This window comes from Vibrio sp. 1CM24A (genome assembly GCF_023161725.1).
Taxonomy (GTDB): domain Bacteria; phylum Pseudomonadota; class Gammaproteobacteria; order Enterobacterales; family Vibrionaceae; genus Vibrio; species Vibrio coralliirubri.
The window spans coordinates 57,672-115,342 of record NZ_JALNTS010000010.1; the positions used below are offsets into that span (position 1 = coordinate 57,672).

47 protein-coding genes and 1 other RNA gene (2 of these 48 cut by a window edge) are annotated in these 57,671 nt (G+C 45.4%); 34 read left to right on the forward strand and 14 right to left on the reverse strand.

Annotation, left to right across the window (positions count from 1 at the left end):
* The 9 genes from urtE to ureG form a co-directional block, all read left to right on the forward strand.
* Positions 1-622: the 3' portion of an urea ABC transporter ATP-binding subunit UrtE gene (gene urtE / locus MSG38_RS20375; RefSeq protein WP_017079878.1), read on the forward strand. It extends 74 nt beyond the left edge of the window; only the last 622 of its 696 coding nucleotides appear in the window; the start codon falls outside the window, past its left edge; it ends in the stop codon at positions 620-622.
* A complete protein-coding gene (locus MSG38_RS20380) occupies positions 619-1,566 on the forward strand; it encodes an urease accessory protein UreD (RefSeq protein ID WP_248402480.1) in 948 nt (315 codons plus the stop codon). Before urtE ends, MSG38_RS20380 begins: the two co-directional genes overlap by 4 nt.
* A 133-nt stretch (positions 1,567-1,699) precedes the next feature.
* Entirely contained in the window at positions 1,700-2,002 is a 303-nt protein-coding gene (ureA, locus tag MSG38_RS20385; protein ID WP_004735119.1) for an urease subunit gamma, read from the forward strand.
* 11 nt (positions 2,003-2,013) lie between these two features.
* Positions 2,014-2,349 (forward strand): urease subunit beta, encoded by a 336-nt coding sequence (locus MSG38_RS20390; protein ID WP_017087875.1) that lies wholly within the window; start codon positions 2,014-2,016, stop codon positions 2,347-2,349.
* A 39-nt stretch (positions 2,350-2,388) separates the two neighbouring features.
* Entirely contained in the window at positions 2,389-4,092 is a 1,704-nt protein-coding gene (gene ureC / locus MSG38_RS20395; protein WP_048614369.1) for an urease subunit alpha, read from the forward strand.
* A 77-nt stretch (positions 4,093-4,169) separates the two neighbouring features.
* On the forward strand, positions 4,170-4,622 hold the full coding sequence (gene ureE / locus MSG38_RS20400; RefSeq protein ID WP_048614367.1) for an urease accessory protein UreE: 453 nt from the start codon (positions 4,170-4,172) through the stop codon (positions 4,620-4,622).
* Positions 4,623-4,857: 235 nt separating this feature from the next.
* The gene (locus MSG38_RS20405) at positions 4,858-5,454 is read left to right on the forward strand and encodes a HupE/UreJ family protein (RefSeq protein WP_248402481.1); all 597 of its coding nucleotides are present in this window, start codon (positions 4,858-4,860) and stop codon (positions 5,452-5,454) included.
* A 42-nt stretch (positions 5,455-5,496) separates the two neighbouring features.
* Positions 5,497-6,177 (forward strand): urease accessory UreF family protein, encoded by a 681-nt coding sequence (locus tag MSG38_RS20410; RefSeq protein ID WP_050644430.1) that lies wholly within the window; start codon positions 5,497-5,499, stop codon positions 6,175-6,177.
* A 46-nt stretch (positions 6,178-6,223) separates the two neighbouring features.
* Positions 6,224-6,862, forward strand: a complete 639-nt coding sequence (gene ureG / locus MSG38_RS20415; protein WP_048614361.1) for an urease accessory protein UreG — start codon at positions 6,224-6,226, stop codon at positions 6,860-6,862.
* A 94-nt stretch (positions 6,863-6,956) separates the two neighbouring features.
* Here the strand turns inward: ureG and xseA are convergent, their stop codons facing one another.
* Positions 6,957-8,303: an exodeoxyribonuclease VII large subunit gene (gene xseA / locus MSG38_RS20420; protein WP_172380618.1), complete on the reverse strand. Its 1,347-nt coding sequence runs from the start codon at positions 8,301-8,303 to the stop codon at positions 6,957-6,959.
* Between the two features lie 269 nt (positions 8,304-8,572).
* Here xseA and guaB point away from each other — a divergent pair, with 269 nt between their 5' ends.
* From guaB to MSG38_RS20445, 5 genes are all read left to right on the forward strand, one after another.
* Entirely contained in the window at positions 8,573-10,036 is a 1,464-nt protein-coding gene (gene guaB / locus MSG38_RS20425; protein ID WP_017062496.1) for an IMP dehydrogenase, read from the forward strand.
* 378 nt (positions 10,037-10,414) lie between these two features.
* Positions 10,415-11,968: a glutamine-hydrolyzing GMP synthase gene (guaA, locus tag MSG38_RS20430; RefSeq protein WP_048608103.1), complete on the forward strand. Its 1,554-nt coding sequence runs from the start codon at positions 10,415-10,417 to the stop codon at positions 11,966-11,968.
* 325 nt (positions 11,969-12,293) lie between these two features.
* A complete protein-coding gene (locus tag MSG38_RS20435) occupies positions 12,294-14,006 on the forward strand; it encodes a chitinase (RefSeq protein ID WP_248402482.1) in 1,713 nt (570 codons plus the stop codon).
* Positions 14,007-14,280: 274 nt separating this feature from the next.
* A complete protein-coding gene (locus MSG38_RS20440; protein ID WP_248402483.1) occupies positions 14,281-15,831 on the forward strand; it encodes a Na+/H+ antiporter NhaC family protein in 1,551 nt (516 codons plus the stop codon).
* A 776-nt stretch (positions 15,832-16,607) separates the two neighbouring features.
* Positions 16,608-17,201 carry a GPR1/FUN34/YaaH family transporter gene (locus MSG38_RS20445; protein WP_010440610.1) on the forward strand — a complete coding sequence of 198 codons (594 nt, stop codon included), beginning with the start codon at positions 16,608-16,610 and terminating at the stop codon, positions 17,199-17,201.
* 163 nt (positions 17,202-17,364) lie between these two features.
* Here the strand turns inward: MSG38_RS20445 and MSG38_RS20450 are convergent, their stop codons facing one another.
* From MSG38_RS20450 to MSG38_RS20465, 4 genes are all read right to left on the reverse strand, one after another.
* Positions 17,365-18,912, reverse strand: a complete 1,548-nt coding sequence (locus MSG38_RS20450; protein ID WP_017069529.1) for an alanine/glycine:cation symporter family protein — start codon at positions 18,910-18,912, stop codon at positions 17,365-17,367.
* Between the two features lie 455 nt (positions 18,913-19,367).
* Entirely contained in the window at positions 19,368-20,708 is a 1,341-nt protein-coding gene (locus MSG38_RS20455; protein ID WP_248402484.1) for an MBL fold metallo-hydrolase, read from the reverse strand.
* A 147-nt stretch (positions 20,709-20,855) separates the two neighbouring features.
* Entirely contained in the window at positions 20,856-21,623 is a 768-nt protein-coding gene (locus tag MSG38_RS20460) for a 1-acylglycerol-3-phosphate O-acyltransferase (RefSeq protein WP_248402485.1), read from the reverse strand.
* 197 nt (positions 21,624-21,820) lie between these two features.
* Complete coding sequence (locus MSG38_RS20465; protein WP_248402486.1) at positions 21,821-22,759, reverse strand: hypothetical protein; 939 nt, start codon at positions 22,757-22,759, stop codon at positions 21,821-21,823.
* A gap of 265 nt (positions 22,760-23,024) precedes the next feature.
* Between MSG38_RS20465 and MSG38_RS20470 the strand changes: the two genes are divergently transcribed.
* The 4 genes from MSG38_RS20470 to MSG38_RS20485 all read left to right on the forward strand — a co-directional run bounded on the left by MSG38_RS20470 (position 23,025) and on the right by MSG38_RS20485 (position 28,618).
* Positions 23,025-24,737 (forward strand): class I SAM-dependent methyltransferase, encoded by a 1,713-nt coding sequence (locus MSG38_RS20470; protein ID WP_248402487.1) that lies wholly within the window; start codon positions 23,025-23,027, stop codon positions 24,735-24,737.
* 58 nt (positions 24,738-24,795) lie between these two features.
* A complete protein-coding gene (locus MSG38_RS20475; RefSeq protein ID WP_248402488.1) occupies positions 24,796-25,524 on the forward strand; it encodes a DUF429 domain-containing protein in 729 nt (242 codons plus the stop codon).
* Positions 25,525-25,622: 98 nt separating this feature from the next.
* Complete coding sequence (locus MSG38_RS20480) at positions 25,623-26,432, forward strand: M15 family metallopeptidase (protein WP_248402489.1); 810 nt, start codon at positions 25,623-25,625, stop codon at positions 26,430-26,432.
* A 305-nt stretch (positions 26,433-26,737) separates the two neighbouring features.
* A complete protein-coding gene (locus tag MSG38_RS20485) occupies positions 26,738-28,618 on the forward strand; it encodes a RimK/LysX family protein (protein WP_248402490.1) in 1,881 nt (626 codons plus the stop codon).
* A 213-nt stretch (positions 28,619-28,831) separates the two neighbouring features.
* Here MSG38_RS20485 and ssrA read toward each other — a convergent pair.
* Positions 28,832-29,198: a transfer-messenger RNA gene (ssrA, locus tag MSG38_RS20490) on the reverse strand.
* Positions 29,199-29,264: 66 nt separating this feature from the next.
* On the reverse strand, positions 29,265-29,750 hold the full coding sequence (gene smpB, locus MSG38_RS20495; RefSeq protein WP_004735156.1) for an SsrA-binding protein SmpB: 486 nt from the start codon (positions 29,748-29,750) through the stop codon (positions 29,265-29,267).
* 119 nt (positions 29,751-29,869) lie between these two features.
* Here smpB and MSG38_RS20500 point away from each other — a divergent pair, with 119 nt between their 5' ends.
* Positions 29,870-30,298 (forward strand): SRPBCC family protein, encoded by a 429-nt coding sequence (locus MSG38_RS20500; RefSeq protein WP_050653316.1) that lies wholly within the window; start codon positions 29,870-29,872, stop codon positions 30,296-30,298.
* A gap of 3 nt (positions 30,299-30,301) precedes the next feature.
* On the forward strand, positions 30,302-30,613 hold the full coding sequence (locus tag MSG38_RS20505; RefSeq protein WP_248402491.1) for an RnfH family protein: 312 nt from the start codon (positions 30,302-30,304) through the stop codon (positions 30,611-30,613).
* A gap of 199 nt (positions 30,614-30,812) precedes the next feature.
* On the opposite strand, the gene bamE is transcribed toward MSG38_RS20505, so the two are convergent.
* The 3 genes from bamE to nadK form a co-directional block, all read right to left on the reverse strand.
* Positions 30,813-31,172 (reverse strand): outer membrane protein assembly factor BamE, encoded by a 360-nt coding sequence (bamE, locus tag MSG38_RS20510; RefSeq protein ID WP_004735159.1) that lies wholly within the window; start codon positions 31,170-31,172, stop codon positions 30,813-30,815.
* A 167-nt stretch (positions 31,173-31,339) separates the two neighbouring features.
* Complete coding sequence (recN, locus tag MSG38_RS20515; RefSeq protein WP_017059862.1) at positions 31,340-33,004, reverse strand: DNA repair protein RecN; 1,665 nt, start codon at positions 33,002-33,004, stop codon at positions 31,340-31,342.
* Positions 33,005-33,283: 279 nt separating this feature from the next.
* A complete protein-coding gene (nadK, locus tag MSG38_RS20520) occupies positions 33,284-34,168 on the reverse strand; it encodes an NAD(+) kinase (protein WP_017066747.1) in 885 nt (294 codons plus the stop codon).
* A 143-nt stretch (positions 34,169-34,311) separates the two neighbouring features.
* Here nadK and grpE point away from each other — a divergent pair, with 143 nt between their 5' ends.
* The 5 genes from grpE to dnaJ all read left to right on the forward strand — a co-directional run bounded on the left by grpE (position 34,312) and on the right by dnaJ (position 41,851).
* On the forward strand, positions 34,312-34,893 hold the full coding sequence (grpE, locus tag MSG38_RS20525; protein ID WP_017069543.1) for a nucleotide exchange factor GrpE: 582 nt from the start codon (positions 34,312-34,314) through the stop codon (positions 34,891-34,893).
* A gap of 387 nt (positions 34,894-35,280) precedes the next feature.
* Positions 35,281-36,555 (forward strand): dicarboxylate/amino acid:cation symporter, encoded by a 1,275-nt coding sequence (locus MSG38_RS20530; protein WP_019823920.1) that lies wholly within the window; start codon positions 35,281-35,283, stop codon positions 36,553-36,555.
* A gap of 522 nt (positions 36,556-37,077) precedes the next feature.
* Entirely contained in the window at positions 37,078-38,115 is a 1,038-nt protein-coding gene (locus tag MSG38_RS20535) for a polysaccharide lyase family 7 protein (protein ID WP_048608052.1), read from the forward strand.
* 389 nt (positions 38,116-38,504) lie between these two features.
* Positions 38,505-40,418, forward strand: coding sequence for a molecular chaperone DnaK (gene dnaK / locus MSG38_RS20540; RefSeq protein WP_065677859.1), 1,914 nt, complete (start codon positions 38,505-38,507; stop codon positions 40,416-40,418).
* 284 nt (positions 40,419-40,702) lie between these two features.
* Entirely contained in the window at positions 40,703-41,851 is a 1,149-nt protein-coding gene (dnaJ, locus tag MSG38_RS20545; protein ID WP_081231169.1) for a molecular chaperone DnaJ, read from the forward strand.
* A 123-nt stretch (positions 41,852-41,974) separates the two neighbouring features.
* Here dnaJ and MSG38_RS20550 read toward each other — a convergent pair whose 3' ends face one another.
* Entirely contained in the window at positions 41,975-42,412 is a 438-nt protein-coding gene (locus tag MSG38_RS20550; protein ID WP_172380669.1) for a type IV pilin protein, read from the reverse strand.
* 102 nt (positions 42,413-42,514) lie between these two features.
* On the opposite strand from MSG38_RS20550, the gene MSG38_RS20555 reads away from it, so the two are divergent.
* The 7 genes from MSG38_RS20555 to tadA all read left to right on the forward strand — a co-directional run bounded on the left by MSG38_RS20555 (position 42,515) and on the right by tadA (position 49,475).
* A complete protein-coding gene (locus tag MSG38_RS20555; protein ID WP_248402492.1) occupies positions 42,515-43,063 on the forward strand; it encodes a GspH/FimT family pseudopilin in 549 nt (182 codons plus the stop codon).
* Positions 43,047-43,682, forward strand: a complete 636-nt coding sequence (locus MSG38_RS20560) for a pilus assembly protein PilW (protein ID WP_248402493.1) — start codon at positions 43,047-43,049, stop codon at positions 43,680-43,682. Before MSG38_RS20555 ends, MSG38_RS20560 begins: the two co-directional genes overlap by 17 nt.
* On the forward strand, positions 43,679-45,016 hold the full coding sequence (locus tag MSG38_RS20565; protein WP_248402494.1) for a hypothetical protein: 1,338 nt from the start codon (positions 43,679-43,681) through the stop codon (positions 45,014-45,016). The genes MSG38_RS20560 and MSG38_RS20565 overlap by 4 nt, the downstream gene beginning before the upstream one ends.
* Entirely contained in the window at positions 45,006-45,455 is a 450-nt protein-coding gene (locus MSG38_RS20570; RefSeq protein WP_048608036.1) for a prepilin-type N-terminal cleavage/methylation domain-containing protein, read from the forward strand. Before MSG38_RS20565 ends, MSG38_RS20570 begins: the two co-directional genes overlap by 11 nt.
* 297 nt (positions 45,456-45,752) lie before the next feature.
* Complete coding sequence (locus MSG38_RS20575; RefSeq protein WP_048608034.1) at positions 45,753-47,315, forward strand: AbgT family transporter; 1,563 nt, start codon at positions 45,753-45,755, stop codon at positions 47,313-47,315.
* A 178-nt stretch (positions 47,316-47,493) separates the two neighbouring features.
* A complete protein-coding gene (locus tag MSG38_RS20580) occupies positions 47,494-48,783 on the forward strand; it encodes a hemolysin family protein (RefSeq protein WP_050646966.1) in 1,290 nt (429 codons plus the stop codon).
* Between the two features lie 86 nt (positions 48,784-48,869).
* Positions 48,870-49,475, forward strand: coding sequence for a tRNA adenosine(34) deaminase TadA (gene tadA, locus MSG38_RS20585; RefSeq protein ID WP_248402495.1), 606 nt, complete (start codon positions 48,870-48,872; stop codon positions 49,473-49,475).
* A 61-nt stretch (positions 49,476-49,536) separates the two neighbouring features.
* On the opposite strand, the gene MSG38_RS24000 is transcribed toward tadA, so the two are convergent.
* Positions 49,537-49,668 carry a hypothetical protein gene (locus MSG38_RS24000; protein ID WP_017059878.1) on the reverse strand — a complete coding sequence of 44 codons (132 nt, stop codon included), beginning with the start codon at positions 49,666-49,668 and terminating at the stop codon, positions 49,537-49,539.
* A gap of 316 nt (positions 49,669-49,984) precedes the next feature.
* On the reverse strand, positions 49,985-51,553 hold the full coding sequence (gene mltF, locus MSG38_RS20590) for a membrane-bound lytic murein transglycosylase MltF (RefSeq protein ID WP_048614314.1): 1,569 nt from the start codon (positions 51,551-51,553) through the stop codon (positions 49,985-49,987).
* Between the two features lie 329 nt (positions 51,554-51,882).
* On the opposite strand from mltF, the gene purL reads away from it, so the two are divergent.
* Positions 51,883-55,779, forward strand: a complete 3,897-nt coding sequence (purL, locus tag MSG38_RS20595) for a phosphoribosylformylglycinamidine synthase (protein WP_248402496.1) — start codon at positions 51,883-51,885, stop codon at positions 55,777-55,779.
* A 253-nt stretch (positions 55,780-56,032) separates the two neighbouring features.
* Complete coding sequence (locus MSG38_RS20600; RefSeq protein WP_048608024.1) at positions 56,033-56,566, forward strand: DUF3332 domain-containing protein; 534 nt, start codon at positions 56,033-56,035, stop codon at positions 56,564-56,566.
* 104 nt (positions 56,567-56,670) lie between these two features.
* Here MSG38_RS20600 and dapD read toward each other — a convergent pair whose 3' ends face one another.
* On the reverse strand, positions 56,671-57,671 hold the 3' portion of the coding sequence (dapD, locus tag MSG38_RS20605; protein ID WP_081231162.1) for a 2,3,4,5-tetrahydropyridine-2,6-dicarboxylate N-succinyltransferase. It continues 31 nt past the right edge of the window; the window shows 1,001 of its 1,032 coding nt (coding positions 32-1,032); the start codon falls outside the window, past its right edge; its stop codon occupies positions 56,671-56,673.

Sequence of the window (57,671 nt, forward strand, 5' to 3'; positions counted from 1 at the left end):
AGAAGGAAAATGCACAGTGCTAATGGGGCGAAATGGCGTCGGTAAAACGACTCTACTGCAATGCATCATGGGTTTGGTTAAGGTCGAAAGCGGTGACATTTCGTTATCGGGTGAGTCGCTTCTTAAAACCGATGCCGAAGAGCGTGCTCGCCAAGGCATTGGTTATGTGCCGCAAGGCCGTCAGATCTTTCCGATGCTTACCGTTCAAGAAAACCTAGAAGTAGGTTTGCCGATTCGAGAAAAGGGCGACCGTAAGATCCCAGAGTTCATCTTCGATATATTCCCAGTGTTAAAAGAGATGCTGCATCGTCGCGGTGGTGATTTATCTGGTGGTCAACAGCAGCAACTCGCGATTGGGCGTGCGCTGGTGGTTAATCCAAAACTGTTGATCTTGGATGAACCGACAGAAGGTATTCAGCCCAATATCGTGCAAGAGATTGGTGACATCATTCGTATGCTCAACGAGAAGATGGGACTCACAGTCCTGCTTGTTGAACAGAAGCTGCCATTTGCGAGAAAGGTCGGTGACCGATTTTGCATTCTCGACCGCGGTCGTCAGGTAGCAGAAGGTGAAATGAAAGGGCTCAATGAGTCTTTGATTAAGGAGTACCTAACCGTATGAGCTCTCTATATTCTTCGAGTGAAGCAATAAACACTTCTTTAGCGGGAGTGTTGTCTCTGAATGAGACCATCGAACAAGATATTCGAGACGGTTGGCAAGCGAGTTTAAACCTCACTTTTGTCGACCGCGGTGATAAAACCGTATTAAAGAATCGTCAGCAGTCTGGTCCGCTTGCGGTGCAACGTCCCTTGTATCCTGATGGGGAAACGTGTCACACCTACTTACTTCATCCCCCCGGCGGAGTGGTAGGTGGTGACACTCTCAATATTGAAGCGACCATCGAAAGCGGTGCACATACGTTGATCACCACACCCGGTGCGACCAAGTTTTATCGCTCAAACAACAAGTACGCTAAGCAGAAGCAGACCCTACGAGTGAAGAAAGATGCACGCTTAGAATGGATGCCGCAAGAGAACATCTTTTTCCCGAATGCACACGTTCGTTTAGACACTGAAATTCGCCTAGAAAAGGGTGCACAATTTTGGGGTTGGGAGATGCACTGTTTTGGACGTCCTGCACAGAATGAGGGATTCGAGCATGGTCACCTCGTTGGGAAAACAGAAATCTATCTTGATAATCAAAGGCTTCTGACTGAAGGTTTTAATTTTCACGGTGGCGATAAGTTAATGATAAATATGGGGTTACTTGATTATTCAATGATGGGGACCTTTTATATCACTTCAAATGAGAAGCAAGATTTAGAGTTGGTACAGAGCTTGCTCTTATCTATTACACAGCAAGCTTCACAGCAATCAGTTACATCAAAAACGTCGAGTGAACCCACATTAATATTGGGTGCGACTCAGATAGAAGGATTGATTGTGGTGCGAGCCTTGGGCAATTGGAGTGAAGACATCCTTCAGGCCTTTGGTCAGATTTGGCAAACAACTCGCTCTCATTTATGTGGTACGACTCCTGATTTACCAAGGATTTGGGCGACTTAGCGATTAGCCCTTTTTGTACCTAGGGTGACTTCCGACCCTAGGTACATTTTTTCAAGCTTGCTGTGATTGAATCCCACTTACTGCTCATGTGTTTTTGAGCACTAAGAAAACGACACTAACAGCGGGCGGCTAAATGGAATTAACACCAAGAGAAAAAGATAAGCTACTTATCTTCTGCGCAGGAATGCTGGCACAGCAGCGCAAACAAAAAGGCTTAAAACTCAACTATCCAGAATCTATTGCACTGATCAGCAGTGCCATTCTCGAAGGTGCCCGTGAGGGTAAAACCGTTTCAGAGTTGATGGATTTTGGACGCACACTGCTTACTGTCGATGACGTTATGGAGGGGATCCCTTCCATGATCCCTGATGTACAAGTCGAAGCCACTTTTCCTGATGGCACCAAGTTGGTGACCGTTCATGAACCTATCGTGTAGGGAGAAGTAATATGGCTGGTTCAACAAAACAATACTCAGGATTCGTTCCCGGAAAAGTCGAAACCGCTCCCGGTGACATCACTCTCAATGAAGGCCGCGACACAACGTCCGTCAAGGTTCAAAACATTGGCGATCGTCCTGTTCAAATTGGCTCTCATTACCACTTCTATGAAGCAAACCCTTCACTGATCTTTAACCGAGAAGCTACTAAAGGCTTTCGACTCAATATTCCTGCTGGTACTGCAACCCGCTTTGAGCCGGGTCAGTCGCGCAGCGTCGAATTAGTGCGTTACGCCGGTAAGTTAGAGATCTATGGCTTCCAAGGAAAGGTGATGGGCAAGCTCTAAGCGCTCCCACGGAATAATGAAAATAACAAAGGATTGAACATGGCGACGATATCCAGACAGGCTTATGCCGAAATGTTTGGGCCAACAGTCGGTGACCGAGTGCGTCTTGCTGACACTGATTTATGGCTAGAAGTTGAAAAGGATTACACCGTATACGGTGACGAAGTGAAATTCGGCGGCGGTAAAGTGATTCGTGATGGACAAGGGCAAAGCCAACGTCCAAGTGCCGAAACGCCAGATTTGGTGATCACCAATGCGATTGTGTTGGATTACTGGGGCATCGTAAAAGCGGATGTCGCAATCAAAGATGGTCGAGTTCAGGCATTGGGTAAAGCGGGCAACCCAGATGTTCAGCCGGGCGTTGATATTGTGATTGGCCCGGGCACGGAAATTTTAGCAGGTGAAGGTTCAATCCTGACTGCTGGTGGCATTGATTCACACATCCACTTTATTTGCCCACAACAGATTGAAGAGGCGCTGGCATCCGGTGTGACAACCATGATCGGCGGTGGCACGGGGCCAAATACCGGCACCAACGCGACCACATGTACGCCGGGGCCTTGGAACATGCACCGAATGCTGGAGTCACTCGATCAATTCCCGATGAACTTTGGTTTGTTAGGCAAAGGCAATGCAAGTCAGCCTGAAGCATTGCGTGAACAAGTCGCTGCTGGAGCAGTGGGTTTGAAGTTGCACGAAGACTGGGGAACAACCCCCGCTTCAATCGATACCTGCTTGAGCGTTGCTGACGAGATGGACGTACAAGTCGCGATTCATACCGATACCTTGAATGAGTCTGGCTTTGTTGAATCAACACTTGGCGCAATTGGCGACCGAGTGATTCATACCTACCACACTGAAGGTGCGGGCGGTGGTCATGCTCCTGATATTATCCGTGCGGCAGGCGAACCCAACGTTCTGCCTTCTTCGACTAACCCAACACGACCTTACACCGTCAATACGGTCGATGAGCACTTAGACATGTTGATGGTGTGTCATCACCTTTCACCGTCGATTGCAGAAGATGTCGCGTTTGCTGAATCGCGTATCCGCCGTGAAACCATTGCCGCAGAAGACATTCTTCATGACTTGGGCGCGTTCTCGATGATCGCCTCGGATTCTCAAGCGATGGGACGAGTGGGCGAGGTAGTAACACGTACTTGGCAAACCGCGCACAAGATGAAAGTACAGCGTGGCAGCCTAAAAGAAGATTCAGACTACAGCGATAACTTCCGTTTAAGACGTTATGTCGCTAAGTACACCATCAACCCTGCGATCACTCATGGTATGTCCCATGAAATCGGTTCGATCGAAGCCGGGAAATTAGCTGACCTAGTTCTATGGAAGCCAGCCTTCTTTGGCGTGAAACCAAGCGTGATTTTGAAAGGCGGCATGATCGCCATGGCGCCGATGGGTGACCCAAACGCTTCAATCCCAACACCTCAGCCAGTTCACTACCGTTCAATGTTTGGTAGCTACGGTAAGGCATGTCAGAACACATCAATGTTGTTTGTCTCTAAAGAAGCCAAGGCGCAGAACATCGACAAACAGTTGGGTCTGCAGAGCTTGATTGGTGTTGTGAGCAACTGCCGAAATATCAGCAAAGCCGACATGAAACTCAATGATTGGATGCCGAAGATTGAGGTCGACTCTCAGACGTACCAAGTGCGCGCCGATGGTGAATTACTGACGTGTGAGCCTGCTGAAGAGCTGCCAATGGCACAGCGGTACTTTCTATTCTAAGCCTTTGACTAAAGAATCTTATTTTAGTGACCCTATTTTGAACGTTATAAATCTCACAAGGAGATTGAGGTAATAGCATGATTGAACTGACTCAACTGAATACTCAAATACAAAATGCACCGGACGGCTATTTGAGCCTACCGATCGATAGCCGCATCAAAAGCCGCCTTAAGGTGATGCTAGATGACGGGCGCAATGCCGGGCTGTTCCTACCACGAGGTCATATCTTGCGTGGTGGCGAACAACTCTCAAGTGAATGTGGTTTAGTCGTAGAAGTGAAAGCGGCACCGGAAACTGTTTCGACCGTTTACTGTGAAGACCCACATTTGCTAACGCGAGTGGCGTATCACCTTGGCAACCGTCATGTTCCGCTGCAAGTGGAAGCGGGTTGGGTTCGTTACCAACACGACCATGTTTTGGATGAAATGGTTGAAGGTTTAGGCGCGAAGGTGACCACCGAGAAACAACCGTTTGAACCAGAAGGCGGCGCTTATGGCGGTCGCTCAGGTGGGCATCATCACCATCATTAATCGAGTCATTTGAGACTCACCCATTTATAGATACAACCACGATATTAATAACAATAATACCAATCACAGTAAGTAAGTGATCAACAATAGCGCAGAAAAAAGGCTTGAGAACAAGGCATAATTTTTCGATAAGTAGTTATTCTACAATCAAAAATTATAACGCAGTTATCGAGCATTTTAGCAAGCTAGGGTGAGCAATTATTTACTACGATTGGTATAAAGCAAGGAACTCGCGATGAACTTTAAAACAGCTGCTGGCTTATGTACTTTCACAATAGCTTCTCTAACAGCATCAACATTGGCTTTAGCTCACCCAGGACATGGAGCGCACTCAGTTCATGAGTCCCACTCATTTATGTCTGGCTTAACTCACCCAGTGACAGGTATGGATCACTTGATCATGCTGATCGCTTTTGGCCTATTAATTGGCGCACTGTCATTTTCCACCAAGACAAAAGCCGCTCTGATTGGCGGTGGGTTGGCGTCTTTGGTGGTAGGACTCATCGCAGGCCAAGCCTTAGGTTTCTCTGTGATTGTTGAACCTGCAATCATCGCTTCTCTATTCGTTGTCAGCTTATGCTTATGGCACGTGTTTTCACCATCGACTAAGCGTGTGAACAGTGTATTAGCGGCTGCAATTGGCATGTTGTTTTTCCATGGTTATGCGCATGGCGTTGAAGCGGCAAGTAACCTAACTCAGTTTGCAGCAGGCATGAGCATCACAGCTTTGGTTCTGATGGTTATCGGTACATTAGTTGGCCGCGCGGTTTACTCTAAATGGATGTCGGTTGGTGTGGCTTCAGCAAGCGCACTATTACTGTTAGGCGCATAAGCTCTCGAACTTTTTCGATTCTAGAAAATTGAGGGCACGATTATGACCACAACAGAAAATGTCGCCATCTATCGTCTGTTTCAATTGATCAGTCCATCATTGCCAATTGGTGGGTTCACTTACTCGCAAGGTTTAGAGTTAGCGGTTGAAGCGGGCTGGGTGACCGATCGCAACAGCATGGAACAGTGGCTCAATACCATCGTCAGCTCCAGTGTTGCGACTTTGGAATTGCCCATCTTAGAGCGTCTTTATCACGCTCTAGAAAAGGGTGAACTCGATGAGATTGAGCACTGGTGTAACTACCTGTACTCAAGCCGTGAAACCAGTGAATTGCGAGCGGAAGAGAAGCAACGTGGGCAGGCATTGAATACTTTGTTGAAGCGCTTAGATATCGATATTTCTCTGGTGGACTCTGTTGATAGTCATCCCAATCAATTATTGGGCATGTGTATGGCGGCTCAGCATTGGGGCATTGATTTAGAAAGTCTCAAGCAGGGTTACTTATGGAGTTGGCTTGAAAATATCGTTACCGCAGGGGTCAAGTTAGTGCCTTTAGGTCAAACCGATGGTCAGTTGGCACTGATTAATATCACCAATACGTTTCCCGAGATCATTGAGAAAGCACGCACGATAGAAGATTGGATGGTAGGCAGCTTTTCGCCATCAATGGCATTAGCAAGTTCACTGCACGAAACACAATACACGAGACTATTTCGTTCGTAGCGGTCAGCTCGAACGGTGTAGTAAAAAGAATATAAGGAAGTAGACAATGGAAAGTTATAAGCAACCCCTTCGAATTGGTATTGGCGGCCCGGTAGGGTCTGGTAAAACAGCGTTGTTAGAGGTGCTATGTAAGGCGATTAGAGACAAGCTCAACATTGCCGTGGTAACCAACGACATCTACACGCAAGAAGATGCAAAGATACTCACGCGAGCAGAAGCGCTAGAACCGGATCGTATCATTGGTGTTGAAACGGGTGGCTGTCCGCACACGGCGATCCGTGAAGATGCGTCGATGAACTTAGCTGCGGTAGAAGAGCTGGCTAAGCTGCACAAAAACCTCGATGTGGTATTCGTCGAAAGCGGTGGTGATAACTTGAGTGCGACGTTCAGCCCTGAATTAGCCGATCTTACCATCTACGTGATTGATGTAGCGGAGGGGGAGAAGATCCCACGTAAAGGCGGGCCGGGTATTACGCGTTCTGATCTGCTAGTCATCAACAAGATCGATTTAGCACCATATGTGGGTGCGTCACTTGAAGTGATGGAGCAAGATACACAACGCATGCGACCAACCAAGCCATATGTGTTCACCAACCTCAAAGAGAGCCAAGGCTTAGATTTCATCATCAACTTTATTGTGACGGAAGGGATGCTGACCATGAAGGAGCCTTCTGCTACTGAGTAGAGTTTGAATTTCAAAACCAGTAGATAGAACAAAGCCCTGTCGATTATCGATAGGGCTTTTTGGTTTTAAATGATTTTCAACGTTCTAGTCGAACCTAAAGCTCACTCTTAACGACTTTTGTTGTCACTTGCGATTCAATCACACCGTCTTCAACTTGGGTGGTGATCACTTCGCCCACCTCAACATCGTTAATCGATGACACAGTCTTGCTCGATGCTGAATGAGTAATGCTGTAGCCACGCTTTAGGGTTGCTAGTGGACTAACGGTTTCTAACTTCTCAGCAGCCATGGCCAGCTGGTGTCGAGTGGTTAGCAGTGTTTTATCCATCGCATCTAATAGCTTCTGCTCAGAGCGTTGTAAATGCAGTTTCTGTTCACCAAGGCGTTTCACTGGCGAGTTCAGCTGAAGCTGGTGCTGTTTGCGCTCAACACGCTGTGCATGCTGCTTTAGGTATTGAGTCATACCACGACGCAAACGCATGTCTAGGTCATCAAGTTGCTGACTCTGCTTTTGCAGTTGGTAGCTCGGGTGTTGCTTCTCTAAGCGGTATTTCAACGTTTGAGTGGATTGTGCTTGTTTGATTAACACATGACGAATCGCACTCACTAAGCGAGCGCGTTTAGAGGCAAAAGCTTGCTCTTTATGACTGTTGTCACGGCTAACCAATTCTGCAGCTGCTGATGGAGTTGGAGCTCGCATATCTGCGACGAAATCGGCGATAGTGACGTCAACTTCGTGGCCAACTGCGCTGATAATCGGGATCTGGCTTGCTGCAATTGTGCGAGCAACGATCTCGTTATTGAAGCACCATAAGTCTTCTAATGAACCGCCGCCACGACCCACGATCAACACATCACACTCATTGCGTTCGTTAGCTCGTCCAATCGCTTGAGCAATCTGAATTGCCGCCTCTTCGCCTTGAACCATGGTCGGGTAAACCACAACAGGCAATGAAGGATCGCGTCTTTTCAGTACATCAAGAATATCAAACAGCGCCGCGCCGGTTTTCGACGTGATAACGCCAACGCGCTTTGGGTGTTCAGGAAGCGGTTGCTTACTCGATTGAGCAAACAGGCCTTCTGCGGCAAGGTTCATCTTCAGCTTTTCAAACTCTTGCTGAAGCTTACCGTCACCTTCTGGTTGCATGCTTTCGATGATCAGTTGATAGTCACCGCGTGGCTCATAAAGAGACAGACGAGCTTTAACTAGAACTTGATTACCATTCTGGGGCTTAAAAGTGACACGGCGGTTATTGCCACGAAACATAGCGCACTTAACTTGAGCGCGAGAGTCTTTAAGCGTGAGGTACCAGTGACCAGATACAGGTGCAGAGAAGTTTGAGATTTCACCAACGAGCCAGACTATTCCCATTTCGTTTTCTAATAGGAGACGAACCTCTGAGTTGAGGCGAGAAACAGTAAAGATGTTTGGATTAGTCATAGAAGCACTATCTTTCCTTGAAGGAAGGTCTTTCTTGGAATCTCACAGGGCGTGAGTATGGAAGATAGCGGCAATATAATACATAGCAAGGGGGTAAATGCAAATTAAAAATACAAAAATGTGTAGCCAAGCGATTTCGTTGGCCGTATAATCCGTCCGCAATATCTAATCCAAATGCAGTTTGATTTTCCTTAATTGGCTGCCCTCATTAGGCGAAACGATGAGATTGGATTGTTTCTTTTTACTCCTATTATTGTGAGATATTGCAAATGCTAAGAATTGCCAAAGAAGCGCTGACATTCGACGACGTACTGCTAGTGCCAGCACACTCCACCGTTCTCCCTAATACAGCTGATCTTCGCACTCAGCTGACGAAGAATATTTCCCTAAACATCCCAATGATATCTGCATCTATGGATACTGTGACAGAAGCTCGCCTAGCGATTGCACTGGCACAAGAAGGCGGAATAGGCTTCATTCACAAGAACATGTCTATTGAACAGCAAGCTGAAATGGTTCGCCAGGTTAAAATTTACGAAGCTGGTGTGGTTTCTCACCCTGTTACTGTAAGCCCTGACGCGACAATCGCTGATGTTGTAGCCCTTACCCAAAAACACGGCTTTGCCGGTTTCCCTGTTGTTACTGAAACAAACGAACTTGTTGGTATTATTACTGGCCGTGACGTTCGCTTTGTTACTGACCTTTCTAAGAAAGTTGATGTAGTAATGACACCTAAAGCTCGCCTTGCTTCTGTTAAAGAAGGTGCAACTCGTGAAGAAGTTCAAGAGAAAATGCACGAAGCGCGTGTTGAAAAAGTTCTTGTTGTAAATGATGACTTCCAACTTACTGGAATGATCACTGCAAAAGATTTCCACAAAGCAGAACGTAAACCAAACGCTTGTAAAGATGAGCGCGGCAGCCTACGTGTAGGTGCAGCTGTTGGTGCTGGTGCTGGTAACGAAGAGCGCGTTGCTGCTCTAGTTGAAGCTGGCGTAGACGTTCTACTTATCGACTCTTCACACGGTCACTCTGAAGGCGTACTTAACCGTATCCGCGAAACTCGCGCTGCATACCCTGATCTACAAATCATCGGTGGTAACGTAGCAACTGGCGCTGGCGCTCGTGCTCTTATCGAAGCGGGTGTTAGTGCGGTTAAAGTAGGTATCGGCCCGGGTTCAATCTGTACGACTCGTATCGTTACTGGTGTTGGTGTTCCTCAAGTAACAGCAATCGCAGACGCAGCTGAAGTCGCTAACGAATACGGTATTCCAGTAATCGCAGATGGCGGTATCCGCTTCTCTGGCGATATCTGTAAAGCTATCGTTGCTGGCGCATCTTGTGTGATGGTTGGTTCAATGTTCGCGGGTACTGAAGAAGCTCCGGGTGAGGTTATTCTTTACAACGGTCGTTCTTACAAGTCTTACCGTGGTATGGGTTCTCTTGGCGCTATGTCTCAAGGTTCTTCTGACCGTTACTTCCAATCTGACAACGCTGCAGACAAGCTTGTTCCAGAAGGTATTGAAGGTCGTATCGCATACAAAGGTCGTCTAAAAGAGATCGTTCACCAACAGATGGGCGGTCTACGCTCAAGCATGGGCCTAACGGGTTCTGCAACTGTTGAAGACATGCGTACTAAAGCTGAGTTTGTTCGTATCTCTGGTGCGGGCATGAAAGAATCTCACGTACACGATGTTCAAATCACGAAAGAAGCACCTAACTACCGTTTAGGTTAATAATACGTCCAAACGTTTGAATAATGTGCTGATTTAGTCGGCACATTAATATACCAATCGTAGTAAATAACTGGTCATCCTAGCTTGTTAAAAACCTCGATAACTTCGTTAGAATTTTTGATTGTAGAATAACTACTTATCAGAACTCTTTGTTGAATAGAGCAGCCTTGTTCTCAAGCTTTTTTCCAGCGCTACTACTGAACGCTTACTTACTGTGATTGGTATTATATCTACCGCCTGTTTTGTTTAGAGAGTGATTTTCTCAAAACACGTGGTTAAAGATATCTAACGAAAACGTTTGCTTTATTTCTTGAAGAGTTAATCAGAGGTGAGTAAACTCGCCTCCGTTTTATCACATAGCCAATAAGACTGCTTACAATGACTAAAAATATTCATGACCAACGTATTCTAATTCTGGACTTCGGTTCTCAATACACACAGCTAGTAGCTCGTCGTATTCGTGAGATCGGTGTTTACTGTGAACTTTGGAGCTGGGACGTAGAAGAAGCGGATATTCGTGAATTCAATCCAGACGGCATCATCCTATCTGGCGGTCCTGAAAGTGTAACGGAGGAGAACTCTCCACGTGCACCTCAGTACGTATTTGATTCAGGTGTACCTGTCTTCGGTATCTGCTACGGCATGCAAACTATGGCTGAGCAACTTGGCGGTAAAGTAGCAACGTCTACTGAGCGCGAGTTCGGCTACGCAGCTGTACAAGTGACTGGCGAGTCTGCACTTTTCGCTGACCTTGAGTCTACTCAAGATGTTTGGATGAGCCACGGTGACAAGGTGGTTGAGATCCCAGCTGATTTCACAAAGATCGCTGAAACAGACACTTGCCCATACGCTGCTATGGCAAACGAAGAGAAGAAGTACTACGGCGTACAATTCCACCCAGAAGTAACACACACTAAGAACGGCCTAAAAATGCTTGAGAACTTCGTTCTTAACGCATGTGGTTGTGAAGGTCTGTGGACTTCAGCTTCAATCATTGAAGATGCAGTTGCACGTATTAAAGAGCAAGTAGGTGACGACGAAGTTATCCTTGGTCTTTCTGGTGGTGTTGATTCATCTGTAGTTGCGATGCTTGCTCACCGCGCTATCGGCGACAAACTAACATGTGTATTTGTAGATAACGGCCTTCTTCGTTTAAACGAAGGTGAGCAGGTTATGGAGATGTTCGGCAACAAGTTTGGCCTAAACATCATCAAAGTAGATGCTGAGCAACGTTTCCTTGATGCTCTTGAAGGCGAAGCTGAACCAGAAGCTAAGCGTAAGATCATCGGTCACGTATTCGTAGATATCTTCGATGAAGAGTCTAAGAAACTGAAGAATGCTAAATGGCTTGCTCAGGGTACTATCTACCCAGACGTAATCGAGTCTGCTGCATCTAAGACAGGTAAAGCACACGTAATCAAATCTCACCACAACGTTGGTGGCCTTCCTGATGATATGGAAATGGGCCTTGTTGAGCCTCTACGTGAGCTGTTTAAAGATGAAGTACGTAAGATCGGTCTAGAGCTTGGTCTTCCATACAACATGCTTTACCGCCACCCATTCCCGGGTCCAGGTCTAGGTGTTCGTGTACTTGGCGAAGTGAAGAAAGAGTACTGTGATCTACTGCGTCGTGCTGATGCTATCTTCATTGAAGAGCTTCACGCTGCTGACCTTTACCACAAAGTATCTCAAGCATTCACGGTATTCCTACCAGTACGTTCAGTTGGCGTAATGGGCGATGGCCGTAAGTACGATTGGGTTGTATCTCTACGTGCTGTAGAAACTATCGACTTCATGACTGCTCACTGGGCGCACCTACCATACGACTTCCTAGGTAAGGTTTCTAACCGTATTATCAACGAAGTTAACGGCATTTCACGTGTTGTTTACGATATTTCTGGTAAGCCACCAGCAACTATCGAGTGGGAATAATCTCTTAGAGATTTAACCAGCTTTGATTAAGATCTTAAGCCTCGGACTCAGTTCGGGGCTTTTTTCTTTGTCGATTCATTATATTGATTCATTGCATTAAAGGCTCATGAGCAATACCTCGAAATCAAATGAACAACAACTAGAAACCAAATGAGTTGGAAACTAGATATCAGCTCAAGAAACCATGAGACGCTTTGTTGTGTTGAGCCAGATATCAAAAAGATCACTCGCACTTTTTATAAATTCACACAGCTACAGCTAGGCCATTTTACATGTGAAGCATACTCTTTGATGGACTTATTAAGGACAGATAAGAGAATCCATCATGTTAAAAATCAAATATTTGGTGACAGTACTGGGCTGCACATTAGCAGCTCAAAGTCATGCGTCTTTAAACATTCAACCTGATCCGCAAAACCCGAATGGTTACCTTGTTGAAAAGTCGGCTCTACAAGCTGCTGAACAAGCGAAAACATCCGATCCTATGTATGCGATCTGGTCACAGGCACTTCAAACTCGCCCTAACACCATCGTTGAAGCGATTGAACCCGGTTCCCCCTCTAACCCTGAAAACGTAAAGCGTGTAGAGCGCGTGTTCCCTCAATCTGAATGGGACTTTCTCACTCAGATGGCAGCGCCAGAATACACCTACACTCGCTTCTTACGTGCGATTGGCAAATTTCCAGCTTTCTGTGGAGAGTACACCGATGGCCGTGACTCCGACGCCATCTGTAAGAAATCCATCATCACGGCCTTTGCTCACTTTTCACAAGAGACGGGTGGGCACATCGCGATAGACAACACCTCTGATAATCCATTAGCTCTCGAAGAGTGGCAGCAAGCGCTGGTGCATGTTCGTGAAATGGGTTGGTCTGAAGGCCAAGAAGGTTACACCACAGGTTGTGGTCAGAACGATTGGCAGAATGCCCGTTGGCCATGTGCTGCGGGACAGGGCTACTTCGGACGTGGTGCTAAACAGCTTTCTTACCATTTTAATTACGGCGCGTTTTCTGAAGTGATGTTTGACGGTGATGCGACTGTGCTTCTCAACAATCCGGGCTTAGTGGCGGATTCTTGGTTGAACTTGGCTTCTGCTATCTGGTTCTTCCTTACCCCTCAAGCCCCTAAACCAGCCATGTTGCATGTTATTGACCGCACTTGGACGCCCTCTCAACGCGAATTGGATGCGGGTATTGGCTATGGCTTTGGTACAACGATCAACGTGATCAATGGTGGTATTGAATGTGGCGAGCAGAACAAAGACAAAGGCCAACCCGTTAACCGAATTCGTTATTGGGAAGGGTTAGCCGCGCACTATGAAATTCCGGTAGAAGCGGATGAAGCCAATACTTGTTGGCAGCAAACGCCTTACGGAAGCTTAAACCTCAACGGAGCAACGGATGTGTTGTACACCAATTGGGATGGTAACTGGAAATACTACGCAGACCGCCCAGAAGGGTATTCCTTTGAGTGTGAGCTTGTTGGTTTCCAAACTGCTTATTCTGCGCTGGTGGCTGGCGATTACGAGAAGTGTGTGACCAATTTTTATGGGTCACATGCGAGTTGGCCTGAAGTGAAAGTAGTCGATAAGCTTGATCCGGTAGACCCTGGGACAGATCCCGGAGGTAATGGCTGGAGTGCGACTAAGGTTTACAACGCGGGTGACCAAGTGACTCATAATGGCGCAACCTACGAAGCGAAATGGTGGACACAAGGGGATGACCCTGCCAACGGCGGCCCTTGGAAATTAGTGGCAGGTGAGCCAACACCGCCGGTAGTCACCGATCCTGCACCAGTCGACCCTACACCTGTTGATCCTGTTCCGGTAGACCCAACACCAGTTGAACCACCTGTTACCGAGCCGCCGGTCGTCGTTGACCCATCGGTATTTATCACATGGCAAGCGGGTGTTAGCCAAGTGAGTAATGGCGACAAGGTGACACATAACGGCAAGTGCTTCGTGGCTAAAAACGGCCCGGGCGTATGGGAAAGCCCTGTTCAGTCAAATTGGTTCTGGGATGAAATCAGTTGTAATTGATCGTCTGAATACTGAGGAAGTGACCTAAGTTACGAGTTCAGTCGTACGACCATAATGATATAAATAATCAAAAGCCGAAAGTGTCTACTTTCGGCTTTTTCTCGTTTCGAACTTGGTTATCTAAGGAGGGCTATTGGTCTATTTGGCTATGTTGAAGCGCATTTAAAGACTAATTATCCAGTTAGAGGATAAAGTTCTGTACAAATGGTTCTTGTGAATTTATATTCAAATTTAATTTATATTTATTCTTTTATTTTAGGGTTAAGGTGTACCTATGGAACAGACAGATATCACGTCACTCATCCCCATTGTGATTACTTTGGTGTTGTCGTTGGCGACAAGGAATGTGGTGATCGGCCTTTTTGCTGGCGTGCTGAGTGGCGTTGCGATGCTGACTGGCATGTTTAGTGAACTTAACCCACTTGATACGTTTGGCACCATGGTTAAAGGTTATCTAGTCCCTCAACTTACCGACAGCTACAACGCAGGTGTGATCATGCTGTTGGTGTTCATCGGTGGCTTTGTTGCTCTGATGGAGAAATCAGGCGGTGGCGTTGCATTTGCCAAGCGTGTTACTCAATGGGTAAGCAATAAATGCCAAGCTCAATTGTCAGCATGGTTGGGTGGAATCGTTATATTTTTCTCAGACTTAGGCACCCCTTTAATTGTTGGCCCTGTTTTTCGTCCTCTTTTCGATAAACTGAAACTTTCTAGACAGAAGCTAGCATTCATCATTGATTCAACCTCGTCGCCAGTTGCCATCCTTATTCCTTTCATTGGGTGGGGAGTTTACATCATGAGCCTGATCCAAAAAGAGTTTACGGCGTTGAATGTCAATATGTCAGATTGGGATGCGTTCATCGGTGCGATTCCTTTTCAGTTCTACGCATTCCTCGCGATTTTCATCGTTCCGCTCGTGTCCGTTAAAGGTTTAGATTTTGGGCCAATGGCAAAAGCTGAGCGTGATTGCCAGGCGGGAATTAACTCTGGCGTGAATAACGAATCACTAAATCCGTTCTCGCATAAAAATGCAAAGGCATCTTTTGTCTGGGCACCATTGTTAGTGATGCTGGTGGTGTTGTGTGCCATGTTGGTTCCACAAGGTTTCCCATTCCAAAAGGTCGCAGGCTCATCGTTCAGAGCTGCATTATCATCGGCTTACTTCTTTGCGGCGATTACCTTAATCTCGCTAATGGGTTACTACGGTGTAAGAAAGCTTTCAGACGGTGTTTCAGTGTATTTAAAAGGTATGGGAAACATGATGCCAGTCGCGATCATCTTGGTATTGGCTTGGGCATTAAGCACCGTTGGTAAAGAGTTGGGTGCAGCGGCTTATATTGCTGAGCAAGCACAGAGTGGCTTTCCATATTGGTTAGTGCCTGCGGTCGCTTTCTTGCTGTCTGCCATTATCTCATTCGCTACGGGCTCATCGTGGGGAACCTTCGCGATAATGATGCCATTGGTTATCCCAACCGCGATTGCGATAGATGCTCCGCTTCTCGTCGCAATTGGTGCCGTGTTATCGGGTGGCTTGTTTGGTGATCACTGCTCACCGATCTCTGAAACTACGATTCTTTCTTCAACAGGGGCGGGGTGTGATCAGTTTGAACACTTTAAGACGCAGCTCCCTTACGCATTAATGAACGGTTCTATTGCTTTGGTTAGTTTTGTAGTCGCAGGCTTTACTGGAAGTGCATTGGTTGTGTTGGGCGCTCTTGTTGTTCAGCTTATTCTTGTAACTCTGTTAGCCAAGCGCGACGCGAGTAAAAACGCTTCTTCAGAAGTTCAATCTCAAGTGCCTGAATCTAAACCACAACAAGCGTAATTTAATATGTCCAAGTAGAGACGAGATTTAATGGACAGATACGGGATGCGAGTAAACGAGTAACGAAAAGCTCGCTCCCTATCGTTCGTCATTTTATACCTCATATTTCCTTAATCTATCTGTCATTCCCTACAGTGAGGAACGAACGCGATAGGGAATCTCTGGCGTTTGTCGTCGGTATTTATGTCTAAGAAGAGATTCCAGATATCTCGTCCCTCGATTCTGGAATGACGACTGAGTGAGTAGATACGGGATACGAGTAAACGGGTAACGAAGAGCTCGCCCTCTGTTGCCTACGTTTGCTATTAAGGGGGCGCTTACTCAAATCCAAAAACTCCTTTCACATCCCGAATCTCGTTACCCGCATCTTTTTCATATGCATATCACTGACTTCAATCTAAACACGCTCTTCGTATCCCGAATCTTGTTTACTCGTACCTAAACACACCACCGTCATTCCCTACAGTGAGGAACGAACGTGATAGGGAATCTCTGGCGTTTACGGTTGGTATTTATGTCTAAGGGCAGATTCCAGATATCTCGTTCCTCGATTCTGGAATGACGACCTAATGAGTCGATACGTGACAGGGAATTTGTTTACTTATAGTTTCTGTGAATTGATTTGTGTCGTTATGAAACTAATTTTCCATAGGATCATTTACACAATCTTAGTTTTCGATAACTGGATTACCTAGTTGTACGGTTTATAGATTAAAATTTTCTGATAACTTTTATCGCTTTTTTTTAATCAACCACTTTAATAAGGTAAATTCGCAATGTCGACCAAACTAGCTAACCCAGCGCCACTAGGCTTAATGGGTTTCGGTATGACCACTATTCTTCTTAATATCCACAACGCAGGTTTCTTTCCAATCGATTCAATGATTCTTGCTATGGGTATTTTTTACGGTGGTTTGAGCCAAGTTATCGTGGGCACAATGTGTTTCAAACGTGGTGACACGTTCGGTACAACTGCGTTTACTTCTTACGGCCTATTCTGGTTGTCTTTGGTTGGTTTAATCGTGATGCCTTACATGGGCCTACCTGCAAGCCCTGCAGCATTCATGGGTTGGTACCTACTACTATGGGGCATCTTCACAGGCTTCATGTTCATCGGCTCTCTATGCTACCCAGTGGCGAAGCAAGTAGTATTCGGTTCACTCACTATCTTGTTCTTCCTACTTGCAGCTCGTGATTTCACTGGCAGCGAACTAATCGGCACTATCGCTGGTTTTGAAGGTATCTTCTGTGGCGCTTCAGCTATTTACTTTGCAATGGCACAAGTAATCAACAACGAATACGGCCGCACAGTACTGCCTATCGGTGAGAAGAAAGCACCTCAAATGGCAACACAAGAAATCGCTGCTTAATACTCTAACTCGGGAACAGTTAGTTTGTTATAAGCCATTTATTGGTTATGAATAAAACAAAAGGGGTTAGCCTAAATGGCTAACCCCTTTTTTATGCGTTATTAATAGCGCTATTTTTTTTAAGCGATCTATTTGTTAAAGCGATCTATTTGCTAAGGAAAGCTTAAGCTGAAGGTTGCTCTACAGGTTTAGTGTCTGCAGCTTCTGCTTCAGGAGACTTGCCTGTTTTACGCTTGTACTTCTCTTCCCAGTAAGTTGCACCTTTAATGCCTAGTTTTACAGGGTTGAATGTGTACTCTGTCACACCTTGTTTCTGCTGTTCTTCGTAGTCTGCTAGAGCTTTAAGCGCAGGCTTAGACATGAAGAAGATGATCAGAATACCAACGATGTTTAACCATGCCATCAAGCCAACACCAACATCACCCATTGCCCATGCAAGGTTCGCAGTTTTAACTGTGCCATAGAAAACCGCAGTGATAAGAACAAGCTTAAGTACGAACATCATGCCAGGGATCTTGATGGTACGACGTAGGTAAGCAATATTCGTTTCTGCGATGTAGTAGTAAGCAAGAATCGTTGTAAATGCGAAGAAGAACAGAGCAAATGCGATGAATGGCTTACCAATGCCTGGTAGTGCACTTTCAATAGCAAGCTGTGTAAATACAGGACCATTCGCACCGATGTTTGCTGCTAGGTTCTGAACAAGGAACACACCTTCAGCGCCGCCATGAACGTTGTAAGCACCAGTGATGATGATCATGAACGCTGTAGCAGAACATACTAGAAGAGTATCGATGTAGATAGAGAATGCTTGTACCAAACCTTGCTGAGCTGGGTGATCAACACTTGCAGCCGCTGCCGCGTGAGGACCAGTACCTTGACCCGCTTCGTTTGAGTAAACACCACGCTTAACACCCCAACCAATTGCAGCACCGAAGCCTGCCATAGGTGTGAATGCATCACCAACAATCATTGCGAAAACAGTTGGCACTTGGCTGATGTTTAGCAGAATGATAACGAACGCGATGATGATGTAAGCCAATGCCATGAAAGGAACAACGATCTGTGTGAAGTTCGCAATACGTTTGACACCACCAAAGATGATGAAAGCAAGGATGATAGCAACAACAGTACCGGTGAAAATTTTAGCGAAACTGAATGTACCGACAGCTGTTTCAATCATGTCACCTGAGCCAAATGCAGCTTCTACAGCATTACCGATACTGTTTGACTGAACACCTGGAAGCAAAATACCACATGCAAAAATAGTCGCGATAGCGAAGATCCATGCGTACCACTTCTGACCCATTGCTTTTTCAATGTAGTAAGCCGGACCACCACGGAACTGGCCTTCATCTTCTTCTTTGTAGATTTGCGCTAGCGTAGATTCTGCGTAAGCAGTCGCGGCACCAAAGAAGGCTACAACCCACATCCAGAATACTGCACCTGGGCCACCGAAACCGATAGCGGCAGCAACACCAGCAATGTTACCTGTACCGACACGGCCAGATAGCGAAACGGCTAGAGCTTGGAAAGACGAGATGCCTTTTGATGAGCTTTTACCCGATAGTAGCAAGCGCCACATTTCAAAGAAGTGACGGATTTGAACAAATCGAGTCATGATGGAGTAGAACAAACCTGCACCTAAACATAGGTAGATAAGTACTGGACTCCAGATTATTCCATTCAAAAAATCAACGAATGACTGCATGAGTATTTTCCCTGTTAGTTTTGCTTATGATTGTTTTTCGAACAACACAATACTTCACTTGTAACCTGAGTGTTAAATTATTTAACTGCGCATTAGGATTACTGTGACATAAAGCAAGTTATAGAGGGTGTTTGTTAATGCTTAGTGCTAATTCGATAATCGTTCTATTTAATCGCCTATGCAACTGGTTGTGTCTTTTTGTGTTTTGCAAAGTGAATAAATAGTGATTAATACAGAAAGGGGATCTTGAGGTGCGCATAAGAAACGAAATTGCACAAAACAGCGGTTAAAGCCGCTTAGCATAAACGGCTGATATAGGAATGGTGGGATAAGTAGGTTGGAATATATCACCTGCATCGGGTGAACTAGCAGGTCTAAGGGACTGTGGCTTTTGAAGGTTTGATAATTGAGGCTTTAATATCTACCTAGTGAAAGTGGCTAATTTTATGCCTGTTTCAAACAACCACGAACCCTCGCGCCTGTAATTCTTGAGCGAACTCAGACTGAGTATTTGGCTCGCCGTGAATCAAATGCACCTCTTTCGGTGGCGTCGCGATGCCCTCTATAAATCGGTAGAGATCTTCTTTATCAGCATGGGCAGAATAGCCAGACATGCCATGAATTTGAGCATTAACCTCAACGTCTTTGTTATCAATAGAAACCTGCATTTCGCCTTGTTGCAGCTCTCGTCCGAGCGTCCCGTGCGCTTGATAGCCCGCTAAAATCACATCGGTTCGTTTATCGGGAAGCAAGGCAGATAAGTAGTTCATTATCCTGCCACCCTGACACATCCCAGAAGCTGCGACCACAATCGCGGGTTCACCTGTCGACTTGAGGCGATTCACGATTTTCTTGTGCATTCTATGTCCATCAACGGTAATGCACTGCTCAAAAGCGAGTGGGTGGCGTTTCAGTTCAAGACGCTGCTTTGCTTCTTGTCCCCACAACTCTTTAAAACGTCGGTATGAACGCGTCACTTTTTGAGCCATCGGAGAATCGAGAATAATAGGAATATTGCTACTGAGTTGATGCTCAAAGATCAGGTGTTCGATATCAAACAGCAATTCCTGAGTTCTACCGATACTAAAAGCTGGGATTAGAATAACGCCACCATCGAGCAGTGAACGATCAATAATGGCCTTGAGACGCTCAGATCGCGTAGCAATATCATCATGTGTACTGGTGCCATAAGTGGATTCGATAAACAGATAATCGGCTTGCTGTGGTGACTTGGGATCCGGCAGCAGTGGTGTGTTACTTGGGCCCAAGTCGCCAGAAAACACAACTACTTCTTTGTTGGGTAACTTAATCTCGATATAGGCGGAACCTAAGATGTGCCCGGCAGGTTGAAAGCGAGCATGCAGAGTATTTGGCCTATGATGAACCTTTCCGTTGTTTTGCTGTTTAGACGTGATTGGAAACCATTCCCCGTAAGGCTTGGGAGCAATTAACGAATGAATCTTTTTGAGTATCAGCTTCGATTGTTTATTGCTGAGCCCTTGCAGTTTTAAGCCATCCTCAATCATTAAAGGAGCGAGTTCGGCGGTGGCTTGCGTGCAATAAATCGATTGGTTAAATCCACTGGCGAGTAACCAAGGTAATCGACCAATATGATCAATGTGAGTATGGGTCAGGAGCAGAGCGTTGAGGTGGGACGTTGCAAATTCAACATCAAGAGGGCGTGCATCTTCCCCCTGAAACAAGCCACAATCGATGAGCACCGCTTGGCCTGAATCTCTTAGCTCGTGACAAGATCCTGTGACAGTATGTTTGCCACCATGGTGAATCACTTCCATCGTTTACTCCCATTGCTCTATAAAGCCGATAACGCCGGTTTTTATTTTGCGGATAAGCGCCAGCAAGTAAAACAAGAACAATGAGAGTTGCGATCGTTGAGTGTCTTTTTAAGTAACTGAGCGATGACTCAGTGGTTTCGTTGCGAGTTAGTTCGTAGAAGAGCGGTCTGAATCCAACTCTGGTTTTTGCTGCGCCTCTAAACGAGCCACTTCGGCATCAAGCTCTGCTATTTTCTCTGCCATGAGTGCGTGACAGCGATTAGCCAGCTCTCTTGCATCACTGAGCTTGTATTCGGATACATCGATAGGTTCCAGCATCTCGGTGATCGCAATGCCATTATTGGCACGATTCAAGTCGATCTTATTGTGCGTGGTGCTGGTACACATCGGGGTGATAGGCACGCCTGCTTCAATCGCCATTCGGAAAGCCCCCGTTTTGAATGGCAGTAGTCCACGCCCTTTACTACGGGTCCCTTCAGGGTAAACCCAAACAGACAGATTTCTCTGATGAATCGCTTCCGCCACTTGCTTGATGGTATCGCGTGCTTTGGACTTGTCTTCGCGGTTAATCATGATGTTACCGGTGATCCAATACAGCAGACCAAAGAAAGGCACATACAACAAATCGCGCTTGCCCAATGAAACAGTGCGTGGTCTTAGCATTCCTGGGTCGGTCACAAAGTCTAATATGCTTTGGTGGTTAGAGATGTAGACGCTGTTTTCTGGTGTAGGCGCATTGTCTAGGCCGCGTTGCACCAGTTTTACACCGATGATCTTTTGGAGTTGGTTGAACCAACGACAGAAAACGTACACATGCTTGGGGTTCTTGGGGCTAAACAAGCAGTAAACAAAAGCACATAGAGTGGTGAAAATAATAAACACCGTAGCCAAAATAATACGAAGAACAGCCAGCACAATTCACTCCTTACTCACCGCAAGATCGCAGTGATTAAATAGTTTTAGATGCTTGAAGTTTTCACTCTATTTAACCGAATTGCAACAATTAACTGTGATAGGGGGCTATTTTTAGATCTTTATATAAAACAAGGACTAACAATGGGTGTTTGACACAGTTATCGAGCTTACACGTGTTCACCAGTAATGGCTCATGATCACCAATACTGTTTATTTGGATCCGATTTTTCTACCCATTCCGGATCTTGACGAGATTCTAAGTAGAGTTGTAGGCCGTTATAAGACATGAAAGCTGCAGGGCCGCCGAGGTGCTCGAAATAGTCAAAATACTCATCTTCGAGAGCACAAAGGTGGGCTAAATCTTTAACCTTGTTAGCCAGCGCCCATTGAATGGCAAATACAGGTGCTATTGAGCCTGAAATATTCACCTCTTCGACGTTTGGGTTAAACATTGAATTAGCTTGCTCGAGCAGTATCTCTTCTTGTTCAGACTCTTGTTGCAGCACCTCTTCGACGATCTCCGAGCGCTTGGTATTAGAAACACTCTTGTTCAACTTGGCGATTCGCAGTGCGTAGCTAAATCGGTCTGATGAAACGATGTCGACAAGTTGCGACAACAGCTCTTTGTTTACGCCTGCTGCCTTGGTGAAATAGTCGATACATGAATTGATTGAAGCATAACGAGTACCGTCAAACTCAAAGCCACTGGTTTCGTCGTATACCTCAAGTGGGATGTCATCAACCGACAAAGGCCAGCCTTTATAATCGACGCGTTGCTTGGCGATTTGATACATCTTCCAAGCACTGCGCCCAAACCCACCAAGTGTCGAACCCGAGAAATCAGAATCAATAAGCTCTTGCTCCGTCCAGTTCTCACCGATGCCAAGGTGCTTAGCGTACTTGTCTATCAGAGTGTGTTTTATCTGATCGCGCACAGACCAAATTGAGGTCAGATTCTTTGAATAGTTAATTCTCGCACACTCATTACAAGCCGGCAGTGCTATCGGTGAGTGACCAATCTTGGCAACAGCTTGCGCTGTCTTAGGAAATTCAACAACATCATTGGAAGGTTCACCACAAAACCAACAGGTGTGGCGTAGGTTGAACGGGGTATCTATGTGGGAGTATGTGTTCATTAGTCTAATTCTGCAGGGGGTAAGGTTGGGTTAGCATCAAAATAATTATCCTTGTTCACGTGTCACCTTGCACCTGGTTTGTTTCATTTTCCGTGGAGTTTAATTTTAAGTCGTAGATTACAGGAATCGTTCTATAGATATATATTGATATAAAACAGTGACTAACGATGAATGTTGATGGATGTAGCTGAAGTTACATGTGCCGCTAGTAATCGCTTAAGCTCCCCATTACTATTGAGATAGACTCCTTACCCCAATAGCGCATATGTCCTCATCGATTCCTTTTTACGATAAAAATGCTCACACACTTTGCCAGCAGTACAACTCAGTGACGTTCGAGACGGTGCATAAAAGCTGGCAAGCTTATTGGCCTTTAGAGGGCGATAAAGTATTAGATGTCGGTGCTGGGAGCGGTCGTGATGCGCTATGGATGCACAAAGCCGGAGCTGATGTTATTGCGATAGAACCAAGTGCTTCATTACGCGAACAAGGCTCGAAATATACAGGTCCAAGTGTTACCTGGATTGATGATTCACTTCCCTCGCTTAGCCGCACTGAAAACCTCGGAATGCGTTTTGACTTGGTATTGGTGAGCGCGGTTTGGATGCACTTAGCCCCGTCTCATCGAGAACGAGCATTTAGAAAGTTGTCTAACTTGCTGGCTCCAAATGGCAAGTTGGTGATCACTCTGCGTCATGGGGAGTTTCAAGACAGTCGACAAGGCTATGAAGTCTCGGTTGAAGAGCTAGAGCGTTTATCAAAAAACAGCGCCTTGTTGGTTCGTCATGTTGATGATAGCCAAGATACATTGAACCGCAGTGAAGTGTGGTGGCAAACCGTGGTGATGACACTGCCAGACGATGGCTCCGGTGACTTGAACAAGGTGCGCCACATTATTGTGAATGACAATAAGTCGGCCACATACAAGTTGGCTTTGTTGAGAACATTACTGCGAATTGCGGATGCGCATTCAGGCGCTGTGATTGATCGAACTGATGGGAAAATTTCTCTACCAGTGGGCTTGGTTGCTCTGTATTGGGTTAGGCAGTTTAAGCGACTGATTGATATCGACATAGAAGGGGCTGGGATTCAGCAAAATAGCAACACAACGAAGGGACTTGGGTTTGTAAAAGAGGATGGGTGGAATAAACTCAAACACCTAAGTGCTGATGATCTAGCGATAGGCGCTATGTTTCTCGGCGATGAAGCCAAGGCTCTACAAAAGCTAATTTCACAAACGATTAGTACCATTAAATCAGGACCTGTGACTTTTATTTATCAAGGCTCGAAAGACAACCGACTATTCGATATATACCCACCTCAGAAACGACGGAAGAGCCGAGAATCACTGGTCATTGATAGTGAGTTCTTAGAAAGCTTTGGTTATTTCACTCTCGATGAAAGCCTGTGGGAGTGCTTTAGAATCTACCACTCTTGGATTGAACCGCTGGTGGTGAATCAATGGGTCATGGAGATGCAGCGTTTCGAGTTGAACCGACAGCGAAGTATCTCATTGCAGACGTATCACGACTGCTTGGTATGGATCGATCAAAACCACGATACTCGCGATGTGCGTAAACGTGTCGAGCAACTTAGATCTGATCGTGCCGACATTGTCAGCGTGTGGAGTGGAAAAACATTAAAAAATGAGTATCACGTTGATCATTGTTTGCCTTTCGCTTACTGGCCAAACAACGATAAGTGGAATCTTTTTCCAACTACAAGCAAAGAGAACTTAAGTAAAAGTGACAAAGTTCCTGCGGCTGAAAAGCTACGCTCGTCTAAGTCGCGGATTCTAGAGTGGTGGCAACTCGCTTGGAACGATTCGGCTCATTTTGAACAACAATTCTTTTCAGAAGCCGCGCTTTCGTTACCTAACATCCCAGCGCAGTGTCGAGACTTTGAAGAGGTGTTCGATGCAATGGGCTTGCAGGTACGTGGTGTAAAAAGCCGGCTGTTTATTAGTGAGTGGCACTGATCATTAAGTGGGTTAGTTATCCCAAATAACCCTCAACAAACTAATCATCGAGAACATAATGAAATACATCGGAATTGATGGCTGCAAGGCGGGTTGGGTCGCTTGGATTGTCTCTGACAGTGAGGTTCCTGAGTTTAAGGTGGTAAACACGCTCGATGAGTTGGTTGATGACCTTACGGGAGCAACAACGTTAATCGACATGCCTATTGGCTATAGCGATTCGCTTACTCCAGATAGATTATGCGATAAAGCAGCAAGGCGTTTTCTCACCAGCAAGCGTGGTTCCTCCGTGTTTCCTGTTCCGTGCCGAGAGGCGGTTTATCAAACCGATTACATTGCGGCGTGCAGTGCCAATGTTGAGAAGCTTGATAAGAAGTTTTCTAAACAGACTTGGGGGATTGTGCCCAAGATCCGCGAGCTTGATGAGCTCATTGAAACTCACCCAAGCCTTTCGATCAGGGAATCACATCCTGAGGTGGTGTTTGCAGCTTTGAAAGGCGAACCGCTGACGTTTTCAAAACGAACTCAAGAGGGCAAAGAAGAACGGCTTTCTATTATTCAGCAACTCGCCCCTCAATGGTGTGAAGGCTTGTCGTTGGCCATTTCAAACACTAAACGTAAAGACGTGGCGATAGACGATATCTATGATGCATTTGTATTGATGTTGGTTGCCTATTACGCTCCGCAATTATCGACCTTACCTGAGCTTTCTGATGTTGGTGGAGAAGCGGATGTCGACCAGAACGGACGAGTTCGAGAGATTGTTTATTGGAACAAAACGCGCTAACAAAGCGTGCGCTCAACTTGGCTTAATATGTTACTTTCTAACTTATGTTATTTTCCAACTCTGCTACTTTTCACTCTTACTATTTTTGAGTCTTTGATATGAAACGTTTTATTGTCGGCTTACTGGCCACTGTGCTCAGTGCTGCGAGTTATGCCCAAGTTGCCCCTATATCTCAATGGCAATGCGACATGATGAAAAAGAACAATGTTTTGAGTAGTGGTGCGCCTGTTGGTTGTGAGCGACTATCCAAAGTGGATTTCGACTTCATTAATTTCAAAGGTGAAACGCAACAGGGCAATATGATCGTGCTTGATGTGATTGCACCTGCGGTTGAACAAATCTTTTCAGAGCTTAAACAGCGCAATTTTCCTCTTCATTCTGCTCGCCTAATGCGTGAATTCAGAGGTGACGATAACGCCTCAATGGACGCGAACAACAGCAGTGCGTTTAACGCTCGTCCTATTACCGGCGGAGGAGGTTGGTCGAAACATGCGTATGGTGTAGCGATAGACATCAACCCAGTTCAAAACCCTTTCTTAGAGTTCGATAGCAACGGAAAAATCACGGTAAAGCCTTCACAATCTGCGACAAGCTATGTGAACCGTACTCGCTTTCGTGCCCGAGATGAAATAGAACGCCGCGGCATGGCTGAAGATGTGGTGGAGCTGTTTGCCCATCACGGATTTATGATCTGGGGAGGGGATTGGAATAGTCCAATCGATACTCAGCATTTTGAGGTTGGATCAAGAAAGTTCGTTAACCAACTACTCTCTAAACCACAACCTGAAGCCAAGGTGTTATTTGAGCGCTACGTCGAATCTTATCGACAGTGCTATCTCAAAAATAAAGGTGAGGACGCAGAAAAAGCTCGAGCTATCTGTGCAAAGAAAACAGTCGGGACTTTTTAGTGCTATGTTTATCTAGAACCGTTTGTGTTTTAGCAAGTTAAACTCGCTTCAGGTGTGTTTTGAATCGCTAAGGTCAGCGCTCGTCGTTGGCCTTTTTTGTATTCATTTCTTCAATAGAACACTTAGCATTGAAAAGGTTATTGGGTATCCATTAGTCAATAATCGATAAGCGAATGCAGCGCAAAGTCATCGGTTTGTCATTTAAAAACTCATAGCGTTAACGTTATGTGAGAACCATTGCTGGTGGGGGAACTCTTCGCTGAAACGCCAGTATTATTAGTGAACTGATCACAACGGACCAACTAATGAAAAAGATACCTTTGGCTCTAACTCTTTTAAGCACTCTACTTTTTTCACAATACACTTTGGCTACTGACACTTCACCTACCACTCAAAATCCCACTTACGAACTCGATGGTAAGTCGGTATTCGGTCGCACTGAGAACGTGTACCTATCTAGCGTTCAAGGGCTAAAAGACGTTCCTTTCATTGGTAAAATTGATACCGGTGCGGAAACCACTTCTATGCATGCTGAAGACATTCATGTGAAGAGCTCTAATCCCGACTACCAAAACCTCAAAGACAAAGAGTTGATGGCGGCGTTGACCGAAGACCTGTTGAACAATTCTGATGTTGATTACGATGATTGGGATGGCAGCACCTTTGCGAAATATGAAGCTGTGGTCTCTTTTAAGGTTCAAAACCCACGCACGGGAGATATGGTATTAATCGAAGCGCCTTTAGAGCGTGTCAGCATGATACGCAGCCGCACCAGCAGCACGCCTTTACTTCGTCCTACCGTAAAAATGTCGCTTACCATTGCAGACCAAGAGCTAAAAACAGACGTTAACCTGACCGATAGAAGTCACTTCTCTGCGCCAGTATTGATCGGCAAAACCTTCCTTGCGGACAACGCTCTGGTGTTTGCAGGTTATGACTACTTGCAAGAGCAAGAGAACGCAACGGTGGTGGGCCGTAAAGAGGTAGTGTCTATCTCGGGAATGGCGATGAATGCGACCTTCTCTTTAAAGAACCGCTACAGCATTTTGCATGCAAAAGACATCGACATAGACAAAAAGAACAAAGAAGTGACGTTTGATATGTTCGACAACGACGGCAAGCAAAAAGAGATGACGTTGCCGTTGGTTCGTATGTTAAGCGTGAGCGGTAAGAAGAGACCTTTGGTGTATGTGCCTGTTCAACTCGATGAAAACACTACTAAAGACGTTCTGGTGTACCTACGTGAGCGCTCGAGTAGTGAGTCACAGTTGAGATTTGGAACCAACACCGCCAGCGAACTCTTCATGATTGACACCAGTGCTGAGAATATTTTATCAGAAGGTTCAGAGAACTTTAGTGATGTGGCTGAGTCTGGTGAACCTATGATTATCTCGCCGGAAGAGGACATCACCCTAGATGACTTCCCTCTTAAGGCTGTGGCTTCTTTTACTGTCAATACGCCTTTGTTGAAGGTCGACAGTTTTGAAATGACAGGTAAAGGCAAAGATGCTTCCGTTGAATTTTATCTTACCGATGTAAATGGTGAGAAGCAGAAGGTGACCAAGCCAATTATTAAGAAGCTTAAAGTCGGGGATGATACTCGTCCGGTTGTAAGTGGTGAGTTTGCGGTGTCTGGAAAAGTGCGTACGCAAGAGTTTGCCATCGACGTGCTCAATACAAATGAGAAAGAAGCGTACTTTATTTTAGGTAAGAAGATGGCAAAAGAAGGCGTTTACGTTAATACACGTTCTGATTACCTTCTGAAAGCTGAGCCACTGTTTAAAGTTGGGCACATCGAAGTCGTTGAAGTCAACGGCATGAAGTTCCCGGCCAAGCTCGACACCGGTGCCGATGTAAGTTCAATGAACGCAGTCAACATCAAACGATTTAAGAAAGATGGCCAAGACATGGTGAGCTTTACCTATCAAAACAACCAAGGCGATAAGCAAGATTTCACCAAGCCAGTGATTGATGTAATGCGTATTAAAGCCAAGAAAGGCGAGAAGGTGAACATTCGCCCTGTCGTTGAAATGAAGGTTAAGCTCGGTGACTTAGAGAAAGAGGTAAGGGTAAACCTTCAAGATCGCTCTCGCTTTGAATACAGCATGATCTTAGGCAAGAACTTCCTGAAACATGGTGCGGTAGTGAGTAGTGATGAAGATTACTTGTTAGGTGATATGGAGTAACGCCTAAACTTATCTAAGTTCGTATCAGAATAGATCTAAACAGCCACACATTTCAGTATTGGGATGTGTGGCTTTTTGTTGAGAGTTTGTTTTTTGATATTGATATTGATATTGGTAGATAAGTGTTTGTTATAAAAGATTTTATCTACTAATGCATAAGATTCAGACAAACAAAAAGGGCCAACTCTTTCGAGTTGGCCCTTTCCAAACGTTTGGTGGAGCTGGCGGGAGTTGAACCCGCGTCCAAAAATCATTCATCATTGGTACTACATGCTTAGTCGATCTTTAATTTCACCAGCAACCTGCGAACCGACACGCTAGTTAAAGGCTAACCTGAATTATAATTCGCGCTTTTCCTCTCAGGTGGGAGAAGCCACGCTAGCTAGTTTGGGTTTGATCTCTTATTGGTCCCCGTCTTACGAGCGGAAGCTAGGGTAAGAGAGCTCTGAGCAGGTTATTAAGCTGCTAGTGCGTAGTTTTCGTCGTTTGCGACTATTTTTTTGCGGCTTTTAACGTGGCCAACCGCCCCACGGCATGCACCTCAGACTTCAAAATTCCTGTCGAATCCTAAATCAGCCCCAAGTGTTATTTGCATAGTACCAGAAAAGCTTACCCTGTCTAGCACTGTGCGTTTAAGTGCTTAAAATTAACGCAAATTACTCTTCATAATTCGTGCTTTATCTCTCGCCCAATCTTTTTCTTTCATATCAGTACGTTTATCGTGCAGCTTTTTACCTTTCGCTACGCCAACTTTAATTTTCGCCCAAGAGCGAGACCAGTAAAGTGCGGTTGCGACAAGTGTCATGCCTTCACGGTTAATACGACCGATAAGGTTATCGAGTTCTTTTCTCGACATTAGGAGTTTACGGATACGTGTTGGGTTCGCCACGATATGAGTACTCGCCTGAGTCAGCGGAGTGATCGTCATACCACTGATGAATGCTTCGCCATCTCGGATGTAAACGTAGCTTTCTGCGATATTGGTTTTGCCTTCACGTAGGGATTTTACTTCCCAGCCTTGTAGCTCAAGCCCCGCTTCTATCTCATCATCGATGAAATATTCGTGGCGAGCTTTCTTATTAAGCGCAATGGTATTACTACCGGCTTTTGATTTTGATTTATTCTTTGCCATAATGGCCTCATTATACGGATTGCGCCCTAGTTGGGGAATCCTTTTTATTTGCGCTCTGGCCCAATACAATTAAAATTGCAGTTTGTGTTAATGTAACGCTGTCTTTAACAGGAGTCTATATGCCAAAGGTTACTCGTTCAGCATTAGTGTCGTTTAGTGCCGACCAGATGTTCAGCTTGGTCAATGATGTTGCTCGTTATCATGAGTTTTTGCCAGGGTGTTCTGGTTCACGTGTGATCGAATCTTCAGATTCAGCTATGGTGGCTTCGGTTGATGTATCTAAAGCCGGTATCAGCAAAACATTTACTACGTCTAACCGCTTAGCGGATGGCGCTGAGATCTTGATGGAGCTGGTGGATGGCCCATTTAAGAAACTGCAGGGTGGTTGGTATTTCACTCCGCTCGATGAGCAAGCGTGTAAGGTTGAGCTTAAGTTGGAGTTTGAATTTTCTAGCCGAATGATTGAAATGGCATTTGGTAAGGTTTTCAATGAGCTGACGAGCAATATGGTCAGTGCTTTTACTCAACGCGCGAAACAGGTTTATTAAGCCATGACTATTGAATCGGATATGATCCACGTAGAGGTTGTGTTTGCGCTTCCGCACGAACAGCGTGTGTTTACCTTGGTGGTGAACAAAAATGCGACTGTGGAAGAGATTATTGCGCAGTCTGGTGTTTTGGAACTGTATCCAGAAATCGACTTAGCGAAAAATAAGGTTGGCGTGTTCAGCCGTAACGTTAAGCTAGATGCGACGGTTCGTGATAAAGACCGTATCGAAATCTACCGTGCACTGTTAGCCGATCCAAAAGAGATTCGCCGTAAGCGTGCTGAGCAAGCGAAAGCAGCAGTGGCTAAATCGTAATGCCAAACAAATTTAACTAAGAAGAGAGCTCGCTATATTGGCGAGCTTTTTTGTGCCTGCGGATTAGACAACGGACCTAATTTGTTAGCAGATATTAAAAAGCCCGCTCATTGAGCAGGCTTTTGCGATTCATACTTTTTCGACTGATAGCTTTATCGGCTAAGAGCTTTGTTGACTGGAAAGCTTTGTTGGTTGAAAGCTAGCGAAGGCTTTCGAAGAACTCATCACTGGCTTCAAAATCACCATTGATCGTTACTAAAGTGCCAGTGGCATCAAAGTTCACGACTAGGTTTTTCTGAATCGGGTCTTCATGGCCTTTTTGGTGGTGGTAAATGTAGTACCACGTATCTGGGTAGCCATTTTCGATAAGCATAGGTGAGCCCATAACGTAACGAACTTGTGTTTTTGTCATGCCAAACTTGAGCTGGTCGACAGCTTCCTGTTCAACATAGTTACCCTGATTGATGTCAATTCGATAAACCAACTTCTCTAATAGAGAGCAACCGGTCAACATTGTTAGTGCAAGTGGAACTGCAACTAACCACTTTTTAATTCGCATAGTTTGAGATCTTTCTTCGCTAAAATACTGCCTGATAATAAACAAGCTCCAGCAAGAAGTAAAAAGCTCCTTGCGCTTTGAGCTTGTTATGACTGGCAATTTTGAATTAAGTTGCAAAATTGCCAAGATTTTTCAGTAAATTATCAGAAAGTTGCTGAATATGTAACCTAAGCTGCGATTAATAACTCTTTTGCGTTGGCAAGCGTCGATTCGGTAATCTGGCTGCCACCAAGCAGTCGAGCAAGCTCTGAAACGCGTTGTTGCTCATCAAGCGTGTGCATTTGAGTCTCGGTTTTACCTGATTTCGTGTTCTTCGCTACAAACAGCTGTTGGTGGCCGCAACCGGCAACTTGAGGTAAGTGAGTCACACACATCACTTGCGTAGATTCCCCCAGCTTACGTAGCATTTTTCCGACAACCGCAGCGGTTGGTCCACTGATACCCACATCGACTTCATCGAAAATCAGGCTTGGTGTATCTACTTTTTGCGCTGTGATCACCTGAATCGCTAATGAGATTCGTGATAACTCACCACCAGAGGCCACTTTCGCAATTGGCTGCATCGGTTGGCCTGGGTTGGTCGAAACAATGAAGGTCACGTTATCCATACCCAGTGGAGAAGGGTGTGTGTTGGTGTTGTTCACTTCAATGGCAAACTGCGCTTTTTCCATGCTCAGTTCGTGCATGCTTTGCGTGATCAGCTTGTTGAGCTCTTTTGCGTAACGAGTTCGAGACTTATGAAGCTTCTCTGATTTAGCAACGAACGATTGGTATTGGTTTTCTACCTCGTTGGCTAATTCTTCCAATTTTTCATCAGAGCAATCAAGCGCTTCAACTTGTTGTAGTAAGTCTTGATGGTGCTTATACAGCTCTTCAGGTAACACGTGGTGTTTACGAGACATCGACATCACTTTAGAGAAACGCTCCTCAACGTAAGCCATACGGCCGGGATCAACATCAATGCTGTCTAGGTATGTTCTTAACTCGTTGTTGGTTTCTTCAATCTGAATAATGGCTTCGGAAAGCAAGTTTGGTAACTCGGCTAATCTTTCATCTAGCTCAGCTAGCTGAATTAAGGAGTTATTGGCCGATTGCAGAATACCAAGCGCATTAACTTCTTCGCCCTCATAAATAAGCTCGATAGCTTGCTGACAGGTTGTGGCCAGTTCTCCGCTATTGGAGAGGCGCTTATGCTCTTGTTCGAGGTCTTCATACTCTTCCTCCCCAATAGACAGCTCATTTAACTCTTTGATTTGGTATTCAAGAAGTTGTTTTTGAGCTTGGTTTTGCTGGCTATTTTCACGTAACTCTTTTAAGTGGTTATCCGCTTGTCGCCACGCTTGATAAGCATTACGTGTCGATTTCAATAGGTTCAAGTGGCCTGCGTATTGATCAAGCATGGCCATTTGGTAATCGCTTTTCATCAACTGATGATGCGCGTGTTGACCATGGATGTTGATCAGCAGTTGTCCAAGTGATTTCAATTGCGAAAGAGGGACAGGGCTACCGTTGATGAATGCACGAGAACGACCTTCTTTTGAGATGGTTCTGCGCAGGATGCACTCACTGCCATCAAGCAATTCGTTGTCTTCTAACCAGCGGGTAGCATGCAGATTGTTCTCAAGTAAAAAAGCGGCACTGACTTCGGTTTTTTCTTCACCTTGTCGAACCATTCCTGCATCGGATCTTCCCCCAAGGCACAAGCCTAAAGCATCGATAGCGATAGATTTACCCGCACCAGTTTCCCCGGTGATTGTTGTCATGCCTTTAGAGAGTTCTAGCTGTAAAGACTTAACAATAGCGAAATTATTAACACTTAAATGAGCCAGCATTTTTATTTACCTGTATAACTGAACAATACTGTATATAAGCTCAGTATATACTGTTTCTTTATACAGTAAAGTCGACAGGTGAAAATTTTTTGCGACAGCTCTCAGAATTGAGCTTGTCTGTAGATCACTGAAACCGTTATAGATTCCCAACTCAGTCGTCCCTCCCTCTTGGGAATGACGATGTGGCGGATTGACGTAAAGATAGAGATAGTGAGCTTTAATCGGCAATAAAAAAGGCTGACGAACGTCGTCAGCCTTTCAAAATCATTCGCTTTTCACTTAGAACAGCTTACTCGACCAGCCTAGCTTGTTACGTAGAACGTGGTAGTAGTTGTAGTCTTTAGGATGGATCAGTTTGAGCACATTTGGGCTTTGGTAAATGTGGATCTCATCGCCAGGAGAAACAGGCAGTGAGATTTGACCATCGCAGCTGACTTCCTGAGTTCCACGGTTATCAGGCGATACAATCAGCTTGATACGACGTTTTCCATCCACCACAAGTGGGCGGCTTGAAAGGGTGTGCGGGAACATTGGCACGAGTGAAATAGCATTTAGGCTTGATGACAGGATAGGGCCGCCGCCAGAAAGCGAGTAGGCGGTAGAACCTGTCGGTGTTGAGACGATTAAGCCATCAGAGCGCTGTGAGAAGGCGAAGCTGTCATCGATGTAGACTTCGAACTCGATCATGTGCGCGACTTGGCCGGGGTGCAGTACAGCCTCATTAAGGGCTGCATTGTGGCTTTTTATCTGGCCGTGACGATGAATTTCCGTTTCAAGTAAGAAGCGCTCTTCTTCCATGAACTCGCCTTTGAGTACATCAGTAAGCGCACTCTGGAAGTTTTCAGGGTTGAGATCGGTTAGGAAACCAAGGTTGCCTCGGTTAACACCAATTACTGAAATGTCGAAACGTGACAGGATTCTAGCGGCACCGAGCATATTTCCGTCACCACCGACCACAATAGCGAGATCGGCGCGTTTACCTAATTCAATCAGGCTAGAAAAATGTTCTTTTGGGATGTCGTCTAAAATAGTGGCGAGTCTGTCATCAACAAACACTTGATAACCCTCAGCACTTAACCACTGATAGAGCTCTCTATGAGTCTGAATTGCTTGCTGATCTCGAGGTTTACCGATAATGGCGATGACTTCAAATGGCTTTTTCATAACGTTTCCAAACGAATTAGGCTTGAATCAAAATTCTTCATCCCCATAATAAAGGCAAGTTGAACGTCTATGCGAGTGTTTTATATCAATTTGGGGCGCAAACACGCCTGTCACTTGCATTGAAAACGAATTCTGGAGATATCATGAGCAACGAAGAAAACAAAGTAACCGAAGCAGAGCTAGATCAGATCATCGCTGAAGCTGAGAAAGTTGAAGAAGCTGAACTGAATGAAGACGCTGCTGATGAGCAGGAAGCAAAAATCGCTCAACTGGAAGCTGCACTGCTTTCTAGCGAATCTAAAGTGAAAGAGCAGCAAGATTCTGTTCTTCGCGCGAAAGCTGAAGTTGAAAACATGCGTCGCCGTAGCGAACAAGAAATTGATAAAGCGCGTAAATTCGCTTTGAACAAGTTTGCTGAAGGTCTGCTTCCTGTAATCGACAACCTAGAGCGTGCAATGCAAGCAGCAGACGCTGAAAACGAAGTGGTTAAGCCACTGTATGAAGGTGTTGAACTAACGCACAAAACGTTCGTAGACACAGTTGCTAAGTTTGGTCTTAAAGAGATCAACCCTGAAGGTGAAGCGTTCAACCCTGAATTCCACCAAGCAATGTCTATTCAAGAAAGCCCAGATCACGAATCAAACACAGTTATGTTTGTGATGCAAAAAGGCTACGAACTAAACGGTCGTGTGGTTCGCCCAGCGATGGTTATGGTTGCTAAGTAATGACGAATTACGTTGCCAAGTGATTGACTGGCGTATTGACTGAGTCAGTCGCAGCGACAAAATAAATCACTGGTTTGCGTAAAATAAAAAGAGAGGCATAGGCCTCTCTTTTTTGTGCCTATAACTTGAGAGTCCACGTAAATAAGCATTAAAACCGCATTAAGAATGTCGTTCTTTTTATTTCATTCAGATCAGCGATTTAGAGTTTTGTGTTATGAAACTTGTTGTGATTGAGTAAATGTTTTGATGTCACATTTGTGATGTTTTTGTAAATAAATACTTTTAATTGTTATCTTTGTATGTAAAATCCACTGCCATATAGCGATTTTGGTCGCATATATAACTATAAAAGTACAAATTTTAAACACAACAAACTGGAGAAGAACGATGGATAAATCGCTCTCAAGTAAAATTTTTGTAGGCTTGTTCGCCGGTCTACTTATTGGTACTGCTATTCAGTACCTATTCAGCGGTATTGCTATTTTTGATACGTATCTACTTGGCGCTGCCGAAGGTGCTGGTGGTATGTTCGTATCACTTATCAAATTGCTTGTAGTTCCTCTTGTATACGTATCTATTGTTTGCGGTATTGTTGAGCTAAAAGATATTCGTTCATTTGGTCGTCTTGGTGGTAAAACCTTTGGTCTTTACATTATTAACACCATCATCGCGATTTCAGCAGCGCTAACGATTGGTCTTATTTTCCAACCAGGTGCAGGTGCGAACCTAGCGGGTACGGTTTCTGAGACAATTGCGCTTACAACAACTGAAACACCAGACATCTTCTCTCTTGTTGTTAACATCGTTCCTAGCAACCCTGTAGAAGCGTTCGCAAGCGGCGACATGCTGCAAATCATCTTCATGGCAATTTTGACGGGTCTTGCTATTCAAGCACTTGATTCTCGTGGTGGCCCAGCTATCAAGACATTCAAGATGGCTAACGAAATCATGATGAAGCTTATCGGCCTAGTAATGAGCTTGGCGCCATACGGTGTATTTGCTCTGATGATTCAACTGGGCGCAACACTGGATGCAGACACGCTAATGTCAGTTGCTGGCTATGTGGCGCTTGTGGTTGCAATGCTTGTGTTCTGGATTTTCTTCTTCTACCCAATGATGGTTGGTTCGTTCACTGGTATTTCTCCAAAGCAGTTCCTACGAGCAACTCGTGAGCAAGTTCTATTCTCACTATCTACAGCAAGTTCGAATGCAACAATCCCAGTAACAATGCGTACTCTAACTGACAAACTAAACGTATCTAAGTCAGTGGCAGGTTTCGGTGTACCACTAGGTGCAACCATGAACATGTCTGGTGTATCTATCTACATCGCACTAGCAACTATGTTCGTAGCAAACGCGTTTGGTCAGCCAATCAACACTGCTGATATCTTCACTCTAGGTCTAACTATCCTACTACTGTCTATCGGTGCTGGTGGTGTTCCTGGTGGTGGTGTAGTAATGGTAGGTGTTCTATTGCACCAACTAGGTTTACCACCAGAAGGTCTAGCGATTGTTGCTGCTGTTGACCGTATCTGTGACATGTTCTGTACTTCTTCAAACGTAGTCGGTGATACAGCGGTTAACACTATCGTTGCTAAATCTGAAAACGAAATTGGCGTTGAAGCTAACGAAGAAGCTGAGCTGCAAAAAGCAGAAGCTTAATTCTTAATTAAGACTCGATAATTAGGGGCTGTTGACCTTTCGTGGTTGAGTTTTGTTCGAGATAAAATCGTTTTAGGCGCGGCGAAGAGTATGTAGCCTAGTCATTCTAAGCAAATATTCTTTAACAAAGCATAAAACGATTTTAGCCGAACCCTTCGGGCAGCCCTTGTGGTTCATTTCTACTGCGTTATCGGCTTTTCATGTAGGCCAGCTACATGTTAAAGCCTCTTCCTTGTATAAATTTCCCACAAGATGCTGCAAAGCCCAGCTCGAAAGGTCAACAGCCCCTGAAGCCCCGCTCAACCAGAGCGGGGCTTTTTTATTTCTGCTGTTCGGTACTTTGGGCTGTCTGCTGATGGGGTAAAAGAGGGGGGTGTGTTGGTGCGAAGTCTCATTTTTTCTTTTTACTCGCGCTGAATTGGTCATCAGTTTTCAATATTTAATATAGATCACATATAATAATACAATATTATTTTATTGTTCTGACAACCTACATTATGACGACATAAAGGAAACCAAATAATGAAGTTGTCTTACCTTAGCCTACTGACTGCTAGCCTCTTAGCGGCTCCCGCTCTTGCTTCTAATCACGATATTGGCCAACAGTTCAATCTTGATCCAGCAAAAGCACCTGCACAAAACTTCGATTTATCTAAATGGAAAATTAACCTACCGGAGCTAACGACAGAAGGCTCTAGAAAAGGCAAAACATTGGAGATCGGTAAGCAAGAATTGTCGAATGTAGACACGCCTTACGTTCATCCTAAGTGGTTTTACACCGATGCCGAATCTGGCGCGATGGTATTTGTGGCTCCGAATACAGCACCAACGACACCAAACAGTAAGAATACGCGCAGTGAGCTGAGAGCGATGCTGGCAGACAGCTACTCGGCGCCGAGCAACAATTTCGCGATTTCAAGCCATGAGAATGCAGAAGAGTTTGGTTCTATCGGTGGTCAAATGACGGCAACACTTTCTGTTGATCAGGTGAGTACCAGCGGTAGCTACAAAAAAACAGGCGCATTCTCGGTAGTGATCGGCCAAATTCATGGTTCAGACAATGAGCCACTGAAAATTGTTTACCGCAAGTTGCCAGAACATGAGCATGGTTCGTTAACGTGGAACTATGAGTTAAACCCGCCGACAGAGATGAAAAACGCGAAGGATGAAAACGGAAAGAAACTTCGTAAAGACATTCGCCATGATGTATTTGGTCAATACAATCTGAAAAAAGGCAGCTCGGACCCTGCTGATGGCATCAAGCTAGGTGAAGTGTTCTCATACGATGTGAATATCAAAGATAACATCATGCACTTAACCTTTACTAAGAATCCAAACTCAGCCGATCCTATTGTGAAGACGTATGATGTTGATTTGGCTAAGGGTAAGTATCAGGGGCATGATATCGACCTTGGTTATGGACAGGACTGGATGTACTTCAAGGCGGGCGCATACAATCAATGCAACACTAAGAAGTCGAGCTCAGCCTGTGAATGGCGTGGTATGGAAGCGGGTGATTACACTCAAGCGAGCTTCTACCAGTTAGTGCTCAACCAATAACATGGCTGAATCAGTCACCATTTGAACAATGTTTAACTGATTAATATCTATTTGAAAAAGACCTTCCACACGAAGGTCTTTTTTTATGGCATCTGGAATAGGGTTGAGGTTTCAATGTGGCGACAAATGCGAGAGTTTCTCAACATTGGAGCCTTAATTGGCAAGGGATCGGTCACTTTTTACCTTTATGTAAAAAGATACGGGAAAAAATAGATTTTTTTTACTTATTCCCTTGAAAACCAGTTTGCAGCCCTTATCTATGGTGCATACGAAAGCAAATTACATTTGCACTTAAATTTTGTGTATTAGGGTTGAATCCCTGATTACCGCCCCCCACATATGTGGGTATAGCAAAAAACTAATATAGATTATATTTCGGAGATAGCCTGATGGGTCGAATCATTGGTATTGATTTAGGTACTACTAACTCTTGTGTTGCTGTTTTAGACGGCGACAAACCACGCGTACTAGAAAATGCTGAAGGCGAACGCACAACAGCATCGGTAATCGCATACACTGACGGCGAGACGCTAGTTGGTCAACCTGCGAAACGTCAAGCAGTTACTAACCCTCAAAACACGCTATACGCAATTAAGCGTCTAATTGGTCGTCGTTTTGAAGATGAAGAAGTTCAACGCGATATCGAAATCATGCCTTTTAACATTGTTAAAGCTGATAACGGTGATGCATGGGTTGAAGCGCAAGGCCAAAAAATGGCTGCTCCTCAAGTATCTGCTGAAGTTCTTAAGAAAATGAAGAAAACAGCTGAAGACTTCCTAGGCGAAGAAGTAACTGGCGCAGTTGTTACTGTTCCTGCTTACTTCAACGATGCTCAACGTCAAGCAACGAAAGATGCTGGCCGTATCGCTGGTCTAGATGTTAAACGTATCATCAACGAACCAACTGCTGCTGCTCTAGCTTACGGCCTAGACAAGCAAGGTGGTGATCGCACTATCGCTGTATACGACCTTGGTGGTGGTACATTCGATATCTCTATCATCGAAATCGATGAAGTAGAAGGCGAGAAGACTTTCGAAGTTCTTTCAACTAACGGTGACACTCACCTTGGTGGTGAAGATTTCGATAACCGCATGATCAACTACCTAGTAGATGAGTTCAAGAAAGAGCAAGGTATCGACCTTAAAGCTGATCCACTAGCAATGCAGCGTGTTAAAGAAGCAGCAGAAAAAGCGAAAATCGAGCTTTCTTCTACTACTCAAACTGACGTAAACCTACCTTACGTTACTGCTGATGCGACTGGTCCTAAGCACATGAACATCAAAGTGACTCGTGCGAAGCTTGAGTCTCTAGTTGAAGACCTAGTTCAACGTTCTCTTGAGCCACTAAAAGTTGCTCTAGCAGATGCTGACCTATCTGTAGGCGAAATCACTGACGTTATCCTAGTTGGTGGTCAAACTCGTATGCCTATGGTTCAAGCTAAAGTAACTGAATTCTTCGGTAAAGAGCCACGTAAAGACGTGAACCCTGACGAAGCTGTTGCAATGGGTGCTGCTGTTCAAGGTGGTGTACTAGCTGGTGACGTTAAAGACGTTCTACTACTAGACGTTACTCCTCTATCTTTCGGTATCGAAACGATGGGCGGCGTGATGACTAAGCTTATCGAGAAAAACACAACTATCCCTACTAAAGCGGATCAAGTGTTCTCTACAGCTGAAGACAACCAAAACGCAGTAACTATCCACGTTCTTCAAGGTGAGCGTAAGCAAGCGACTTACAACAAGTCTCTTGGTCAGTTCAACCTAGAAGGTATCCAACCAGCACCACGTGGCATGCCACAAATCGAAGTAACATTCGACCTAGATGCTGATGGTATCCTGAACGTATCTGCTAAAGATAAAGCAACAGGTAAAGAGCAGAAGATCACTATCCAAGCATCAGGCGGTCTGTCTGAGGAAGAGATCGAAGCAATGGTACAAGAAGCAGAAGCTAACAAAGAAGCGGACAAAAAGTTCGAAGAGCTAGTAACTGCACGTAACCAAGCTGACCAAATGATTCACGGCACTAAGAAGCAAGTAGAAGAAGCTGGTGAAGCTCTACCTGCAGACGAGAAAGCTAAAATCGAAGCAGCTATCGAAGCGCTAGAATCAGTTAAGTCTGGTGACGACAAAGAAGCTATCGACGCTAAAGTTCAAGAACTTATGCAAGCAGCTCAAAAGCTAATGGAAATCGCTCAACAGAAAGCTCAAGCTGAACAAGCTGGTGCTGACGCTGGTGAACAGCCTAAGCAAGATGACGACGTTGTTGATGCTGAGTTTGAAGAAGTTAAAGAAGACAAAAAATAATTTCGTCGCAGAGTAGCCTGATTTCGTTATCGGAAGTGCTCACCTACTAGCGTAGGCTGCGCGCTTCCACTTAGGACTCAAGCTATCTGCTTAGAAATTTGTCTCAAAGACTTATTATTGCGGGCGTCAGAGGTAACTCTCACGCCCGTAAATTTGTATTTAGACTTGTCGATCTAGATAATAGCTTTATTCGGCATTTCAGCCGGCAGAACTTTTATCTAGATTGATACACAGACTACTGAAGTGATCATTCGGTAGTAGCAATTATTTTGGTGACCTAGAACATGTCAAAACGTGATTTTTACGAAGTATTAGGCGTAAGCCGCGATGCATCAGAGCGCGATATTAAAAAAGCGTACAAACGCTTAGCGATGAAATTCCACCCGGACCGTAACCAGGGTGATGAGACCGCAGCAGATAAGTTTAAAGAAGTAAAAGTAGCGTACGAGATCCTAACCGATTCTCAAAAGAAAGCAGCTTACGACCAATACGGTCACGCAGCCTTTGAACAAGGTGGCATGGGCGGCGGCGGTGGTTTCGGCGGCGGTGGCCAAGGTGACTTCGGCGATATCTTCGGTGACGTATTTGGTGACATCTTCGGCGGCGGTCGTCGTGGTGGCGGTCAACAGCGTGCACAACGCGGTTCAGATCTACGTTACAACATGGAACTTTCTCTAGAAGAAGCGGTTCGTGGTGTTTCTAAAGAAATTGAAGTACCAACACTTGTAGAGTGTGATACTTGTGACGGCAGCGGCGCGAAAGCGGGTTCTTCTGCACAAACGTGTGGCACTTGTCATGGCCACGGCCAAGTACAAATGCGCCAAGGTTTCTTTGCGGTTCAACAGACTTGTCCTACTTGTAATGGTAAAGGCAAGATCATCAAAGACCCATGTAACTCATGTCATGGTCAAGGTCGCAAACAGAAGACGAAAACACTTAACGTTAAGATCCCTGCAGGTGTTGATACTGGCGATCGTATTCGTCTATCAGGCGAAGGCGAAGCGGGAGAGCAAGGTGCTCCAGCTGGCGACCTGTACGTACAAGTACACGTAAAAGAGCACAACATCTTTGAGCGTGACGGCAATAACCTTTACTGTGAAGTTCCAGTAAGCTTCTCTATGGCTGCTTTAGGCGGTGAAGTTGAAGTTCCAACACTGGATGGTCGTGTAAACCTTAAAGTGCCAGAAGAAACACAAACGGGCCGTATGTTCCGTATGCGTGGCAAAGGCGTGAAAGGTGTTCGTGGCGGCGGTGTGGGTGACCTAATCGTTAAGCTAGTGGTTGAGACTCCAGTTAAGCTAAGCGCTCGCCAGAAAGAACTACTGCGTGAATTCGAAGAAACATGTTGTGGCGAAGCGGCAAGCAAGCACAAGCCAAAGTCTGAAGGTTTCTTCAGCGGCGTTAAAAACTTCTTCGATGACCTAACTAAGTAATTAGGTTGTTGATACTTTAAGTTGTTGATGGAATTAAAAAACCTGCTCATGTAGCAGGTTTTTTTGTATCTCAAATCTGGTTCTTTCTCTTTCTCTTTCTCTTCACCTGAAACCCTCATCACACTACATCCAGCAGGCTTCTGGGTATTCGACATTAGCGCTGTCGAGAGTGAGCACTTTCTGGTTTTGTCCATCGAAGCAGTTGTCTTTATCTTGACCTACTCCCGACTGAGGTGTTGCTGTAATCGTATAGGCAGCAGAAGCCGAACTGGTGACACTGAAAACAAAACGGCTCGCTTCGGTATCGCAGATCAAACAATCGCTTCCCGAAACAATACCACTCCAGTCATAACCGCTGTCATAGGCTGCTTCTAGTTCTAATTGAATTCGAGCGATGTCAGCGAGTGCGCTAGTTCGATGTCCAGTCACTACGTGGTTGGTATAGCTCGGATAGGCGATAGCCCCCAAAATCCCAATGATGGCAACCACAATCAATAACTCGATCAATGTCATTCCTTTTACGCGCGTGTTGTTACTGTTGCATATATTTTTTCGAATCATCACGAGGACTTCCTTTTCACTTATCTGGCTATTTTTCCTTAGTGTTAGCATATGCGCAAGATTGAGTACGGTTGCTCAAGTTATTACATAGGAATTTGGGAAATGACTCGCGGGTTTACGCTTCTAGAGCTGATGATTACGGTCGTGGTACTTTCAGTACTGCTGGCTGCTGCTGCCCCGAGTTTTAGCTCTCTGTTAGCGTCCTCCAAAATTCAAAGACTCGCTCCTGAGGTTCATGGTTTCTTGGTTACTGCGCGATCCGAAGCAATTGCCCGAAATCAAGAACTACACCTTCTATTTTTGGTTTCGAATACGTTAGGTGCGATTGAGGATGCAGAAGGTGAGTGGGATTTGGTTCTCAGCACTACCGCTTCTTATGTGCCAGGTAATGTGGTGAGGCATCTTGATGGTTCCGCTTATCAAGATATCACAGTCTCGTTCAGCTTTTTAAATCAGAACTCAATCTCTATTGATGGAGTAAGAGGTCGCTTTATTAATGGTAACGTCACCATAGCTTCAGTGAGTACCCCGTCTGAAGAACTTTCTATTAAGGCATCAAATACAACAGGGCGTATTCGGATTTGCAGCAGCGACCCTAATAGCGATGGGCGCAACAGCATTGGTCACTATGGTTATGAGATCTGCAACTAAGCTTGCTCAAGGTAGTACCTTGGTAGAAATGATGGCGGCTTCTGCTATCGGCGTGATTGTTATAGGGACGATTGGTAGTGTGTTCATCACTAACCAACGTCTAAGCTCAGAGAAAAGCCTGGAAGTGCTCCTTTCACAAAACTTGTTCTCCACTGCACAAATGATGAAAGAAGAGGTTTTGCGTGCCGGATATAACGCCAATGCCGGACAGTCGGTAAAGTTATCAGGTGCATCAAATACGATTTATGCCCAGAAAGTCAGTGCTGATGAATCTTATCTTGGTTTTGTTTATCTGCAAAATAGCACCTCATCTACTTATCGAAATATTGTTTATCAGTTCAAAGACAATAAGCTCAACTACTGCCTTGGAGAATCGACCGATCTTTTGGCTATCGATGAAAAGCCATTTAGCAATGCAAGCGGTGATGTGACGATGACGTGTCAAAGTTTGTTCTTCGAACGACAAATTCAGATAGATGCGTTCTCTGTTTCTGTGGAAGACATATCGAGCAGTCAGGCGAGTTCTCAAAGGGTCAACATGACGCTTGAGGCGTCGTTAGTAAATGCGGATTTGAGCCAAAAAGTGATGACATCTGTTGTGCAAAGGAACTGGCAATGACGAGTGATAAGCAACAAGGAGCGATAACGCTGATGTTAGTCAGTATTCTCTTGATTGGTGTACTGATCGTTTCTCTTGGTTCATTTAAGGTCACGTTCTATCAAATCAAGCGGGCGCAAAATGAGGTTCTAGCGCGCAAAGAACACTGGCAAGCGGAAGGGGGCTTAGAGTGTACCTACTCCTATTTACTTGAATTCGGCAAGACAATTGCTGATATCAAAGACGCGAGTGCTCGTCCTGCAGATTTTTCTGATTGGTGTTCTCCTTACGAAAATAAACCGCAGATCGACATCTCTGATAGTGCGATTTCTAGCGCTTACATCGTAGCGTCATCCTCAAACGCACAGTCACTTTTTAAGACAATAAGAGAAAGATCTCAGTTCGGCAGTGGAGCGATTCAGTCGACGGGGCCTATTGAGCTTATTGGTACCTTAAGCTTGAAACCGACGGCAAAAGAAGACCCAATCAGCGGCAATGAATACGAGTGTGTCAGCGTCTCTTTTGCTGATCTGTTCACGTATCAATATGACACAACACATAGTAATTCAGGGCAGGCATTGGGGTTAGAGGTGTTGGATCCGAGTGTTGATGGTCCATTTTCTGGCTTCGATGGTATATGCCATAGCGACTATAAAACGGAGATCCCGAAAGGTACTTCCGGTACTACTCATTCGATTTATGCCCCCGATTATTATCAAGGCACTAATCCACCGCCTTTCCAAAAAGACTTTAATCCTGATCCCAATATGAATCCCTTTTACACCTTTTTTGGTGTCGCTAAAACCGAGCAAAATATTGTCGATTTGTCACAAGACACAGATCTGTTTAAGCATGTTCAGCTATTGAATGCGACGGAGTGCGGAACTGAGATCATGGACCACTTTACGGCAGGGCAAACCAAAGGGCTGTGGATTGAAGGCAACTGCCATATCAACGCTGCGGTTTCGGCCACCATCAATCCATCACAGCTTTTGGTTGTGCAGGATGGTGTGTTGGCATTTAATGGAGCCATGGCTTACAACGGAGTGATTTATCATTTGGTCGATTATCAAAAGAGCCACGTGAAAAATCGAGTCGATGGTTTCTGGAATTCGCTTGCTGCTAATAACGTTTTTGCACCTTTTATCAAAGATATTGATGAGGCTAGCGTCATTAAAAAAAGTGTCGGGATTCAGTTTGCATCTGGTTTGCCTTCTGGTGGCCTTATTTTTGATTCACCTGCAGGTGTGACGACCATTGTTGGTGACATGGACTTAGATTTTCGTGCGCATTCTAATCCGATTGATCCGCCTTCAACTTATCAGTGGAAGCGAGGATCATGGAATGATTTCTAAGAACTCAGGTTTTAGCTTGATAGAGGTTCTTATCTCTTTTCTGTTGATTGGTGTTGCCTCACTAGGGCTGGTTAAATTGCAGGTCTACGCTGAACAAAAATCGGATTTTGCGCTCCACAGCGTAGAGGCGCTGCATTTTGCTGAAAGGCAGATGGAGTATTATCGAACTCGGGCGTCTAATGTGAGTGGGGCGGTAGGTTTAATTCCTTTTTCGGAACTAAATCAGGCGAGTCATTGTCTCAACATAGCAAGTTCAGATCCTTTATCCGGTTTGTCGGGTTCTGCCTATGCCATGACCTGTGAAGTGACTGATGCAAACGGTGCTCTGTCTAGCGCGTTAAAAAGCATTACTGTCACAATTGCATGGCAAGATCGTATGAACCACGCACAAAGCATTTATCTCGAAACTATGCTCTCCAAATACAGTGAGTTTGATTGACCCTCAAGCAAACGTTTACTGCATGCCAAGGCTCATGCCACTCCTTTTACTGATAATTTTCACTTCTCGGACATTGTTTGCGTGCTAGTTAAAACTCTGTATATAGAATGGTGTTTTTTGTGTTTTTATATTGTTGTGGTTGTATGGTATTTTTGCAAAATATGTCTCCATTTATGGAAAATCAGGTGGAATCTTGTGCTTTTTAACAACGACTTTAATAGAATATGTGCTGTACCAATAGGCCGTGGTCAAAACTTATTTAGGCCTAAACAAAACAACATCACATATGGAGTTACAATGAGTAACCAAGCCGTAAAAAAAGCACCATCGACTGAGAAGATCAGTGGTATGGACCGCTTTCTAAACTTCATTGAACGCGCCGGCAACAAAATTCCAGATCCAGCAATCCTGTTCTTCTGGGCTCTAGTTATTGTATGGGTAGCATCTGCACTTTTATCGAATCTTTCATTCGACTTAATCAACCCTCAAACGGGTGCTGCTCTTGAAGTAAACAACCTACTAACTGGTGAAGCGCTTGCTAGCTTCCTAGCGAATATGGTTACCACGTTCACAGGCTTCGCACCTCTAGGCATCGTACTTGTTGCTATGCTAGGTGTTGGCGTTGCAGATTCTTCAGGCTTCATTACGACTGGCCTTAAGAAGATGCTTAACTTCACGCCAGCTAAGCTACTAACGCCAATGCTAATTCTTGTTGCTATTGTGTCTCACACAGCAGCAGATGCAGGTTACGTTCTAGTAATCCCTCTTGGCGGTATCATCTTCCACGCGGCGGGTCGTCACCCTCTAGCGGGTATTGCAGCAGCGTTTGCTGGTGTATCAGGTGGTTTCTCTGCGAACTTTATCCCTTCAGGTATTGACCCGCTACTAGCAGGTTTCACTCAAACAGCGGCAAATGTTCTTGACCCTGAATACGTGATTAACCCTCTAGCGAACATCTTCTTTACTGGCCTATCTTCAGTTCTTATTGTTGCTATCGGTTGGTACGTAACTGAGAAAATTATCGAGCCTCGTCTTGCTAATACGCCAGTTGATGAAGATGCAGAAGCAGCACCTGATCTAGGTACGTTCACTGCAATCGAATCTAAAGCATTCAAGTTTGCTGGTTGGGCAATGGTTGCGGGTATTGGTCTGCTTATCGCGGCTCTAGTTCCTGAGAACTCAGCGCTTCGTTCGCCTGAAGGTGAGCTAACAGCGTTCTCTGCACCAGTTATGAAGTCTATCGTTCCTCTGATCTTCATCCTGTTCATCATTCCAGGTATCGTCTACGGCCGTGTAGCGGGTACTTTCAAGAACAGCAATGACGTAATCAAAGCAATGTCAGAGACAATGGCTACGATGGGCGCATACATTGTAATGTCGTTCTTCTGTGCACAATTCCTATCTGCATTCGGTCAATCAAACATCGGTACTATGCTTGCGCTTTACGGTGCTGAAGGCCTGAAAGCGATGGACCTTCCTGGTGAAGCAACGGTTGTTGGTATGATTCTACTAACGGCTTCAGTTAACCTGCTTGTAGGCTCGGCTTCAGCTAAGTGGGCTCTTATCGGTCCAATCCTAGTTCCAATGCTAATGGTTGTGGGTATCTCTCCTGAGCTATCTCAAGCGGCTTACCGTGTAGGTGACTCAGTGTCTAACATCATCTCTCCACTAATGGTGTTCTTCCCACTGGTTGTTGTTTACTGTCAGCGCTACGTTAAGTCGACAGGTATCGGTACTCTAGCTTCTCTAATGATGCCATTCTCGATTGCTATGCTAATCGGTTGGTCTATCTTCTTGCTAGCTTACTGGGCTCTTGGTATCCCACTAGGTATCCAAGCACCTTACACTTACACAATGTAAGATTGAACTAAGCAAAACTAAGCTTTATTCATTGCTAAGCCCGCACCGAAATGTGCGGGCTTTTTTTTCGCTATTTTTCTATATCCAAGACTTTTTATATATCCAAAATAAACGCACTCAGCTTATACTCCGGATCACGGCTAATTGTTGGCCGGTAAATTTAGGAAATCCAAGCCACATGAAAATTCTGCTTTTAGTAGGGTTAATTGTTTTAAATGGTCTGTTTGCCATGTCAGAGATTGCATTGGTAGCAGCAAAAAATAGTCGGCTGAAACGCTTAGCCGAAAAACACCGTTCCGCTCAGATTGCTCTTGAGCTCAAAGAAAACCCAACCCGCTTCCTCTCTACAATCCAAATCGGTATCACGGTAATCGGCCTACTCAGCGGTATTGTGGGTGAGGCGACGCTATCGGCTCCACTGGCCGTTCAACTGGAACTGTGGGGATTAGACCCAACACAAGCAAATATCTTGTCTACTGCAGTTGTGGTGGTAGGTATTACTTATTTCGCTATCGTTGTCGGTGAGTTGGTACCAAAGCGTTTTGCTCAGTCTCAAGCTGAAAACATCGCTGTGTTAGTCGCATTGCCAATCTTCTGGTTATCTAAAATCGCGACGCCGTTTGTGTTTGCATTGTCGGCTTCAACGGAAGGTATTCTTAAGTTGATGGGCCGAGGCGGAGAAGAAGATAGCGTTACTGAAGATGATATCCATGCACTTGTAAAAGAGGGCTCTGAATCGGGTGTGATTGAACGCGGCGAACAAGAGATGATTCGTAATATCTTGCAGCTTGATGATCGCCTTGTGAGCTCATTGATGACTCCGCGTCGAGACATCGATTTTCTGGATGTCGACCAACCAGTAGAGCAAATCTTAAAGAAACTGCGTTCATCAAAACACAGTGTGTTTCCATTGTGCCAAGACCACCTCAATAAAGTGGTGGGTACAGTATCAGCCAAAGCGTTACTGAATCAGGCGGGCAATTTAAGCATTCAAGTGATCATGGGGCTGTCTCGCTCGCCGATCTATGTTCCAGAATCGATGAAAGCTCTGCGTTTACTTGGCTACTTTAAAGAGTCGGGTACCGAGATGGCATTCATTGTCGACGAGTATGGCGATGTTCAAGGCCTTGTGACTCATTACGATATTCTTGAGGCGATTGCTGGCGAGCTATCGAATAACCCGAACGATCTTTGGACCGAGCAAGTGGAAGACGGTTTGCTGGTGGATGGATTGATTCCTATCAGTGAACTGAAGAACCGTTTAGAGCTGTCGGATTTTGAGGGCGAAAGCGAGAGCTTCCAAACGCTGAATGGCCTTGTGACTTGGTTAATAGGGCGTTTACCGGATGCAGGCGAAGTTGTTCAATACCAGCAGTGGCAGTTTGAAATTATCTCTGTTGAGAACAATCGCATTGTGAGTATCAAGGCGACGCCAATAGTCGATGACACAGAAGACGCTAATAGCTAACAGTTCGACCAACCAGCAAGCGGCAATGGTTCATTGTCTCTTGTTGTCTATTATCTCTTTATTGTTCATTATCACGAAGATTAGGTATGCTTCACCGCATACCTATTTTCGTTTTTATCCTTTGTTTTTTGGAGTTCCCTTTGTCAGACCATCAATTCACCCCTCAAGATGAAGTCTTCATGCGACGCGCCATCGAGGTGGCCAAGCAAGCTGAGAGTGAGGGAGAGGTTCCTGTGGGTGCTGTATTAGTGAAAGATGGGGAGATTATCTCTGAAGGATGGAACCGTTCGATTGGCAGCCACGATGCTACGGCACATGCAGAAATTGAAACCTTGCGTAAAGCCGGTCAAACCTTAGAAAACTATCGGCTACTCGATACCACTTTATACGTCACGCTAGAGCCTTGCCCAATGTGCGCAGGAGCCTTGCTACACAGCCGAGTAAAGCGCATTGTGTTTGGTGCTCCAGACTTAAAAGCGGGCGCTGCAGGTACAGTGTTGAATTTGTTTGAAAGCCAGGCCTCATACCACTATGCCGACGTTGAACATGGTTTGTTAGAGGAAGAGTGCCGTGAACAATTACAGGCGTTTTTCAAGCGTCGTAGAAAAGAGATAAAAGAGAAGCGAAAGCAAGAACGTCTGTTGGAAGAGCAGCGTTTAGAAGCAGAGATGAAGGCTAGCAACAAGAAATAGCAGCGTGCTTTCGGCACTCTCAATCGCAAGAGTGCCAAGCAAACTGATTGAGTAACTACATTTACTCAGCAATCATCTGCATGAAAGCGCGATTGCGCCAAATGATCTTCTTCTTATTATTTGAAAGCATACGCTTACGACGGTTTGCAGCAACGGTCTTATCAAGGCGTTTCGATTTCAGTTTCTTCATCATTTCAATGATTTCCTATTTGTCGTCTGACTTTTTAGTTTGGACTAACGATTTAATTATAGTGTTATTCGTTTGTTTGGCCTGTCGCACGCTTGGCTTAAATAGAAGAGCCGTTCTAGTCTAAAGCCAGCATCGTAGTGCAACAGAGCATAATCTTGATTGTGGTGTGCCGTTATAAGGTTCGATTGTTACTGTAATATGACACTCGAGATCTCATCATTATTTTCTTGCCTGCTTCCTTTATCCCTTAGTGACGAAAGAAGAGTCGAAAAAAGACAATAAAAAAGAGCAATGCTAGATGGCATTGCTCTTTTGGTTTTTATTGCGAAGGCTCAGAACTGCTTACTGTCGACTGAGCTGCGCTGATACTCGATTCAGCACCTGAGGTTTCTAAAGGTGGGATCACCACCAAACCTTCAAGGGTCGCTTCTTGTTCTTTATTGCGCTTATTTACATGGCCAATAATGCTTTGGTAATAACGGCGAATGTTTTCAACGTAGTTTCTCGCTTCATCACCACGTGCATACCCATATCGAGTTTGGCTGTAGTATTTCTTCTGTCTCAATAGAGGCAATCGGTCTTTTACATCACCCCAAGCGTCAGGATCACCACCTTGTGCTTTGGTTAAGCGGCGAGCATCCATCATGTGTCCGTAACCTACATTGTATGAGGCTAAGGCAAACCAAATCTTCTCGTGCTGAGTGATTGAATCTGGCACTCGATTCACGATACGACGCAGGTACTCAACACCACCTTGTACCGACTGTTTCGGGTCGAGACGGTTGGTTACCCCGACACTCTTCGCGGTAGGTAGTGTCAACATCATCATGCCACGAACACCCGTTGGTGAGCGTGCAACAGGATTCCAGTGTGATTCTTGGTAGGCCAAAGCGGCAATCAAGCGCCAATCAAATTCTTGAGAGTACTTTTGAAATAGCGGCGACCATTTTGGCAGCTTGCTGTCTAGTGCGCGGATAAAGGCGCGAGTATCGACGTAGTCAAAAGTACCGATGTGGCCGATGTATTTCTCTTCCAGTGAAGCCAGCTCACCAGACTGTTTTAGGTTACCGAAGAACTCAATCAACAGAGCATACAGGCTTTCATCTTCAGACTTCTGCAAATACCAAGAGATAGGTTGGTCTTCTGTCAGTTCAAAAGCCAAAGCTACGTCTGGGTATAAACGTTGTGCCAGTGACAATTCAATTGAGTCAGCCACCGTGAATAAGCGCTCGCCAGTCGAAACTTCTTTTAACAGGTCGTTGATATCAGCATTGCCGACCGCATCATAGATAAAGTCATCGTGTGTTTTCTGTAGCTGTTTTAGTGTTGGCTCAAAGTGTGAGTCTTTCACCACAACCAAAGATGGCGTTAATGTGTCAGTAGACGCCGCCTCTTCTGATTCAGTTTGCGCTTTAACAAAGTCGGCCTGACGTTCATTCTCGAAATTGATCAGTTGTTCTAGGTTTCTTGGTCGCCACTGGCCTTTTTTGTATACGACCTGTTGGCTTACGTAGTAATAAGCAGGCGCAGCACGATAAGCGCGTGTCAGTTTGTTGTTTTGCGTTAAGCCGGTCGCGATAAGATCGATTTCGCCTTTCTGCAGTGCAGGGAACAAGCCAGACAAACGGTAAGCGGGTTTAACCTCAAGCTTTACACCAAGCTCCTGCGCAAATTCACGAGCTAATTCGTAATCCAAGCCAGCAGGGCCATCAGGACCGATGTAATAAGAGAGTTGGTTATTTAGGGTGCCGACACGAAGAACGCCACGATCTCGTATCTGCTCAAGGACACTTTTAGGTTCAGATTCAATCTGACATCCAGCCAACCCAAATAGGGCGATGGCGAGCAGAAGGAACTTAGACGAAAAGATGAGCGTAAATTTAGGCATCAAAATGAAATCTCGAAAAGTGGAAGCCCCTTTATACCAAACCCCGCAAGGCTGGCAAAGCAGGTTTAATTAAACAGTTGTAAAAGTGGTGATAAATGCAGCAAAAGTACCATTTACGCAGAAAGATAAAAAAAATCACGCAAACGGTTGCTTTTGGTGTTACGTCACAAAAAGAAATGCTTTATAATGCGCTCGCATTGAAGAGGTGGAATCGGCATAGGTTTGGCAACCTTCGGGAATAGCTTCGAAGAAAACAGTTAGGTTGTTCCTATAACCCACTGAATTTATTCCAATACTACCTTAATCAACTGCATAAGAGACGTAAGCACATGAGAATTTTGCGTGGCTCCCCAGCTCTATCTGAGTTTCGTGTTAACAAGCTTTTAGAGCTTTGTCGTGAATTAAGCTTACCTGTAACAGGTATTTACGCTGAGTTTGCCCACTTTGCTGATCTAACGTCAGACCTAGATGAGTCTGAAGTTGAGAAGCTAGAAAAGCTACTGACTTACGGTCCAACGATTGAAGAGCATGAACCTGAAGGTTTACTGCTGCTTGCAACGCCACGCCCAGGCACTATCTCGCCTTGGTCTTCAAAATCAACCGATATCGCACACAACTGCGGACTGGCTAAAGTGTCACGTCTAGAGCGCGGTACTGCTTTCTACATTGAAACCTCTGCTGAACTTTCTGAACTTCAACTTGTTGAGCTGAAAGCAATCCTGCACGACCGTATGATGGAAGTGGTTTTCACTGACTTCGAATCAGCGGCGGCACTATTTACCGTTGCTGAACCTGCTCCTTATGCGGAAGTTGACCTATTAACTGGCGGACGTAAAGCGCTTGAAAAAGCAAACGTTACCCTAGGTCTTGCACTTGCAGAAGATGAGATTGATTACCTTCTTGAAAGCTTCACTGAGAAGCTAGGTCGCAACCCGACTGACATCGAGCTAATGATGTTTGCACAAGCGAACTCAGAGCACTGTCGTCACAAGATCTTTAACGCTGATTGGACTATCGACGGCGTTAAACAAGAAAAATCATTGTTCAAGATGATTAAGAACACCTTTGAAACGACACCAGAGCACGTTCTGTCTGCTTATAAAGATAACGCAGCGGTAATGACAGGTTCTGAAGTAGGTCGTTTCTTCCCAGATCCAGAAACTCGCCAGTACAACTACCACCAAGAGAAAACACACATCTTGATGAAAGTTGAAACGCACAACCACCCAACGGCAATCTCTCCGTGGCCGGGCGCATCGACAGGTTCAGGCGGTGAAATTCGTGATGAAGGCGCAACCGGTATTGGTGGTAAGCCAAAAGCGGGTCTTGTTGCTTTCTCTGTATCTAACCTTAAGATCCCTAACTTCGTTCAACCTTGGGAAACTGACTTTGGCAAGCCAAGCCGTATCGTAACTGCTCTGGATATCATGCTTGAAGGTCCTCTTGGTGGTGCGGCATTCAACAACGAATTTGGTCGTCCAAACCTACTTGGTTACTTCCGTACTTACGAAGAGAAAGTAAACTCTCACGCAGGTGAAGAAGTGCGTGGTTACCACAAACCAATCATGCTAGCTGGTGGTCTTGGCAACATCCGTGATGAGCACGTTCAGAAGAAAGAGATCCCAGTAGGTGCAAGCCTAATCGTTCTTGGTGGTCCTGCGATGAACATCGGCCTTGGTGGCGGTGCGGCATCTTCAATGGATTCTGGTTCTTCTTCTGAAGATCTTGATTTCGCTTCTGTACAACGTGAAAACCCAGAAATGGAGCGTCGTTGTCAGGAAGTTATCGACCGTTGTTGGCAGTTAGGTGATGCGAACCCAATCGCATTCATCCACGATGTGGGCGCGGGCGGTATCTCGAACGCACTTCCTGAGCTAGTAGACGATGGCGAGCGTGGCGGTATCTTTAACCTACGTGACGTACCAAACGATGAGCCGGGCATGAGCCCACTTGAGATCTGGTGTAACGAATCTCAAGAGCGTTATGTAATGGCGGTTGCTGATAAAGACATGGCAACGTTCGACGCGATTTGTAAGCGTGAACGTGCACCGTACGCAGTGGTTGGTAAAGCAACTGAAGAACGTGATCTGAAATTAGAAGATTCGCACTTCGACAACACGCCAATCGACATGCCAATGGACATCCTATTAGGTAAAACACCTAAGATGCACCGTGACGCGAAAACGCTAAAAGCTAACAACCCTGCGATTGACCGTTCTGGCATCGAGATGAACGAAGCGGTTGACCGTGTTCTTCGCTTGCCAACAGTCGCTGAGAAAACATTCCTTATCACCATCGGTGACCGCTCGGTAACAGGCCTTGTAGCTCGTGACCAAATGGTTGGTCCATGGCAGGTTCCTGTTGCTAACTGCGCAGTAACAGCGGCAAGCTACGACTCTTACCACGGTGAGGCTATGTCTCTTGGTGAGCGTACGCCAGTGGCACTTCTAGACTTCGGCGCATCGGCTCGTCTAGCGGTTGGTGAAGCAATTACTAACATCGCAGCGACCAACATCGGCGATATCAAACACATTAAACTGTCGGCTAACTGGATGTCTCCAGCAGGTCACCCAGGTGAAGATGCAGGTCTTTACGAAGCGGTTAAAGCGGTTGGTGAAGAGCTGTGTCCAGCTCTGGGTTTAACTATCCCAGTGGGTAAAGACTCAATGTCGATGAAGACTAAGTGGGAAGAGAACGGCGAGCAGAAAGAAGTCACATCTCCACTATCTCTTGTTATCACTGCGTTCGCACGTGTTGAAGATGTTCGTAAGACAATCACTCCTCAACTGCGTACTGACAAAGGTAATACAAGCCTAGTTCTTATCGACCTAGGTAACGGCAAAAACCGTATGGGTGCGACAGCACTTGCACAGGTTTACAAGCAGCTTGGTGATAAGCCAGCAGACGTAGACAACGCAGCGCAACTAAAAGGTTTCTACGAAGGCGTTCAAGCACTTGTAGCGAACGACCAAGTTGTCGCTTACCACGATAAAGGTGATGGTGGTCTATTCGTAACGCTAGCTGAAATGGCGTTCGCAGGTCACTGTGGTGTTAACGCTGATATTGCGGCGTTAGGCGAAGATACGCTTGCGGCACTATTCAACGAAGAGCTAGGTGCTGTAATCCAAGTTCGCAACGATGACCTAGACGCAGTACTTGCTACTCTTGCAGCAAACGGTCTAGAAGCGTGTTCACACGTAATCGGTTCTGTTGAAGCCTCTGATGAGCTAGTGATTAAGTCTGGCGAGTCTGTAGTGATTGAACGTAACCGTACTGAACTACGTACTATCTGGGCTGAGACGACGCATAAAATGCAAGGTCTACGTGATAACCCAATGTGTGCTGACCAAGAGCACGAAGCGAAGAAAGACAACTCAGACCCAGGTCTGAACGTGAAACTGAACTTTGACGTAAACGAAGACATCGCAGCACCGTTCATCAACACAGGTGCTAAGCCTAAGATGGCGATTCTACGTGAGCAGGGTGTTAACTCTCACGTTGAAATGGCAGCAGCATTTGACCGTGCAGGCTTCGAAGCAACTGACATTCACATGAGCGATATCTTAACGGGTCAAGCGGTTCTAGAAGAGTACAACGGCCTTGTGGCTTGTGGTGGCTTCTCTTACGGTGATGTACTAGGCGCTGGTGAAGGTTGGGCTAAGTCAGTTCTGTTTAACGACTCTACGCGTGACCAATTTGAAAACTTCTTCAAGCGTGAAGATACCTTCTCTCTAGGTGTGTGTAACGGTTGTCAGATGTTGTCTAATCTACGTGAACTTATCCCTGGTGCTGAGTACTGGCCACGTTTCGTTCGCAATGAATCAGAGCGTTTTGAAGCGCGTTTCAGCCTAGTTGAAGTTCAGAAGTCAGATTCTGTATTCTTCAACGGCATGGAAGGTTCTCGTATGCCAATCGCTGTTTCTCACGGTGAAGGCCGCGTAGAAGTACGTGACAACGACCACCTAAACGCGATTGAAAACTCAGGTACAGTTGCTCTACGTTACGTTGATAACAACGGTAACCAAACGCAGCAATACCCGAACAACCCGAACGGTTCGCCAAACGCTATCACTGGTTTAACGACGACTGACGGCCGCGTGACTATCATGATGCCTCACCCAGAGCGTGTATTCCGCACGGTTGCAAACTCTTGGTCTCCGGAAGGTTGGGGCGAGAATGGCGCTTGGATGCGTATGTTCCAAAACGCACGTAAGAATGTGGGTTAATCACTTTCTTACTCGCCGCATTAATCTAGGCTAGGTTATGCAAAAATGAAAAGCGCAGATCGAAAGGTCTGCGCTTTTTTATTTCTCGAAATTTAGGAACCAGAGCGAAGAAATTAACGTTTGCAGTTTGCTGTTCTAAAAATCTCCACTACGCTAAATGTTATGGAATCAATTTGTTAGGCAAAAATTTCTGTATGTGTGCAGGTTTGGCTATGCAAAAACTGAATCAATCATCGTGGCATAAGAGGGAACTATGAAAACAACAATCACAAAAGCAGTTGCAGTGGCAGCGATTGTCATGTCGTTAGCTGGGTGTGTAGGTAGTAACGCCGTTACTGGTAAATTAATGAAGTTCAACGTTGAGGTGGTGGATAACCGTTACGCTCGTGCAGGGGTCAACTTCTTGCTTGCTCCGGTTTATGCACTAACAACCGCAGCCGATTACATCGTATTTAACTCGATCGAATTCTGGGCGGGTAAAAACCCATTGACTGGTGCGCCTCACATCTTCGATAGTAAAGTCGATACCATGATTGATGTGAACGACAGCCTTGATGATTCACTGAAAGATGCGCCACTTGGCTTCAACAATCGTCAGATTGAATGGGGTGAGATGCAGCAGATCGATGAGAACACCATTCGTATGGACATTACTTACAACGATGGTCAAAAAGCAGTACTGACAGGCGTTCGTGATGGTGACAAGGTCAGCTACTACATGGATGGCACGCTAGTTTCAGAGACTTCTATTCAGGCTCTTGAGCAGTTAGCCGCAGAGAAAGCATAACCCACACTGATCTGCTTATATAAAAGAAAAGCCGTTGGATTTAACCCCAACGGCTTCGTACTTTCTAGCATCTAGCATCTAGCATCTAGCATCTAGCGCTTAGATTAGTTGTTGCTGTGTAGCTCGCTGTTTAGCTCAACAGCAGACTTGTTCGCAAGACATTCAATTTGGCCAGTGATTGAGTTACGACGGAACAGAAGGTCAGAAACGCCAGCTAGGTCGCGAGCTTTAATGATTTCTACTTCGTTGCCTTCTTTATCTAGCATGCGAACCTTAGTACCCGCAGTCACGTAAAGACCAGACTCAACCGTACAACGGTCGCCCATTGGGAAGCCAAGACCCGCGTTTGCACCTAGTAGGCAGTTTTCGCCGATAGAGATAACCATAGTACCGCCACCAGACAGAGTACCCATGATAGAAGCGCCGCCGCCGATGTCTGAACCGTTACCTACAACAACACCCGCAGAGATACGACCTTCAACCATGCTCACGCCAGTTGTACCAGCATTGAAGTTGATGAAACCTTCGTGCATTACTGTTGTGCCTTCACCCACATGTGCGCCAAGACGAACACGAGAAGTATCAGCAATACGAATACCTGTTGGTACTACGTAATCCACCATTTTAGGGAACTTGTCTACGCAATCTACAGATAGAGCGCGACCAGCTAGGCGAGCTTCGATTTGACGCTCAGCCAGCTCAGGAAGGTCGATTGGACCTTCGTTAGTCCATGCGATGTTGTGCAGTAGACCGAAGATACCGTCTAGTACTGTACCGTGCGGTTGAACTAGGCGGTTAGAGATAAGTTGTAGCTTAAGGAAGCCTTCAGCAACCGATGCTGGCTTCTCGTCAGTCGCAAGAACAACAAGAACAAGTGGTTGCTCAGATGCTGTCGCTTTTTCTGCGAAAGATGCGTTAGCTGCATCATCGTTTGCTGCGAATGCCTTCGCCAGTTCTGCGCTTTGTGCAGCAGAGATTTCGATAGCTTGGTTGCCTTCAGAGTAACCTGATACTTCTGCCACAGCCGCTACAAGAGCGTCGCTTGGGTTTAGAAGTGGGTTAGGGAAGAACGCTTCAATGATTTTATTGTCGCGATTTTTGGTTG

Coding starts and splice junctions, on each gene's coding strand:
- MSG38_RS20380 (WP_248402480.1), top strand. CDS start 619: ATGAGCTCTCTATATTCTTCGAGTGAAGCAATAAACACTTCTTTAGCG.
- ureA (WP_004735119.1), top strand. CDS start 1,700: ATGGAATTAACACCAAGAGAAAAAGATAAGCTACTTATCTTCTGCGCA.
- MSG38_RS20390 (WP_017087875.1), top strand. CDS start 2,014: ATGGCTGGTTCAACAAAACAATACTCAGGATTCGTTCCCGGAAAAGTC.
- ureC (WP_048614369.1), top strand. CDS start 2,389: ATGGCGACGATATCCAGACAGGCTTATGCCGAAATGTTTGGGCCAACA.
- ureE (WP_048614367.1), top strand. CDS start 4,170: ATGATTGAACTGACTCAACTGAATACTCAAATACAAAATGCACCGGAC.
- MSG38_RS20405 (WP_248402481.1), top strand. CDS start 4,858: ATGAACTTTAAAACAGCTGCTGGCTTATGTACTTTCACAATAGCTTCT.
- MSG38_RS20410 (WP_050644430.1), top strand. CDS start 5,497: ATGACCACAACAGAAAATGTCGCCATCTATCGTCTGTTTCAATTGATC.
- ureG (WP_048614361.1), top strand. CDS start 6,224: ATGGAAAGTTATAAGCAACCCCTTCGAATTGGTATTGGCGGCCCGGTA.
- xseA (WP_172380618.1), bottom strand. CDS start 8,303: ATGACTAATCCAAACATCTTTACTGTTTCTCGCCTCAACTCAGAGGTT.
- guaB (WP_017062496.1), top strand. CDS start 8,573: ATGCTAAGAATTGCCAAAGAAGCGCTGACATTCGACGACGTACTGCTA.
- guaA (WP_048608103.1), top strand. CDS start 10,415: ATGACTAAAAATATTCATGACCAACGTATTCTAATTCTGGACTTCGGT.
- MSG38_RS20435 (WP_248402482.1), top strand. CDS start 12,294: ATGTTAAAAATCAAATATTTGGTGACAGTACTGGGCTGCACATTAGCA.
- MSG38_RS20440 (WP_248402483.1), top strand. CDS start 14,281: ATGGAACAGACAGATATCACGTCACTCATCCCCATTGTGATTACTTTG.
- MSG38_RS20445 (WP_010440610.1), top strand. CDS start 16,608: ATGTCGACCAAACTAGCTAACCCAGCGCCACTAGGCTTAATGGGTTTC.
- MSG38_RS20450 (WP_017069529.1), bottom strand. CDS start 18,912: ATGCAGTCATTCGTTGATTTTTTGAATGGAATAATCTGGAGTCCAGTA.
- MSG38_RS20455 (WP_248402484.1), bottom strand. CDS start 20,708: ATGGAAGTGATTCACCATGGTGGCAAACATACTGTCACAGGATCTTGT.
- MSG38_RS20465 (WP_248402486.1), bottom strand. CDS start 22,759: ATGAACACATACTCCCACATAGATACCCCGTTCAACCTACGCCACACC.
- MSG38_RS20470 (WP_248402487.1), top strand. CDS start 23,025: ATGTCCTCATCGATTCCTTTTTACGATAAAAATGCTCACACACTTTGC.
- MSG38_RS20475 (WP_248402488.1), top strand. CDS start 24,796: ATGAAATACATCGGAATTGATGGCTGCAAGGCGGGTTGGGTCGCTTGG.
- MSG38_RS20480 (WP_248402489.1), top strand. CDS start 25,623: ATGAAACGTTTTATTGTCGGCTTACTGGCCACTGTGCTCAGTGCTGCG.
- MSG38_RS20485 (WP_248402490.1), top strand. CDS start 26,738: ATGAAAAAGATACCTTTGGCTCTAACTCTTTTAAGCACTCTACTTTTT.
- smpB (WP_004735156.1), bottom strand. CDS start 29,750: ATGGCAAAGAATAAATCAAAATCAAAAGCCGGTAGTAATACCATTGCG.
- MSG38_RS20500 (WP_050653316.1), top strand. CDS start 29,870: ATGCCAAAGGTTACTCGTTCAGCATTAGTGTCGTTTAGTGCCGACCAG.
- MSG38_RS20505 (WP_248402491.1), top strand. CDS start 30,302: ATGACTATTGAATCGGATATGATCCACGTAGAGGTTGTGTTTGCGCTT.
- bamE (WP_004735159.1), bottom strand. CDS start 31,172: ATGCGAATTAAAAAGTGGTTAGTTGCAGTTCCACTTGCACTAACAATG.
- recN (WP_017059862.1), bottom strand. CDS start 33,004: ATGCTGGCTCATTTAAGTGTTAATAATTTCGCTATTGTTAAGTCTTTA.
- nadK (WP_017066747.1), bottom strand. CDS start 34,168: ATGAAAAAGCCATTTGAAGTCATCGCCATTATCGGTAAACCTCGAGAT.
- grpE (WP_017069543.1), top strand. CDS start 34,312: ATGAGCAACGAAGAAAACAAAGTAACCGAAGCAGAGCTAGATCAGATC.
- MSG38_RS20530 (WP_019823920.1), top strand. CDS start 35,281: ATGGATAAATCGCTCTCAAGTAAAATTTTTGTAGGCTTGTTCGCCGGT.
- MSG38_RS20535 (WP_048608052.1), top strand. CDS start 37,078: ATGAAGTTGTCTTACCTTAGCCTACTGACTGCTAGCCTCTTAGCGGCT.
- dnaK (WP_065677859.1), top strand. CDS start 38,505: ATGGGTCGAATCATTGGTATTGATTTAGGTACTACTAACTCTTGTGTT.
- dnaJ (WP_081231169.1), top strand. CDS start 40,703: ATGTCAAAACGTGATTTTTACGAAGTATTAGGCGTAAGCCGCGATGCA.
- MSG38_RS20550 (WP_172380669.1), bottom strand. CDS start 42,412: ATGATTCGAAAAAATATATGCAACAGTAACAACACGCGCGTAAAAGGA.
- MSG38_RS20555 (WP_248402492.1), top strand. CDS start 42,515: ATGACTCGCGGGTTTACGCTTCTAGAGCTGATGATTACGGTCGTGGTA.
- MSG38_RS20560 (WP_248402493.1), top strand. CDS start 43,047: ATGAGATCTGCAACTAAGCTTGCTCAAGGTAGTACCTTGGTAGAAATG.
- MSG38_RS20565 (WP_248402494.1), top strand. CDS start 43,679: ATGACGAGTGATAAGCAACAAGGAGCGATAACGCTGATGTTAGTCAGT.
- MSG38_RS20570 (WP_048608036.1), top strand. CDS start 45,006: ATGATTTCTAAGAACTCAGGTTTTAGCTTGATAGAGGTTCTTATCTCT.
- MSG38_RS20575 (WP_048608034.1), top strand. CDS start 45,753: ATGAGTAACCAAGCCGTAAAAAAAGCACCATCGACTGAGAAGATCAGT.
- MSG38_RS20580 (WP_050646966.1), top strand. CDS start 47,494: ATGAAAATTCTGCTTTTAGTAGGGTTAATTGTTTTAAATGGTCTGTTT.
- tadA (WP_248402495.1), top strand. CDS start 48,870: ATGCTTCACCGCATACCTATTTTCGTTTTTATCCTTTGTTTTTTGGAG.
- MSG38_RS24000 (WP_017059878.1), bottom strand. CDS start 49,668: ATGATGAAGAAACTGAAATCGAAACGCCTTGATAAGACCGTTGCTGCA.
- mltF (WP_048614314.1), bottom strand. CDS start 51,553: ATGCCTAAATTTACGCTCATCTTTTCGTCTAAGTTCCTTCTGCTCGCC.
- purL (WP_248402496.1), top strand. CDS start 51,883: ATGAGAATTTTGCGTGGCTCCCCAGCTCTATCTGAGTTTCGTGTTAAC.
- MSG38_RS20600 (WP_048608024.1), top strand. CDS start 56,033: ATGAAAACAACAATCACAAAAGCAGTTGCAGTGGCAGCGATTGTCATG.